Origin of the sequence: Streptomyces atratus (assembly GCF_014648655.1) — a bacterium.
Classification (GTDB): Bacteria; Actinomycetota; Actinomycetes; order Streptomycetales; family Streptomycetaceae; genus Streptomyces; species Streptomyces atratus.
The window spans coordinates 174,731-230,896 of the sequence record NZ_BMRN01000006.1 but is presented as its reverse complement, the minus strand read 5'-3'; the positions used below and the strand labels follow the sequence as shown (position 1 = coordinate 230,896).

The window sequence follows — 56,166 nt, the reverse complement described above, 5'->3', positions numbered from 1 at the left end:
GACGCGCTCGTCGCCCGCGCACTGAAGAAGAACCCGAACGAGCGCTTCCCGAGCGCCGCGGCGATGCAGGACGAGATCGCGCGCGTGCTGAACGCGAGCGGGCAGACGGGCGCCCCGGTGATCGTCGCGGGTGGCGGCGCGCCGTCGAACAGCGGATCGGGCGTCGGCTCGGCGGTCTTCCCGCCGGTCGACCAGTCCACCCCGGCGCCGCAGAACGTCCAGACGCCGTACCAGCCGGGCCCGTACCAGTCCGGTACCCAGTCGGGGCCGTACGGTGCGCCGACCCCGGCACCCGCTCCGGCTCCGTCGTACGGCTATCCGCAGTCGGCTCCGGCGTACCAGAGCCAGGCGCCGATGTCCCCGATGCAGCAGCAGACCCCGCCGCCCTACACGATCGCGCCGCAGACGCACTCCGGCGCCGGCAGCTCCAAGCGGAACATGCCGGTGATCGTGGGCTCGATCGTGGTCGCGCTGATCGCCATAGGTGGGCTGATCACGGTGCTCTCACTGAAGGGCGGCGAGGGTTCGGGCGGCAACAACTCCGCGAATGAGTCGCCGGCCGCGAGCGAGCACAAGGATCCGGAGCGGAACCGGACGATGAAGACCGAGGACTGCACGGACGCGATGGAGGACAGCGAAGACCCCGAAAAGGTGAACGCGCCAAAGTTCCTTTACAAGGACATCCTCTCCGCGAAGGCATGCGCGGACGCGGCGGGCTGGACCATCAAGCAGATCAAGGTGCCGGGGAACACATACGCGGAGGACCAGGTCATCGACCAGTTCCCCACCTCCGGAACGGCCGTGCCCAAGACGGGCGCCCACTTCGAGCTGCGCATCGCGACGGGCGACCCGGCCTGACCGGACGCGTACGCGGGTACACGGAGGTGACGGCCCGGTACCTGTGAGGGGACTTTCCGGGCCGCATACACGTGACGGCACCCCCAGAGAACGTCATATGTCCGAGATGCCGGACATACCATCACGTGTGACGCTGCCCTCATGGCTCCAGGACTTCTCCCTTCACGGTCCACGAGGTGCGTGGTCTGTCTCATATTCTCGGCGGGCGCGGCACTGGGGGGTGCAACTGGCCTGGCGCACGCGGACCGGCGCACCCCTGGTGGGACGCCGGGGGCAGCCGACACCGCGGTGACGCCGCCCACGACCGCGTCGGACGGACCTTCCGCCCAGCCTTCCGCCACCCCCGGTGCCGAACCGTCAGGCAAGGGTTCAGTCACTCTGTCGGCCGCACCCTCGGCCACGCCGATGACCACTCCCCCGGGGGGCGTCTCGGCCGCCCCCGCACCTCCGGCACCCCCTTCGCCCCCCTCCCCGGCCTCCGGCTCCCCCTCGACCTCACCCCCCTCCCCCGCCGCGAACGCGGGGTCGCCGCCTCCCGAAGCGCAGCCCCCGCTCGCCGGGCGTGAGGCCGGGGAGGGGCGACAGCGCCCCGGGCGACACCTCCCGCCACAGGAGCTCGTGCCTGCGGACAGCGCGTTCGACGAGCCCGACGCGCGGCCCGCGGCGACCGACCCGGCGCCGGTGATCGCCGTGACACCGGCGGCGAGCACGCCCCCCGAGGCCGGCCGGCTCGCTCCGCAGGCCGGCGACGGGCCGTCCGTGCAGCGGGTGCAGCGGGTGTCGCTGGGCGCGGGAATCGCACTGATAGGACTGGGGCTGGGCTTCCTGGCATTCCGTTTGCGCCGCCCGAACTGAGACGACCCGCAGGCCTCCCACCAGCTCCCACACACTCCGGCTGAGGCTTGCGTCGAGCGTCATACTCGGTATACATACTCAGTATGTCGATCCGCCACGGGCTGCTGGCCCTGCTGGAGCGGGGGCCCCGATACGGCTCCCAGCTCCGTACCGAATTCGAGTCGCGCACCGGCTCCACCTGGCCGCTCAACGTCGGCCAGGTGTACACGACGCTGAGCCGGCTGGAGCGCGACGGCCTGGTCGCCCAGGACGGTGAGGACGACCAGGGGCACGCCCTCTACTCGATCACCGACAGCGGACGCACCGAGCTGCGGAGCTGGTTCGAGACGCCCGTCGACCGCAGCAACCCGCCCCGCGACGAGCTGGCCATCAAGCTCGCCATGGCGGTCGGCGCGCCCGGTGTCGACATCCGGGCCGTCATCCAGTCCCAGCGCCACCACACCGTGAAGGCGATGCAGGACTACACCCGCCTCAAGGCACAGGCCCTCGCCGATGTCCCGGCCAACCGCGACGAGGTCGCCTGGCTGCTCGTACTCGAGCAGCTGATCTTCCAGGCGGAGGCCGAGGCCCGCTGGCTGGATCACTGCGAGTCCCGGCTGGTCCGCCTCGCCGAGGCCGCCGCCACGGATCCGGAGCCGGAGGTACGTACGGCCAACCGCGCCCCGGCCCGTACCGCGCGCCCACGCACCCGGCGCTGACCACCGGCCACCCGGAAACCGGCACTGCCCTCAGGCCATCACGTACGCACCGGGCGCCGACGACGGACTGCCAGGTACACACCCGGCACCGGCCACGAACCGCATCGGTGTCCGGCGCCGATCCCACAGACCCGTTCCAAGGGGGAACCACCCACCATGTCCTCGCGCGCCCCGTCCCGATCCGCGTCCTCGTCCGGTTCGCCGCTGTCGGTCGACGCACCGGTGCTCGAACTCCGAGCGCTCACCCGCACCCACGGCACCGGCATCGCCGAGGTGCACGCCCTGCGTGGCATCGACCTCTCCGTGCACGCCGGTGAACTCGTCGCCGTGATGGGCCCCTCCGGCTCCGGCAAGTCCACCCTGCTGACCATCGCGGGCGGTCTCGACACCGCGACCAGCGGCCAGGTCATCATCGAGGGCCAGGACATCGCCGGCCTCGGCCGCAAGGGCGTCGCCGCCCTGCGCCGCCGCAGCGTCGGCTACGTCTTCCAGGACTACAACCTGATCCCGGCGCTGACCGCCGCCGAGAACATCGCCCTGCCGCGCGAGCTCGACGGGGTCTCCGTGCGCAAGGCCCGCAAGGAGGCGCGGGCGGCGCTGGAGGAGATGAAGCTCCTGGAGATCGCCGACCGGTTCCCGGACGAGATGTCGGGCGGTCAGCAGCAGCGCGTCGCGATCGCCCGTGCGCTGGTGGGGGACCGGCGCCTCGTGCTCGCCGACGAACCGACCGGGGCACTCGACTCCGAGACCGGCGAGGCCGTGCTCGCGCTGCTGCGCAACCGCTGTGACCGGGGCGCGGCCGGTGTGATGGTGACGCACGAGCCGCGGTACGCCGCCTGGGCGGACCGGGTCGTGTTCCTCCGGGACGGTTCGATCGTCGACCAGACGCTCACCGCCGACGCCGACTCGCTGCTGGCCGCCGAGGGCGCCAAGTGAGCGTCTTCACGGGCTGGCGCGCCTCCCTCCGCATAGCCAGGCGCGACGCGATGCGTGCCAAGGGCCGCAGCGCACTGGTGGTCGCGATGATCGCGATACCGGTGCTCGGCGTCACGGCCCTCGATGTGACGTACCGCAGCATCACACCGAGCACCGCCGAGCAGCTGACGGGCGAGATGGGCTCCGCCGACGCCCTCTTCAGCGACCAGCGGATCGGCCCCATCGAGCAGATGCCCGACGGGACCATGTACCAACAGGCCGACGAGAGCGCGCCGTGGGACGACACCAGGCCCTCGATCGACGTCAGGACCACATTCCCCAAGGGCTCACGGGCGATCAGCATCCAGTCCGTCCCGGCGAGCGTCACCACCGGGTACGGCATCGCCAACACCGACATCTACGAGTTCCGGACGTCGGACAAGCTGGCCCGCGGCAAGATCGACCTGGTGCGCGGTGCCTACCCGCACGGTAAGGGCGAGATGGCCGCCACCGAGCCGTTCCTGAAGTCGACCGGACTGCACGTCGGTTCGACCACCACCGTGCGCAACTCCGGTCAGAAGTACAGGATCACCGGTGTGGTCGAGCTGCCGGACAACCTGAAGGCCAAGGCGCTGTACGCCGACCCGGGAGCGGTCATCGCCCCGTGGAAGGCCAGGGCCGCCCACGACAAGAAGGTGCTGCCACCGAACACCGGCTCCAAGGAGTGGCTGGTCAAGGGACCCGAAGGGGCAGGCGTGACCTGGCCGCAGGTCATGGAGGCAAATAAGTCGGGCGTTCTCGTCAAGTCCCGTCAGGTCGTCCTCGATCCGCCGCCGGACTCCGAGGTCCCGCTGGCCAGGAAGAACCCCGACAGTTACTCGGACCCGGGCAGTTCCGGCGAGCTGAGTGCGGCCCTCGTCACCGTGATCTCCATGGCGGTCCTGGAGATCGTGCTGCTCGCCGGACCGGCCTTCGCGGTCGGTGCGCGCCGCTCCCGCCGCCAGCTCGGCCTTCTCGGCACCTGCGGCGGGGACCGGCGCCATGTCCGGGCGGTGGTGCTCGGCGGCGGTCTCGTGCTCGGCGGCATCGGAGCCGTGGCCGGTGTGGCGGCCGGACTCGGGCTCACCGCGGCGTTCCGCCCCGTGATCGAGGAGTGGTCCGGACAGCGTTTCGGTTCTCTCTCCCTGAGGCCGACGGAACTGCTGGTCATCGCCGCGATCGGCCTGATCACCGGTCTCCTGGCGGCGTTCGCCCCGGCGATCGTGGCGAGCCGGCAGTCCGTACTGGAGTCGCTCACCGGCCGCCGCGGCGTCCGCCGCTCCTCCCGGGTGCTGCCCGTCGTCGGCGTCTGCGTACTGGCCAGCGGTTGCGCCGTCGCCGTCTATGGCGGCACCAGCGGGAACAAGACGCTGGTCGCCGGCGGATCGGTCGTCGCCGAGCTCGGACTGCTCGCCTGCATCCCGGTGATCGTCGGCTTCCTCGGACGACTCGGCCGCAGGCTGCCGCTCTCGCCACGGATGGCGCTGCGCGACGCGGCCCGCAACCGCGGCCGTACCGCTCCCGCGGTCGCCGCGGTGATGGCGGCCGTCGCGGGTTCAGTGGCCATCGCCACGTACATGGCCAGCAACCTGGCCGAGGCCGACTACGACTACACCCCCGCACTCACGAAGGGGACCGTCGTCATCACGTCCTCCGACGCCAAGACGGTCGAGCGGCTCCCACTGGCCCGGACCGCCGTCGAGCGGAACATGGCCGTCACCGGCGGGCCCGCCGACTACGGACGGACCTGGGCAGGCAGCGACTGCAGCGTCTACTACTCGGAGGAGAACGGCTGCGGCACCCTGGAGATGATCAAGCCCGCCGGCAAGGGCCACAGCTGCCCGCTCAAGGGCAAGGGCGCCAAGGAACTCGCGGCGCGGCTCTCCTCCGACGAGCACAAGAAGCTGATGCGCTCCCCCGCCTGCCTGGACGAGTACATGAGCTTCACCTCCTTCGGCACCGATACCAACAACATCCTCGTGGCGGACGCGGCCATGCTCAGCACGTACGTGAAGCTCGACGACCCGGCAGCCGCCAAGGCCCTGGCCGCGGGCACACCGGTGCTGCTCAACCCGGCGTACGCGAAGAACGGAGAGGTCACCCTCAAGGCCTTCCACAAGTACAACGACCGCGACAAGAAGAACCGGAAGCTCCACCCGGGCAAGGCACGGACCACCACGGACCGGCTGAAGGTGTACGTGGCCCCCGCGAAGTACGCCACCACCCCAGGGATCCGCATGATCCTTCCGCAGCGGACCGCGGAGCGGCTCGGCCTGCACACCGAGCCGTCCGGCAGCGTGTATGCCGTCTCCCGCCCGCCGACGGAGGCCGAGGACCAGCGGGTCTCAGCCGCGATCGAGCAGGCCGGCGGCGGCATCTGGGTCCAGTCCGATCACGGCCCCGGCTCGCGCGACGACACCATCCTGCTGATCCTGACCCTGTTCGCCGGAGTGGTGACCCTGGGCGCGGCGGCGATCACGACCGGTCTCGCCAAGGCCGACGCGGAGGCCGACCTCAATACGCTCAGCGCGGTGGGCGCGCCCCCGCGGGTGCGGCGTTCACTGTCCGGTTTCCAGTGCGTGGTGGTGGCGCTCACGGGTGTGGTGCTGGGCACACTGGCGGGTCTGGTGCCTGCGGTGGCGCTGCGGCTCGTCGACCTTCGCGACGCGTTGCAGCAGATGCGGCTCGAGCCCATGCAGTCGGCGTACACGCCGATCGTGCTGCCCTGGGCGACCATCGGCCTGCTCGTCGTGTGCATTCCGCTGCTGGCCGGGGTGCTCGCGGCGGCGTTCACGCGCTCGCGCCTCGCGCTGGCACGGCGGGCCGGATGATGACGCGGGCGGTGCGGTCAGTGGCCTGACCGGCTGATTCGGTGCCCTCGAAAACGGTGGATCAACCGTTTGCGGGGGCACCACCGTGTTGTACCGCAGGTGTGCGAGACAATGACGCCATGGAGATGCCGAGGAATGAACGGTCGCAGGAGCACCCCCAAGTCCTCGTGGTGGGGCAGGACGGCATGGCGATCGGCGGCGGTGGCACTGACGACGAATCGCGTGAGGTCCCGGTGACGGAGATGGTCGAACAGCCCGCGAAGGTCATGCGCATCGGCAGCATGATCAAGCAGCTCCTGGAGGAGGTCAGGGCGGCTCCTCTCGACGAGGCGAGCCGGGTCAGGCTCAAGGAGATCCACGCAAGCTCCGTGAAGGAGCTGGAGGACGGCCTCGCACCGGAGTTGGTGGAGGAGCTGGAGCGGCTCTCCCTGCCGTTCACCGAGGAGTCGGTGCCCTCCGAGGCGGAACTCCGGATTGCACAGGCCCAGTTGGTGGGCTGGCTGGAGGGCCTCTTCCACGGCATCCAGACGGCGCTGTTCGCCCAGCAGATGGCGGCGCGGGCCCAGCTGGAGCAGATGCGCCGCGCCCTCCCGCCGGGGAGCGGGCACGAGGACGAGGACGGCAGTGGGGACCACCACGGGGCCATCCGGTCGGGCCCGTATCTCTAGTCCGTACATCGCAATTGGTTCGTACACCTCGATCACGTAGCAACACCGAGGCCCGGCGCACATGGTCGACGACCTGTGTGCCGGGCCCGTTGCGTGTGCTCGGTGGGGGCGCGCGTCAGCCTGCGGGGGTCTGCAGAAGCACCTTCCCGATGTGTGTGCTGGACTCCAGCACCCGGTGAGCCTCGGCGGCATCGGGCATCGGCAGCGTGCGGTCCACGATCGGCCGGGCGACGCCGTCGGCGATCAGCGGCCAGACGTGCTCGCGTACGGCAGCGACGATGGCGGCCTTCTCGGCGAGCGGACGGCCACGCAGCGAGGTAGCGGTGATGGCGGCCCGCTTGTTCAGGAGGGCGCTCAGATTCAGCTCGCCCTTGGCGCCGCCCTGGAGGCCGATGATGGCAAGCCGGCCGTTGACGGCGAGTGCCTTCACGTTCCGGTCCAGGTACTTCGCACCGACGATGTCCAGGATGACATCCGCACCGGCCCCGTCCGTCGCCTTGCGCAGCTCCTCGACGAAGTCCTGCTCCCGGTAGTCGATCAGGATGTCTGCCCCGAGCTCCGCACAGCGCGCGAGCTTCTCCGGTCCGCCCGCGGTCACCGCGACGGTTGCGCCCACGGCCTTGGCGAGCTGGATCGCCATCGTGCCGATGCCGCTGGACCCGCCGTGCACCAACAGCGTCTCGCCGGGGCGCAGATGGGCCACCATGAACACGTTCGACCAGACCGTGGCCGTCACCTCGGGCAGCGCCGCGGCCAGAGTCAGGTCGACTCCGTCCGGTACGGGCAGCAGCTGCCCGGCGGGTACGGCGACCTTCTCCGCGTAGCCGCCGCCTGCGAGCAGCGCACAGACCTCGTCGCCGACCGACCAGCCGGTGACACCGGGGCCGATGGCCGAGATGCGGCCCGCGCACTCCAGGCCCGGGTACGGGGAGGCGCCGGGCGGCGGGTTGTAGAACCCCTGCCGCTGCAGCACATCGGCGCGATTGACCGCGCTGGACACGACATCGACGAGAACCTCGCCCTCGCCGGCTACCGGATCTGGCACCTCGGCCCATACGAGCGCTTCGGGGCCACCGGGTTCGGGGATCGTGATCGCATACATGGCGGCGAGGCTACTCCGCGGCGCGGGCCGGGCGACGCCATGGCGCCGGGAGGCCGGGCGACGCCATGTGGACTGGCCGGACGACACCTTGGGCGGCGGGCCGGACGACACCGCGGCCGACGGGCCGGGCCGACGGAAGCAAACCGTGCCGACGCGACGCCTGGGCTGCGGGCGCGGCGCGATGTCCGGCTACGGGCGCGGCGTGCCCGGAGCCGGGTTGCTCAGCGGTGGTTCGTTCGAGGCACGCACAATGGTGATCAACCGGTCCGTCAACTGCAGCGGACTGGCAGCCGGATCGTCGTATCCGATCAGCCGGTGCCCCCGCAACACGCTGACCACGAGATCGTCGGTCTCCCGGACGCTCTTGCCCACCTCGGCCTTTATCACCGGCCGTTCGACGAGATCGAGACCGCTTCCCTGCTGGATCAGGTCCTCCATCACCGTGCCCGCGCTGGGGCTGAGGACGGAGAGGCCGAGCAGTCGGCCCGCCGCGCTGGCGCTGGTGATCACAGCATCGGCGCCGGACTGCCGGAGCAGCGGGGCGTTCTCCTCCTCGCGCACCGCGGCCACGATCTTCGCGCCGCGGTTGAGCTGCCGCGCCGTCAACGCCACCAGCACCGCCGTGTCGTCGCGCTGGGTGGCGATGATGATCTGACGCGCCTTCTGGAGTTCGGCCCGCAACAGCACCTCGCTGCGCGTCGCGTCGCCGACCACGCCCACGAACCCTTCGGCGTTGGCGATCTCGATCACCTTGGTCGCCGGGTCGACGATGACGATCTGTTCCTTCTTCAGGCCGGTGGCCCGCAGGGTCTGGATGGCCGAACGGCCCTTCGTACCGAAGCCGACGACAACGGTGTGGTCACGCAAGTTGGTTCTCCAACGCTTCAGCCGAAAGTCCTCCCGGGTCCGTTCCGTAAGGACCTCGAGAGTGGTGCCGACCAGGATGATCAGGAAGAGCACCCGCAGGGGTGTCACGAGCAGCACATTGGTGAGCCGCGCGCTGTCCCCGTACGGGGTGATGTCGCCGTAGCCGGTGGTGGAGAGGGTGACCGTCGCGTAGTACACCGCGTCCAGCAGGTCGACCTTGCCATCGGCGGCGTCGTGATATCCACCGCGGTCGAGCCAGACGATCAGCACGGTGACAGCAAGCACTATCAGCGCCATCATCAGCCGTTTGGCGACCTGCCGCGCCGGTCCTTGGACGACCCTGCGCGGGAGCTCCACCCGCGTGGGCGCGACATGCTCGTCGGCGCGCCTGGCCATCGCATCGTGGCCGGGAAGTTTCACGTGAAACACCCTTCCGTCCACGGCGTCGCCGAGGCCCATGGCAAGTCGAGGATCTCCACCTCGGTGCCGGACCGTACCCCGCCCGGTGGTACGACGGCCAGCCCGTCCGCCACGGCAATTCCTCGGAGCATCGCAGGACCGTTGTAATGCAGCGGTACGACGTGCTCGGCGCCACTGCCGGTTCCCGCGTCGCCGAGGTAGCCGGCACTGTCGCCGGTACTGCCTGCGCGGTGGACGACAGGCACCAGACGGGTGTCGTGCGGGTGCCCGTGCACCTCGTCGCGTACGACGACCTGGTACGGCGTCTCCGGCGCAAGGCCGGCCAGCCCGCGGAGCAGCGGTTCGGCGAGCGTGAGGAGCCCGGAGACGGCGGCCAGGGGATTGCCGGGCAGTCCGACGAGATACGGGCCCACCTCTGACCCCTCCGTCTTGAGCCTGGCCAGCAGCATCGGGTGACCGGGGCGGACCGCGACGCCGTCGACCAGCAACTCGGCCCCGATCTCGGCAAGGACCGGGTGGACGTGGTCGGCAGGGCCCGAGGCGGTACCGCCGGTGGTGATGACCAGATCGGCGTCCGAGGTGGTGAGGGCGCGCCGGAGGGCCGCCGCGTCGTCACCGAGGCGCTGTGGGGCAAAGACCTCGGCGCCCAGCGCTCGCACCCAGGCGCCGATCATCGGGCCCAGCGCGTCACGGATCAGCCCGTCGTGCGGCAGACCGCTGGTCAGCAGTTCGTCACCGAGGACGAGCACATCGACGCGAGGGCGGGGGACAGTGACGAGCTCGTCATACCCGGCGGCGGCGGCCAGACCGAGGACAGCGGGCGTCACCAGGGCTCCTGCGGGCAGGAGCTGATCGCCGGAACGGCATTCCTGACCACGGGGCCTGATGTCCTGTCCTGGGAGCACCCGCTGCTTCGCGTGGAGCAGGCCCTTGGCCTCGTCCACGCGAGCGTGCTCACTACGGATCACGGCGTTGGCATCCGCCGGGATGCGGGCGCCGGTGGCGATCCGTACGGCATCGCCGTCGGGGAGCGTGGCGGGGGTGCTGCGCCCGGCAAGGATGCCCAGATCCTGGTCTGGGCGCGGACCCACACCCGTGTGCCCGGAACCCTTCTCCTTTCCTGCTCCTTCGGCCTCGCGGATGGTCCACGGACCCGGTCCCGTGACGACCCAGCCGTCCATGGCGGAGGTGTCGAAGGACGGCAGGTCGGTGAGCGCGACGAGCGGCTCGGCGAGTACGTGTCCGAGCGCCTGGTCGAGAGGGAGTCGCCGGACGCGCGCGGGAGTGTTCCGGCCCGACCGTGCGGCGAGGGCGCGCGCCTCACGCCAGGGTGCAGCCCGCCTGTGCCGGTCACGCCCGTGGGGCCGGTCGGCGCTCTGGTTCGGCAGCGGGTGCGGGGACTGGGGTGCGGGCGCAGATCTTTCCGTGGGGTGGGACCGGTCCGTGGCGTTCGGCTGCCCCGAGGAGCCGGGGTCCAGGAAGTGGGGCTGATCCGCGGACTGAGGTCGACGTGCGGGGTGGGGCTCACCTGACGACTGGCGCCCGACCAGAGCGAGGGCCTGTTCAACAGCCCGGTCCTCCTCGGCAGCCCGCAGCTCCTGCGGAGTCGGGCCCCGACCCGCCGTCGCAGGACGGTCGCTCGCCGAGGACAAGTTGCCCCCTGACGACGGGTCCGCCGCCGAAGACGAACTGACCGTCGAGGATGAGTCGGTGGCCGACGACCGATCGCCCGTATCCAGCCCTCTGTCGGCCGGCGCCGGACGGTCACGGGCCGAAGGCTCGACACCTGCCGAGGGCCCCACGCCCGCCGAGGGCCCGATGTCCATCGATGCCACGTCGGCCGCCGGAGATGGGTCGGACCTGCCGTTACGGGCTGTCATTGCGTCTCGTTCTCGTCCGCCCAGCGAAGAGCGAGCGCGGCAGCCTTGCGGGCGGCCTCGGCCACCGCCGCCGGTCCGTCGTCGTCGCTGCTCGCCTTCGCCGCCGCGTACCCGACCAGGAAGGTCGTCAGGGGCGCGGCCGGGCGGGCGACGCCGTGGGCGGCGTCACGGGCGAGATCGAGCAGAGCGGCGGTGTCGACGTCGAGTTCGATGCCCAGTTCGTTCTTGACTGCGTTGATCCATTCGTCCAGCACGGTCCCATGCTCTCTGATGCGGGACCGGGCCGACGCGATGTCCTCCCAGGTGTCGCAGTCGAAGGAGGCGAGGGGGCCGGCCTCCACCCGGGCAAGGTCGAGTTCATTCGTCAGCAACCGCAAGGGGAGTCCGGACAGACTGCCGTGCTCGGTGGCGAGCAGGGCGAGCTCGCGGCGCAGCGGTTCGGCACGGTACACGGCGACGAGGGGCTGGTCACGACCGTCCTGGTCGGTGCACAGGGCCCCCTCCTGCCGCCCCTCACCGGCGGCGGCCAGCAGCGCTCCGACCGTGCTCTCCCCGAGGAACGGCAGATCGGCGGAGAGTACGAGAACCCAGTCCGCGGCGGTGCGCCGGACCCCGGCGTCGAGCGCGGCCAACGGGCCGCTGCCCTGCGGTTCTTCCCGCGTCCAGGTCACTGCGCGCACGGTGGGCCGCCGCCCGCCCACCACCACGGTGGTCGAAGCACCGGCACAGGCCACCAGCACCCGGTCGAGCAGCGCGCGGCCACCGACCCGGATTCCGGGCTTGTCGGCGCCGCCGAGCCGCTTGGCGGCCCCTCCGGCAAGGACGATGGCGTCATACGCGGTCATGCATCCGAGTATGCGGGCCGCAGCCTCCCGTTGATCCTCCCCGTCCGCAATCCAGTGGATCAGCGAAGGGAGGAAACGGGAGCCCGCGCCCCTTTACGCCTACAACGTGCGCAGCAGCACCGCCGGTTGTTCCACGCAGTCGGCCACGTAGCGCAGGAAGCCACCCGCCGTACCGCCGTCGCAGACCCGGTGGTCGAAGGTCAGCGAGAGCTGAACGACCTGGCGCACGGCCAGCTCGCCCTCGTGCACCCATGGCTTGGGCACGATCCGGCCGACGCCCAGCATCGCCGCCTCCGGGTGGTTGATGATCGGGGTCGAACCGTCGACTCCGAACACCCCGTAGTTGTTCAGCGTGAATGTGCCGCCGGTCAGCTCCGCCGGGGTCAGCCTCCCGGTCCGGGCCGCCTCGGTCAGCCTGGCGATCTCGGCCCCGATCGACTCCGCGTTCCGGGCCTGCGCGTCCCGTACGACGGGGACGACCAGGCCCCGCTCGGTCTGGGCCGCGAACCCGAGATGGACCTCCGGCAGCCGCACAATCTCCCGCGCCTCCAGGTCCACCGTGGAGTTGAGCTCGGGGAACCGGGCCAGCGCAGCGGTGCAGATACGCGCCAGCAGGGCGAGCACCGACACCTTGGGCCCGGCTGCCGGACCACCGGCACTGTTCATCGCGGATCTGGCTGCCATCAGCTCGGTGGCGTCGGCGTCGACCCAGCACGTGGCATCGGGGATCTCCCGTCTGCTGCGCGCCAACTTGTCGGCGACCGCACCCCGTACACCGCGCAACGGAATCCGCTCCACGGCCGAACTCGCAGCCGGCTGCGCCACCGACGGCCTCGACGGCTGTACCGCCGAGACCGACTCCGGCACCGAGGCCGAGGCCGAGGTCGGTGTGGCAGCGGCCGCCCCCTCTGTGAGTGCCCTGATGGCGGATTCGACATCGGCCCGCAGGATCAGCCCATCGGGCCCGGAACCTGCCAGCTGCCGCAGATCGAGATCATGCTGCCGCGCCAGCTTCCGCACCAGCGGGGAGACGACGGCCACCGGCCCCTGCACCGCGTCCGGAACAGCCGCAGAAACCGCAGCCGCAGCCGCAGCCGTCACATGTGCGGCAGCAGGCACCGCCATCGCCTCGGGACGGACCCGTCGACGGCGCGCCACCGGTGCGCCCGTCCCGTACCCGACCAGCACATTGCCGGACGCCTCCGCCTCACCGGAACCGGAACCGGAACCGGCCCCGCCTGAACCGGCTCCCGACCCCACAGCCGATACCACCGACCCAGCCTCAGCCCCCGAGCCGGAGCCCGAGCCCGAGCCCGAGTCCACCAGTCCCACCGGCCCCAAGGCCCCCTCGGACCCCACCGCCACCGTCAACAGCGGCGCCCCGACCGGAAGTTCCGTTCCCTCCTCGCCGAACCGCGCGGTCACCACGCCCCCGTAAGGGCACGGCACCTCCACCATCGCCTTGGCCGTCTCGACCTCGACGACCGGCTGGTCGATGGCAACGACATCGCCGACCTCCACCAGCCAGCGCACGATCTCCGCCTCGGTGAGCCCCTCGCCGAGGTCCGGCAGCTTGAACTCGAATACCTGGGGCATCAGCTCTCCGCCTCCCACTGCAGGCGGGCGACCGCGTCGAGCACCCGGTCCACGCCCGGCAGATGGTGCCGCTCCTGCATCGGCGGCGGATACGGAATGTCGAACCCGGAGACCCGCAGCACCGGCGCCTCCAGATGGTGGAAACAGCGCTCGGTGACCCGGGCCGCGATCTCGCCACCCGGACCGCCGAAACCGGAGGACTCATGGACGACGACGGCGCGCCCCGTACGCCGCACGGAAGCGGCGACGGTCTCGTCATCGAACGGCACCAGTGAGCGCAGGTCGACGACTTCGAGATCCCAGCCCTCTTCGACGGCCGCTTCCGCAGCCTCCATACAGACCGGCAGCGACGGCCCGTACGTGATCAGCGTCGCGCTGCGCCCGGGCCGGCGTACGACAGCCCGTCCGATCGGTTCCACGGCCACCGGCGCCTCGGGCGACCAGTCCGCCTTCGACCAGTAGAGCCGCTTCGGCTCCAGGAAGACCACAGGATCGTCGGAGGCGATCGAGGCCCTCAGCAGCCCGTACGCGTCCTCGACCGTGGCGGGCGTGACGACATGGAGGCCGGGCGTCGCCATGTAGTACGCCTCCGAGGAGTCGCTGTGATGCTCGACCCCGCCGATCCCGCCGCCGTAGGGCACCCGGACCGTGATCGGCAACGGCATGGCACCGGCCGTCCGGTTCCGCATCTTTGCGACATGGCTGATGAGCTGCTCGAACGCTGGATAGGCAAAGGCATCGAACTGCATCTCCACCACGGGCCGCAGCCCGTACATGGCCATGCCGACGGCCGTGCCGAGGATGCCCGCCTCGGCCAGCGGGGTGTCCGTGCAACGGTCCTCGCCGAACTCCTTCGCCAGACCGTCGGTGATCCGGAAGACCCCACCGAGCGTGCCGACGTCCTCGCCGAGGACATGCACCGTCGGATCCTCGGCCATCGAGTCGCGCAGCGCTCGCCCGAGCGCCTGCGCCATGGTGGCAGGTTTGGCCTTCGCCGTCCGCTCTCCGGTCGGCGCCGCTGCGGTGGTCATCGCCCTTCCTCCAGGTCGTTGTGGCCGTGCCGGTCCTGCTCGGCCTCCAGCTCGACACGCAATCGGGCGGCCTGCTCCCGCAGCTGCGTGGTCTGCTCCGCGTAGACATGAGCGAAGAGATCCATCGGGTCGAGCACCGGATCGGCGTTCATCCGCTCGCGCAGAGCGGCAGCCATCTGCTCCGCGGCCGCGCGCGCCTCCTCGATCCCGTCGTCGCCGAGCAACCCTCGTCCGGTCAGCTCCCGCTCCAGGAGCTGGATGGGATCGTGCGCACGCCACGCCTCCACTTCGCTGTCGACGCGGTAGCGCGTGGCGTCGTCGGCGTTCGTATGGGCGTCCATGCGGTACGTCACCGCCTCGACGAGCGTAGGACCGCCACCGCTCCGGGCCCGCGCGACCGCCTCACCGAGGACTTGGTGCACGGCGGCCGCGTCATTGCCGTCCACCAGCCGGCCCGGCATCCCGTATCCCACGGCCTTGTGCGCCAGGGACGGAGCAGCGGTCTGCTTGGCCAGCGGTACGGAGATCGCGAAGCCGTTGTTCTGTACGAGGAAGACCACCGGGGCCCGCCAGACGGCCGCGAAGTTCAGCGCCTCGTGGAAATCACCCTCGCTGGTCCCGCCGTCACCGACCATGGCAAGCGCCACCACGTCGTCGCCCTTGAGGCGCGCCGCGTGTGCCAGGCCCACCGCGTGCGGCAGCTGGGTGGCGAGGGGGGTGCAGAGCGGGGCGATGCGGTGCTCGCGCGGGTCGTAACCGGTGTGCCGGTCGCCGCGCAACAGCGTCAGTGCCTCGACCGGGTCCAGACCGCGCGCCACGGCCGCCAGCGTGTCGCGATAGCTGGGAAAGAGCCAGTCCCGCTCCTCCAGCACCAGCGCGGCCGCTATCTCGCAGGCCTCCTGCCCCGTGCTCGACGGGTAGACAGCGAGCCGGCCCTGCTTGGTGAGAGCGGTGGCCTGCGCGTTGTATCGACGTCCGCGCACCAGCTCCGCATAGAGCCGCAGCAGCAGTTCGGGGTCGGCATCGGCCACGGCATCCGTACCGAGCACGCGGTACGGCTCGGGGTCCGGGAGCAGCGGCGCGGGATCGGTGAGCGGCTTCCAGGCCGGGGGCGGCGTGGGCCGGTAAGCGGCCGCGCCGGGCAGCTCTTGGACCGTCATGACAAGCACCTCCTGGCATCGAGGGGTTTTCGAGCGGCGTCTGGCGACATCGGGGGATCGTCCGATGTCGAGGGGTGTCGAAATACATCGAAATGTCGAGCACTGTCCGAGGCGCTGATGTGGCGTGCCTCACCTACCGATTGTTCGGTCGCGAGCGCATTTTGGCTACAGGCACCTTCAGCCTGTGGACAAACGGTTCTCCACAGCTTGGGATAGGGGCAGGTCGTCCAGGACAGGGAGGCGGGGGCACATGTCAGCTGAACAAATGGCCGACGGGGGCGAGGACCCCGGCCAGGCTCCGCCCGCGCGCCCGCTCGACGCCATCGACCGCGACATCCTGCGACTGCTCCAGACGGACGGACGTGCCTCGATACGGTCGGTGGCCGATCGCGTCCATGTGTCCCGGGCCAACGCGTATGCCCGGATCAATCGGCTCATCGACGACGGCGTGATCCGCGGTTTCAGCGCGCGTGTGAACCACGAGCGGGCGGGGCAGGGCGCCTCCGCCTACATCACCCTCAAGATCGTCCAGAATTCCTGGCGCACCGTGCGCGAGCAGCTCCAGGCGCTGCCGGGGGCCACGCACATCGCACTGGTCAGCGGCGACTTCGATGTCCTGCTGCTGGTGCACACCCCGGACAACCGGTCGCTGCGCGAGCTGGTCCTGACCAGGATCCAGGCCATCCCGGAGGTGCTCTCCACCCGCACACTTCTGGTGTTCGAGGAGACGGACCTGGCCCCGGGCCCGGCCAGACCCACCGAGCTGACCTGACGGGACCGGTGAACGCCGGGAACCAGCAATCCGAATCGGGACCGGAACTTCTTCAGGAACCGTACTTCTTCAGGAATGCCTGGACCGTGGCCCAGTTCTCCACGCTGTCGAGCAGCGCCACCCCGTGCTCGCCCGCACCCCTGATGTAGATCAACTTGTGCTCCGACGCCTTGGTGCTGGCCTTGTTCAGCGCCTTCGCATCCTCCCCGAAGGACTCGTCGTACTCGGCGGCCATGTAGAGCACCGGCGCGGTCAGCTTCGGGACGGCGTCCAAAGCGTTCATCGCGGAGTACACCGTCGGCGCGGAGAGCGCGATCACCGCGTCCGGCTGCGGCCGTACGGCAGGCGCAGCGGTGAGTACGGCGGTACCTCCCTTGGACGCCCCCATCAGCAGCAGCTTCTTCGCGCCCTTGCCGCGCAGGTACCCGGCCGCCCCGACGATCTCGGAGACCTCCTGGCCCGCCGAATTGACCGCGAGCACCCGATAGCCGCCCCGGTACAGCTCGTCGGCCTTGTCCTTCCACTGGCAGGCGGTGCCGTCGGACTGGTGCGCGAGCACGATCCCCGCGCCGGTCCCGCCGCCGCTCTCACCGCCCGGTACATAGGCGCCGGTCTCGGTCCCGTCCGCGGACTTGAAGGGGAGGGAAGCAGCCTTCGCCTCCTCCGACGTCAGACAGCCGAAATCGTCCGGCGCCACGGCCCCGGTCGCGCTCCGGCCGCCGTGTCCGTCCGCGTCGCCCCCTCCGTCACCGTCGCCCCCACCGCATCCGGTCAGCGACACGGCCGCAAGCAGCGCGGCAGCGGACAGGATCCCGGGAACCCGCAGAACAGGAGCACGCAAGACAGCGGTCATGCCGAAGGATGGTGGTCCGGGCCTGTCCGGCCGTCAACGGCTCAGCGGCTGGACCGCATCCCCTCGAAGGCCACCCGGACGAGCGTGTCCGCCAGCCGCTCCCCGTCGACGCCGCCGTCCGGTTGCGGCCGATACCACTCCACCAGGGAGTTGACCATCCCGAACAGCAGCCGTGTCACCAGCCGTATGTCCACGTCGGAGCGGAGATCGCCGTCCGCGACCGCCGCCCTGAGCAGATCGGTCACCCGATGGTCGAACTCGCGCCGCCGCTCCATGGCCCAGCGCTCGGTCTTCGTATTGCCCCGTACGCGCAGCAGCAGCGTGACGTAGGGCAGTTCGGCTATCAGCACATCGACGGTACGACGGGTGACGTACTCGACCCGCTCGATCGCACGTCCCTGCATCGCTCCCGGCTCGTCGAGGATCCCGAAGAGCCCGTCCAGCGCCCGGCTGACCGCACGGCGGAGCAGTTCCTCCTTGCCCGCGACATGGTGATAGATGGACGACTTGGAGATGCCCGCCGCCTTGGAGAGATGCTCCATGGACGTGCCGTCGTAGCCGCGCTCGTTGAAGACACGGACGGCGACGGTGAGCAGAGTCTCCGGGGTGTACGTGTCCCGCTTGGCCGTGGTCATGTCCGCGATCCTCCCCTACGAGTTGTCCACAGGTTTGGCGGGCCCCCTTGTCCCGACCGATCGTTCGGTTACTCTAACTCTGTCCGCCCGTCCCTGCCCAGCTCGATGAGGAGTTGGTCCGTCATGGCCGCCGAGCTCTCCCCGCACCTGCTGTCCGAGAAGCACCGCCCCACGCTCGACCAGGCCCTCGACGCGATCCGTACGCGCGCCTACTGGTCCCCGCATCCCGAGCACCCGAAGGCATACGGCGAGGGCGGCGTCCCCGGCAGCCTGAGCGCCACCGAGGGCAAAGCGGCCTTCGACGCCGTGCTGCACACCCGGCTCGACCTCGGCCAGCCGGGCACCGACGGCTGGACGGGCCAAGAGACCTCTCCTTACGGACCGGAGCTCGGCGTCGAATATCCGCACGCCGACCTGGACGTCCTGCTGCCGGCGATGCGCACGGGAATGGCTGCCTGGCGTGCGGCAGGCCCCGAGACCAGGGCCCTGGTCTGTCTGGAAATCCTGGCGCGGATCAGTGCCAGGACCCATGAGTTCGGCCACGCCGTGATGCACACCAGCGGCCAGGCCTTCATGATGGCGTTCCAGGCGGGCGGCCCGCACGCCCAGGACCGCGGCCTGGAAGCGGTGGCATACGCGTACGAGGAGCAGGTCCGTACCCCGCAGAGCGCCGACTGGTCCAAGCCGCAGGGCAAGCGCGACCCGCTCCAACTGCACAAGTCGTTCACCCCGGCACCCCGCGGCATCTCGCTCCTGATCGGCTGCAACACGTTCCCCACGTGGAACGGCTATCCCGGCCTCTTCGCCTCCCTGGCCACCGGCAACCCCGTCCTGGTCAAGCCGCACCCGCGCGCCGTGCTTCCGCTCGCGCTCACGGTGCAGCTGGCCCGCGAGGTGCTCGGCGAGGCGGGCTTCGACCCCAACCTGGTAGCTCTTGCGGCCGAGCGGCCGGGCGAAGGCATCGCGAAGACCCTCGCGGTCCGCCCCGAAATCAAGATCATCGACTACACCGGATCCACCGCCTTCGGCGACTGGCTGGAGACCAACGCCCGCCAGGCCCAGGTCTACACGGAGAAGGCCGGAGTCAACACGATCGTCCTCGACTCCACCGACAACTACCAGGGCATGCTCGCCAACCTGGCGTTCTCCCTGTCGCTGTACAGCGGCCAGATGTGCACCACTCCGCAGAACCTGCTGATCCCCCGGGACGGCATCACGACCGATGCCGGCGACAAGACGTACGACGAAGTCGTCGACGACATCGCCGCCGCGGTCAACGGACTGCTGGGCGACGACGCCCGGGCGAACGCACTGCTCGGCGCCCTGGTCAACCCCGACGTGAAGGCCCGCCTGGAGGCAGCCGCGGACCTGGGCGAAGTCGCCCTGCCCTCCCGCGAGGTGGCCAACCCGGAATTCCCAGGCGCCGTGGTCCGCACCCCCGTCGTCGTCAAACTGGACGGCACCAAGCCCGACGACGAGGAGCACTACCTGTCCGAGTGCTTCGGACCGGTCTCCTTCGCAGTAGCGGTCGACTCGACAGCCGACGCCGTGGAACTGCTCCGCCGCACGATCCGCGACAAGGGCGCGATGACGGTAGGCGCGTACACCACCTCACCGGAGGTGGAACGCGCGGTGGAGGACGCCTGTCTGGAAGAGTCGGCCCAGCTCTCGCTGAACCTGACTGGCGGGGTGTACGTCAACCAGACCGCGGCGTTCTCCGACTTTCACGGTTCGGGCGGCAACCCCGCAGCGAACGCGGCCCTGTGTGACGGAGCCTTCGTAGCAAGCCGCTTCCGCATGGTGGAAGTCCGCCGCCAGGCGTAATCCTCCGCTCCTCCGCCCCCGTGATCTTCCGGGCTCCCCAATCAGCCTCTCCGACGTTTGAGGAGCGGGGGTCCGGGAGGGGGCGGAGCCCCCGGTTACGGGAAGAGGCGGGCAGGGGAAAAGACCCGCCGCAGGCGTCCACCCGTGCCCACACCCACCTACCTCAAAACCCCGGCCCTCCCTCCGGGCGCCCGGCCCTCTACTCCCGCCCCGCCCCCTGAATCTCCGCATACCGCTGCACCCACGCATGCATGGCAATCGCAGCCGCAGCCCCCGCATTGATCGACCGCGTCGACCCGAACTGCGCAATGGAGCACACCATCGCCGCATGCTTTCGGGCCTCCTCGGTCAGTCCGGGCCCTTCCTGTCCGAAGAGCAGCACACACCGCCGCGGCAGCTCGGTCCGCTCCAGTGGCACCGCCCCCGGCAGATTGTCGATCCCGATGATCGGCAACCCCTCCGCCACCGCCCACGCGGTCAGCGATTCTGTGTCGGGGTGGTGCCGCACATGCTGGTACCGGTCGGTGACCATCGCACCGCGCCGGTTCCAGCGCCGCCGCCCCACGATGTGGATCTCCTTGGCGAGGAAGGCGTTCGCGGTGCGCACCACGGAGCCGATATTGAAATCGTGGCCCCAGTTCTCGACCGCCACATGGAAGTCATGCCGCCGCAGATCCAAATCGGCGACGATCGCCTCCCGTGTCCAGTACCGGTAGGCGTCGCCCACGTTGCGCCGGTCGCCGTGGGCAAGCAGCTCGGGGTCGTACCGCTCGTCCACGGGCCAAGGCAGCGGATGCGGCCCGACGCCGATCTCCGTCACGAATCCGTCGTCGTACTGCATGGGTTCCGTCGCCGGCTCGGATCCGACGGACGGTTCACGTCCGAGCCCTCCGGACGCTTCGGTCGACGAATCCCCGCCGTTACTGCCTGTATTACCGGTGCTGCTACTGCTGCCGCTCTCACTACTCACCCGACGAGCGTATGGCCCCCGTCGCCGCTGTGCTGCAGAGTCTCCTGGTCGTCGACGGCACGCCGCTGCCCCGGCACCTTGCCCCTGCGCGAGAACAGCAGCTCCCGCCCGTGGGTCACCCGGCCGCCGAGCCACACCAGGAAGACGGTCGGCAGGAAGACGGAGTCGGCGGCGATCATCGCCATCGAGAAGAACGGCAGCCCGAGCAGCAGGGCGATTCCGGCGTGCTCACACATCATGACGACGAGCAGGACGTTCTTGACCCGGCGGTTGAGCAGGGTGAAGGGGAAGGCAACCTGGACGATGACCGTGCCGTACGTCAGCAGCATCACCATGACACCGCTGGACGCGAGGATGTCCGACAGCCCGGGCCAAGGCGTGAAGTAGTCGAGCTTGAGCGGGTAGTACAACGCCGTGCCGTCCTGCCACCGCGAACCCTGGATCTTGTACCACCCTGCTGTCGCATAGATCAGGCAGACCTCGGCCATGATGACGACGAGGGTCGCGTTGTGGGCGAGATTGGCGACGACATCCAGCAGGGTGCGCGCTTCGTTGTGCGGCGCGTAGCGATTCACGGCCCACCAGGCACCCTGGCCGACCCAGAGGATCCAGAAAAGAACCGGCAGCCACCAGGTACCGCCGAGGCCATCTGTCACGGTGGCCACGGTCAGAACCAGACCGAGTACCACCCAGAGAACCGGACCGGCCACATCCCGCCGCACCGAACGTCGCGGACCATTGTCCTCCGCATCCACATCCGCCACACGGACCGCACGCGCAGCACGCCGCGCATCCAACGACCAGACCTGCCCGCAGCGCGTCAGCACGAGGTAGATCGCCATCAGATGGATGACGTTGTCGCCGCCGTCTCCCATGAAAATGCTGCGGTTCTGCAGGGAGAGCACACCGGCCATGAAGAGGACCGACATGGCGCGGGTGCGCCAGCCGACCATCAGCAGCGCGGCGGAGAGCAGAGCAACCGCGTACACGATCTCGAACCAGACCGTGCTGTCCGACCACATGAGTGTGGTGAAGGCCTGATTGCCCGATATGAGTTGCTGCGCCATGTCCCAGCTCCACGGCGCGTCGGGTCCGTACATCTCGTGGCGGTGCGGCAGTTCGCGCAGCAGGAACAGCAGATAGGTGGCGGAGAAACCGATCCGGATGACGGCGGTCTGGTACGGGCCCAGAGCCGAGGAAGTGATGCGCTGGATACCGCGGGCGAGCTTGCGGTCGAAGGTGAACTTACTCACTTGTCCGCCCCCTTGGCGTTCTCGGGAAGGTCGGCGGGGGTTACGGTCCACCACGGCAGCACCCGGTAGGACGGCTCCGTGCTGATCTTCTCCTCGCTCCATCCGGGTGCCGCGACGGACCGCACCTCGGAACGGATCTGGATGCGCTCGACGGTGCCGCCGTAGTCGTGTTCGCCGAGGCGCAACATCGCGATGCGGCGGATGTAACGCTCGGAGAACTCTCCGCGCAGGCCGTTCGCCCGGTTCTCGTTGTCATGGGAACCGAGATAGAAGTCCCAGGCACGACGGAGCTCGTTCTGATGGATGTGGCTGGGGAGCGGATTGCCGCGTATCGCCTTGCCGTCCTCACCGGAGAGACTCATCCAGGGGGTGGTGCGGCGGCCGTCGGCGCCGGCTATCTCGGCTCGTACATGAATGGCCACATTCTGCTGAAGCGGGTTCGGGGCGAAGAGCTTCCAGTTCTGCTCGAACTCGGGATAGACCCAGTCGTCGACCGCTTCGCCGTGCTGCTTGGTCAGGGTGTTGGAGGGTGCGACGTGCAGGAACACCATGGCCAGCTGAGCGCAGGCGACCAGCCCGATGACCGACAGTGCGATCGCGGCAACGATCTGGTACGGAAGTGAGAGTGCAGCCATGCCGACACGGGGACCTTGACCCGCCCCCCGACCGGCGCCGGACGACGCGTCCTCGCTCTGCCCCGGCCCTGGCCCGGCGCTCCCGTTCCCGCTCCCGACACCCCTGTCGTCGTACGAATCCATCCCGCCCCGATCCCCGTCGATCCCCGGTGAGTTATCCACAGGGTTGACACCCTACGGGCCGCCGACTCACCATTGAAGAAATTGAACCGAACGATCGGTCGGTCGGTAGGGAGTCCGGGATGACGGCAGTGACTGCGGACCAGACAGCGCAGGCAGGAGCAGGCAGGCCCGAAGGGGCGGACGAGGCCCTGGAGGCGGCCTTCGATCGTGCGGTGGCGGCGGACGAGCGCATCGAGCCGCGCGACTGGATGCCGGATGCCTACCGTGCCTCACTGGTCAGGCAAATGGCCCAGCATGCCCACTCCGAAATCATCGGAATGCAGCCGGAGGCAAACTGGATCTCGCGAGCGCCCTCGCTGCGCCGCAAGGCGATCCTCATGGCCAAGGTGCAGGACGAAGCCGGACACGGGCTCTATCTGTACAGCGCCGCGGAAACCCTCGGCACCGGCCGCGAGGAGCTGCTCGACAAGCTCCACGCAGGCCGCCAAAGGTATTCATCGATCTTCAATTACCCGACGCTGACCTGGGCGGACGTCGGCGCGATCGGCTGGCTCGTGGACGGCGCCGCGATCACCAACCAGGTTCCGCTCTGTCGCTGCTCCTACGGCCCGTACGCCCGAGCGATGGTCCGTATCTGCAAGGAGGAGTCTTTTCACCAGCGTCAGGGTTACGAACTGCTGCTCACCCTCAGCCGCGGCACCCCGGCACAGCACGAGATGGCGCAGGACGCGGTGAACCGCTGGTGGTGGCCGTCCCTGATGATGTTCGGCCCGCCGGATGACGCATCGGCCCACTCGGCACAGTCAATGGCCTGGAAGATCAAGCGGCACTCCAACGACGAGCTGCGGCAGCGCTTCGTGGACATCTGTGTCCCACAGGCCGAGGCGCTGGGGCTCACCCTCCCGGACCCGGACCTCCGGTGGAACGAGGAGCGTGGACAGCACGACTTCGGGGCGATCGACTGGCAGGAGTTCCAGGAGGTCCTCAAGGGCAACGGCCCGTGCAACGAGCAGCGCCTCACTCAGCGCCGCCGGGCGCACGAGGAGGGCTCCTGGGTCCGGGACGCGGCGGTTGCGTACGCCGAGAAGCACACAGCAGTACGGAACGGGGAGGCAACAGCATGAGCAGCTCGACCGAATGGCCGCTTTGGGAGGTGTTCGTGCGTTCGCGCCGCGGGCTGTCCCACACCCACGCGGGCAGCCTGCACGCCCCGGACGCGGAAATGGCCCTGCGCAACGCGCGCGATCTGTACACGCGCCGCTCCGAGGGCGTCTCCATCTGGGTGGTCCCGTCCGCACAGGTCACGGCCTCCTCGCCCGACGAGAAGGACTCCTTCTTCGAGCCGGCCGGTGACAAGCCGTACCGGCACCCGACGTTCTACGAGATCCCGGAAGGGGTGAAGCACCTGTGACCGCGGCCCTCGCCCTGGGCGACGACGCGCTGGTGCTCTCGCACCGGCTGGGGGAGTGGGCGGGCCACGCCCCCGTACTGGAAGAGGAAGTGGCCCTGGCCAACATCGCCCTGGACCTGTTGGGACAGGCCCGGGTGCTGCTCTCCCTTGTCGGGGACGAGGACGAGCTGGCGTATCTGCGCGAGGAGCGCGCCTTCCGCAACGTCCAACTGGTCGAGCAGCCGAACGGCGACTTCGCCCACACCATCGCCCGCCAGCTCTACTTCTCCACGTACCAGCGACTGCTCTACGAGCAGCTGGCGACCGGCGAGAGTCCGTTCGCCGGGCTGGCGGCGAAGGCGGTCAAGGAGGTCGCCTACCACCAGGACCATGCGGAGCGCTGGACGCTGCGGCTCGGCGACGGCACGGCCGAGAGTCATGAGCGGATGCAGCGCGGGGTCGTCGCCCTGTGGCGGTTCACCGGCGAGCTGTTCCAGCCCGTCGAGGGCGTGGAGATCGACTGGCGGTCGCTGAACAGCGGCTGGCTGGAGTCCGTCACCGCAGTGCTGCAGCAGGCCACGCTGACCGTACCGGCCGGCCCGCAGTTCGGAGCGTGGACGGCGGGCGCGGGACGCCAGGGCATCCACACCGAACCCTTCGGCCGGATGATCGCCGAGATGCAGCACCTGCACCGCAGCCACCCGGGGGCGTCATGGTGACCGAAACGCTCCTGGAGGAGGAGCTGCACCGGCTGGCAGGCTCCGTACCCGATCCCGAACTGCCCGTGCTGACCCTGGACGAGCTGGGGGTGCTCCGGGGCGTGGACGTGGTGGCACCCGGCAAGGTCACGGTGCGCCTCACCCCGACCTACACCGGCTGCCCGGCGATCGAGGCCATGTCCGTCGACATCGAGCGGGTGCTGCACGACCACGGCATACCGGAAGTCTCCGTGGTCACCGTGCTCTCGCCTGCCTGGTCCACGAACGACATCAGCGCGGAAGGGCGGCGCAAGCTGGCCGAGTTCGGCATCGCGCCCCCGCGCCCGCACAATGCGACGGCCCCCGCGGGCGGCCCGGTGCCGCTCACGCTCTCGGTCCGCTGCCCGCACTGCGGCTCGACCGATACGGAGCTGCTGAGCCGGTTCTCCTCCACCGCATGCAAGGCACTGCGCCGCTGTGTGACGTGCCGCGAACCGTTCGACCACTTCAAGGAGTTGTAGATGTTCCATCCGCTCCGGGTCCGCGCGATCGAACGGCTCACGGACGATTCGGTGGCCCTCACCTTCGCCGTGCCGCCCGAGCTGCGCGAGACCTTCCGCCACAAGCCCGGCCAACACCTCAATGTGCGCTACAACGTCGACGGCGAGGAGATCCGCCGCTCGTACTCGATCTGTTCCCCGGCCACCGAGGAACCATCGGATCCGGCGCTACGGGTGGGCATTCGGCTCGTCGACGGAGGCGTGTTCTCCACGTACGCGCTCAAGGAACTCGCCGTCGGTGACCTGATCGAGTCGATGCCCCCGATGGGCCGCTTCGTGCTCACGCCCCGCGCCGGACATTTCGCGGCGATCGTCGGGGGCAGCGGGATCACCCCGGTGCTGTCGATCGCGGCGACACTGCTGGCGCGGGAGCCCGACGCCAGTTTCTGTCTGATCCGCAGCGACCGGACGGCGGTCTCGACGATGTTCCTGGACGAGGTCGCCGACCTCAAGGACCGCTATCCGGACCGGTTTCAGCTGGTCACGGTGCTCTCCCGGGAGGAGCAGCAGGCAGGTCTCCCTTCCGGCCGGCTGGACGGGGACCGGCTCACCGCGCTGCTGCCCGCGCTGCTGCCCGTGCCGGAGGTGGACGGCTGGTATCTGTGCGGGCCGTTCGGACTGGTACAGGCCGCCGAACGCGCGCTGCACGGCCTGGGCGTCGACCGGACCCGTATCCACCAGGAAATCTTCCATGTGGACGACGGCCCGAACGCACCTGCCCGTACCCGGGCCGAAACGCCTGCGCACAGCAGCCTCACCGCGACTCTGGACGGCCGATCCGGCACATGGCCGGTACAGGAGGGCGAATCGCTGCTGGAGACCGTGCTTCGCAGCCGCTCCGACGCGCCGTACGCCTGCAAGGGCGGTGTGTGCGGGACCTGCCGGGCGTTCCTGGTCTCGGGCGATGTACGGATGGACCGCAATTTCGCGCTGGAGCCCGAAGAGACGGGCGCCGGCTATGTGCTGGCGTGCCAGTCGCATCCCGTCACTCCGGAGGTGGAGCTCGACTTCGACCGCTGACCGCGCCCGCTCTCCGTCTCCTTCCCCCTGTTCCCTTCTCGTAGAACCTGTTCTATCTTGACGATCCGTCAGATCTGGGTACGGGAGCAGCGGTTCACGGGAGGCCAGGGACAGTGGACTTCACCTTCACCGAGGAACAGCAGGCAGCCATTGAGGCAGCGAGAGCAGTCTTCTCGGGCGCTGCGCCCGACGGGGTGCCCAGCCCCGCTCTCGTACCGGGAGCGGTGGCCGAGGACATCGACCGGCCTCTGTGGGCAGGGCTCGCCGCAGGCGACCTATTGAGTCTGACGCTGTCGCCGGAGCATGGCGGGGCCGGGCTCGATCTCGTCGCGCTCTGTCTGGTGCTGCGTGAGTCCGCCAAGGTACTTGCGCGGGTGCCGCTGCTGGAGACGTGCGTGGTCGCGATGGCGCTCCAGCGCTACGGCGACGCGGGGCTGGCCGTCGAGCTGCTGCCCCGGGTCGGCCGGGGCGAGCTGGTACTCACCGTCGGGGCCAACGGCCGCACCGGCCACGATCCGGCCGAGCTCGCTGTCACCGCCCGCCGGGAAGCCCCCGCGGGCAACCGGCCTGGCGAGGGGCCTGGCAACGCCCCCGACGACGCCGACGGTGATGCTGCGGGCTGGGTACTCGACGGGGTGCAGTCAGGGGTGCCGTGGGCACAGGCCGCGGACTGGATCGCGGTCCCTGCCCACACGGGCGAGGGCCGGGCCGTTGTGGCCCTGATCCGGTCCACCCACGACGGCGTCACTCTCGCCGAACAGGTCTCCACCAACGGTGAGCTGTTCGCCGAGGTCCGGCTGGATTCGGTACGGATCGACAGCCGTGCGCTGATCGACACCGTCGGGGCCTGGGAGTGGTTGCGCGCCCTGCTCATCACCGGGACGTGCGCGCTCGCGCTGGGCCTGGGCGAGGCTGTGCTGACCATGACGAGCGAATACACCGGCAAGCGCGAGCAGTTCGGCTTTCCCGTCGCGACCTTCCAGTCCGTCGCCGTACAGGCCGCGGACCGTTACATCGACCTGAGGGCCATGGAAGTGACGCTCTGGCAGGCGGCCTGGCGGATCTCCACCGGGGCCGGCGGTGCGCTTCCCGCTGAGGGCGACATTGCCGTAGCGAAGATCTGGGCGTCCGACGGTGTCCGCCGGGTCGTGCAGACGGCACAGCATCTGCACGGCGGCTTCGGCGCGGACACCGACTACCCGCTGCACCGCTTTCATGCCTGGGCGAAGCAGGTCGAGCTCTCCCTCGGCCCGGCGGCGGCACACGAGGAGGCGCTGGGCGACCTACTGGCCGCGCACCTCCTCAGCTGACACCGGCCAGGCCTCGGACAACACAGGTCGAGCGTCCGCTCGGCACTCCAGCAGCCCGGCACTCCGGCAGCCGAGCGGTCCCGATCTCAGAGCACGAAAGCCGGGTTGCCGTTGTCGGTGACCATCGGGCGTCCGGCACCGTCCCAGGCGAGCAACCCGCCATCGATGTTCACAGCATCGATGCCCTGCTGCACCAGATACTGGGTGACCTGGGCGGACCGGCCACCGACCCGGCACATCACATGCACGCGCCGACCGTCCTCGGCAGCTTCGGTCAGCTCACCGAAACGGCCCACGAAGTCACTCATCGGAATGTGCAGGGCGCCTGCGACATGCCCGGCCGCCCATTCGTCGTTCTCCCGGACGTCCAGCACAAAGCCGTCCGACGGAACCGCCGCGACATCCACCGAGGGCAGCGGGGCGAAATTCATGGGTCATGCCTTCTCTCGTACGTACGCTCCAGAGTCACCGGGAACGCTACTGCACCAGACCCGCCAGCTCCGCCTCACGCTGAGCGACCTCGCCCAGCAGCTGATCGGCGATCTCGTCGAGCAGCCGGTCCGGATCGTCGGGCGCCATCCGCAGCATGGCCCCGATCGCGCTCTCCTCGAGCTCCTGGGCGAGCACCGTCAGGAGTTCCTTGCGCTGGGTCAGCCAGTTCAGCCGGGCATAGAGCTCCTCGCTCTCGCTGAGCTCCGCCTCCGGCACCTCCGGCCCCGCCGCCCACTCCTGCGCCAGCTCCATCAGCAGCGCCTCGTCCCCTCGCCCATAAGCAGCGTTGACGCGGGTGATGAATTCCTCCCGGCGTGCCCGCTCCGTCTCGTCCTGCGCCAGGTCCGGGTGGGCCTTGCGCGCCAGCTCGCGGTACAGCTTGCGTGCCTCCTCGGTCGGCCGGACCCGCTTGGGCGGCCGGACCGGCTGCTCGGTCAGCATCGCCGCCGCCTCGGGGGACAGCCCGTCGGAGTCGATCCAGTCGTGGAACAGCTCGTCGATGCCCGGCATCGGCATCACGATCGCCCGGGCCTCCTGCGCCTTGCGGAGGTCTTCGGGGTCACCGGTCCTGGCGGCCCGGGCCTCCGCGATCTGCGCATCGAGCTCATCGAGGCGGGTGTACATCGGCCCGAGCCTCTGGTGGTGCAACCTGGAGAAGTTCTCGACCTCGACCCGGAAGGTCTCCACCGCGATCTCGAACTCGATCAGCGCCTGCTCCGCCACCCGCACAGCCTTGGCGAGCCGAGCCTCGGGCCGGGCTCCCTCAGCAGTTCCATCGGCAGCGCCGCCAGTACTGTCGTCAGTCCCAGCGGCAGCGTCGGCTTCCGAACCGGCACCAGCATCGGCACCGGCCGGCCCTCCGTGCTGCTCGTGCTGCCGGTCGTTTTCCTGCCGGTCATCGTCGTTCCGGGTGGTCGACACCCCGGCGGCTTCGTGGGTCACCCGTCCAGCGTATGGCCACCGTCCACGCCCCGCGGACGCGCGGTCGGCCCAATGCCCCCTCACACGCCCGGTTCGGCGGCTATCCGCCCCGAACCGATGGCCCGCACCAGCTCCGCGTGGTCCGCCTCAGTACGGTCCGCGTACGTCACCGCGAACGCCGCCACCGCCTCGTCCAGCTCCTCGTTCTTGCCGCAGTAGCCCGCGATCAGCCGCGGGTCGGCGCTGTGCGCATGGGCCCTGGCCAACAGCGCCCCGGTCATCCGGCCGTAGTCGTCGACCTGGTCGGCTGCCAGTGCTGCCGGGTCCACACTGCCCTTGCGGTTCCTGAACTGCCGCACCTGGAACGGGCGCCCGTCGACGGTGGCCCAACCCAAAAGAATGTCGCTGACAACCTGCATCCGCTTCTGCCCGAGCACCACACGGCGCCCCTCGTGCGCCACCGCCGCCACATCGAACCCGACAGCCGGGAGGTAGGGCGCCAGCACGGACGGCCGTGCCTCCTTCACCTGCAGTACCAAAGGCTCGCCACGGTGATCGAGCAAGAGCACCACGTACGACCGGGTGCCGACGCTCCCCGTGCCGACCACCCGGAACGCCACGTCGTGGATCGCGTATCTGGCGAGGAGCGGTACCCGGTCCTCCGAGATCGTGCCCAGATAGTCGCCGAGTCCTGCCGCCACGGCCGCGGCCTCCTCGTCCGGCACCCGCCGCAGCACCGGCGGCGCGTCTATGAAGCGGCGTCCACCGTCCCCGGAATCCTCGGTGGACTTGGCAGCGAAGCGGGCGCTGGTGTTGTTACGGGCCTTCTCCGAGACCCGCTCCAGGGTGCCGAGCAGATCCCGCGCATCCGCGTGCGAGACCAGCTCCTCGTCCGCGATGGCGTTCCAGGCATCGAGCGCGGGCAGTCTGGCCAGCAGCCGCATCGTCCGCCGGTATGCGCCCACCGTGTCGTATGCGCCCTGGCGGCAGGTGTCCTCGTCCGCTCCTGCCTCGCGTCCGGCGAGCACGAGAGAAGTGGCGAGACGCTTGAGGTCCCATTCCCAGGGGCCGAACACGGTCTCGTCGAAATCGTTCAGATCGATGACCAGGCTGCCCCGCGCATCGCCGTACAGCCCGAAATTGGCCGCGTGCGCATCGCCGCAGAGTTGGGCGCCCACCCCGCTGAGCGGCGTGCCCACCAGGTCATGGGCCATCAGCCCGGCCGAGCCACGCAGAAACGCGAACGGTGTGGCCGCCATCCGCCCCACCCGGATCGGGGCGAGACCGGGCACCCTGCCCCGGCTCGACTCCTCGACCGCCTGCACGGCATCGGGCCGCCCGGCCGGAAGATCAAGGGCGGAGTGAGAGGCCCTGGGCACCCTCTCCCGCAGCGCCTTGCCCGCCCCCCTGGGCGACTGCGGCGCACCCTTGCCCATCACAGTCGCCCGACGCGCGAATCCGGGCACGACCGGAATGCGCGGATCATCTGTCACAGCCCGCTGAACCGGCACTGTCGCTTCGATTTCGCCCATGGCGCGCAGCCTCCCCCACCTTCGCCCTGCGCTCCCGGCCCCATGCCCTGTCGCAGATCAATTGCGACGAAGGTACCGCCGTCCGCCGAAAGCCGTCTGCCCCTGTGGAAAACCGACCTCACGGCCTGTGGACAACACTCTGTCCTGGTCAGACGCCGACGGCCGCCTCCTCCAGTTCTTCCTCCAGGTCTTCCTCGTCGTCCGCCTCGGTCCGGGCTTCGGCCTTGACGTGCCGCCCCCGGCCCTGTGCTCCCCCGGCCTCGGCGGACCCGACGACGGCGCCGGCCTGAGCCGCCTCCACGGCGGCCCTCCGCCGCTTCGCCTCGGCCAGCCCTGCCGCACCCATCACTGCCAGGCCCACCACGAACCAGAGCGCGAGCACCAGCACATGCCGGCCGAGCGCGTGTCCGCCGAAGTACACATGGCTGCGTACACCCTCGACGAAGCCTGCACCGTTCCAGAAGGAGTGCAGCGCACCGAAGAAGCCGGGCTGCAGCTCGGGCCGGAAGATGCCGCCGGAGCTGGTGAAGTTGAGCATCACGAAGAGCACCATCACGCAGAGCGTCGTCCACCGCTTGAGGAAGGTGTGCAGCCCGACGCCGATCAGCAGAATGCCCAGCGAGTAGAGCCAGGCCATCGCCCAGAGACCGCCGAGCCCGTGGTCCACGAGACCGAACAGCGGACCGGCGAGGACCGCTCCGATCAGGCTCACTGCCAGGGACGCGGCAACCGTCAGAACGGCCCGGATCCGCAGCGCCAGCACCGCGCCCGCACCACCGATCACCGCGACCGATGCGTACGAGCCGATACTCACCGCGACCAGCAGGAAGAAGATGCCCTGACCGGTCGGATCGCCGTCAGCGGTCGGTGCCGTGTCCGTCACCTTCAGCGGGTCCCCCTCCGCGGCCGCAACCTTGGTGAAGACCTTTTCGACCACCGTGGCGCTGGTGTCCGATGACGCGCCGGCCACCAGCAGCTCGGGGTGCTTCCCCGGCAGGTAGGCACCGTAACTCGCCTGCGTCCTGAGGTGGTTCACGGCCGTCGCGCGATCGGGGACCGTGCGCACACTCAGCGCCCCGTCACCCTTGTCCTGCAGCGTCTGCGCGAGCACCTGCGCTCTCGGCCCCGACCCGACCACGTCCACCCGCAGATCGTGCGGCTCAGGAGCGTGGAACGCCCCGAGGTAGGCAAGCCCCATGCCGATGCACATCAGCAGCGGCGTGACGAGATGGCTCAGCACATGACGCAGAGCGGCGGCGGTGGAGCCGGCGGCGGCGCTCGGGCCTGACGACATACGGAACACTCCAAATAGTTGGCTTTTACAACTCCTAACTCGTTGTACTATACAACTGAAATCCCGAGGAAGGCGAAGAGGAAGGCGGAGCAGTGCCAGGCACCCCCGGAGAACGCCAAGAATCACTGGATGTCATCCAGCGCGAACTGACCGCCTTCGCGCGCCGCGCGCGCGCCGCGGCGGCCCGCCTCCATCCAGAGCTACCCCTGGTCTCGTACACGCTGCTGGCGCACATCGACGACCGGCACGGCTGCCGCGCAACGGATCTGGCCGCGCACTACATGCTGGACAAATCGACAGTCAGCCGACAGATCGGCGCCCTGGAGAAACTGGGACTGGTCGAGCGACACCCGGACCCGAACGACCACCGCATCCAGGTGCTGCACCCCACCGAGGCCGGAACCCAAGCGCTCGCATCAACACAAGCCAGCCGCCGCTCCGCCTACCAGGAGCGCCTCGCGGACTGGACGGCGGACGACCTCGCCGGCTTCGCGGAGTACCTGCTGCGCTACAACGCGGCGGGCGACACGAGCACGACCTCCCCGCAGACGCCGAAGGCCTGACCCGGCAGAACATCCTCCGGCCCGCTACAACCGGCGCGACGGCCAGGACGCATCCTCAGACCCCCACCCGCCCGCGGTATCCGGCACGCGTCAGCAGGGGCCGTCGGAGGTCAGGTACGTCTTCGACCAGTGAGCCAGCTCCTTGAGCGCGGGCTCCATCGCGGCGCCGGCCCGGGTCAAGCGGTACGAAACCCGCAGGGGTGGCCCCTCATCGACCTCGCGGACAACCAGCCCGGCCGCACCCAGCTCGGAAAGCCGGTCCGAGAGCATGCGCTCACTGATGCCCGGAATCGCCCGCCGCAGGTCCGCGAAGTGCACCGGCTGCCGCATCAGCACCGAGACGATCGGCCCCGTCCAACGCTTGCCGAACAGCTCGAAGACGCGGGTGATGCCCACGTCGACGCGCTGACACGCCTGCTCGCTGTGCTCCGCCATACGCCCAGGGTACTGCGCCGCCGTACTGGACTTACGAATAGTAAGTACCTATGTTATTACTAGGTACGAACAATAAGGCCTGCTCATCCGCCCGCCGTCATCCCTAGATATCCGTGGAGACCCCCGTGGCCACACTTCTGCACCTCGATTCCGCCGTCTTCCCCGAGGGCTCCGCGTCGCGCGATGTCAGTGCCGCCTTCGTGCAGGCCTGGCGTGAGCAGCACCCCGACGGGCAGGTTGTCTACCGTGATCTCGCCGCCGCCCCGCTGCCCCACCTGGACGCCGCAGCCGTCGCCGCCGGCGCCGAGGACCCGCTGCGCCGCGAGCTCGCAGACGAGCTGACAGCGGCGGACGCCGTTCTGATCGGCGCCCCGATGTACAACTTCAGCATTTCGTCCACACTGAAGGCCTGGCTCGACCATGTGATCATCGTCGGCCACAACGCGGGCCCGGACAGCCCCGTGACGGGCACCCCGATCACCGTCGTCGCCAGCCGCGGCGGCTCGTACGCCGCCGGCACCCCGCGCGAGGACGCCGAGTTTGTCCAGAACTACCTGGAGAAGCTGCTGACGAGCATGTTCGGCGCCGAGGTCGATTTCATCGTCCCGGAACTGACGCTGGCCCGGTCCAAGCCCTCCATGGCCGAGCTCATTCCGCTCGCCGACGCCTCCCGCACCCAGGCGTTCACTGCGGCCACAGAGAAGGCCAAGGCCCTCGCCGCCCGCCTCGCAGCCTGATTCGTACGGCACAGAGCCGAGCAGGGCCCGCAGGAGCCGGGACCCGAACAGCAGCCCGCGGAGGTCAAGGCTCCGCGGGCTGCGACGCCCCCACAAGCCCCGCTAAGCCCACAAACCCTGAAAGCCTCATGCCATCACAGGACGCCCCGAATCCGGCGTTTCACGTGAAACCAAACCCGGGAACGAAGAAGCCCCACAGACCGTTGGCCTGTGGGGCTTCTCTCTTGTGCGCGAGGGGGGATTTGAACCCCCACGTCCCTAAGGACACTGGCACCTGAAGCCAGCGCGTCTGCCGTTCCGCCACTCGCGCAAGAGTGATGTTTCCGGACTCTCTCACCGTTTGGTGCGAGCGCCTGGCGACATCCGGAAGATTAGCACGCTGGACAGGGTGGATTCACATCCGTTGTTTCACCGAACGCCTGGCGGGAACCGGGAACGCCGTGCGGCCGCCCCCACTCCTCCTCAGTACACCCCGGGTGCGGGACACTGTCAGGAGGCCGCCTCTACGATCCGTGTGAGAGGTGACACTCATCCACAGGGCAGACAAGGGGAACCAGCCGATTTCCCCACGCGTGGATACGATCAGTAAGCAGTACAGGGACGACTACAACGGAGGAGGTGCCCCATGGGAGTCATGAAGCGTTTCGAGCAGCGTCTCGAAGGTCTGGTCAATGGCACCTTCGCCAAGGTCTTCAAGTCCGAGGTCCAGCCGGTCGAGATCGCGGGAGCCCTCCAGCGCGAGTGCGACAACAACGCAACAATCTGGAACCGTGAGCGGACCGTCGTCCCCAACGACTTCATCGTCGAGCTCAGCACCCCGGACTACGAGCGACTCAGCCCGTACTCCGGCCAGTTGGGCGACGAACTCTCCGGCCTGGTCCGCGACTACGCCAAGCAGCAGCGGTACACCTTCATGGGCCCCATCAAGGTCCATCTGGAGAAGGCCGACGACCTCGACACCGGGCTCTACCGGGTGCGCAGCCGTACCCTGGCGTCGAGTTCGTCACAGCAGCAGGACCCCCAGGGCCGGCAAGGACAGCAGAGCCACCCGGGACAGCACGGCCAGCCCCCCCACCCGGGCCCGGGGCGGCCTGCACAGCCCACCGGAGGTTACGGCTACCCGCCCAGCTCCGCCCCGCCCATGCCCGCGGCGCCGCCGCCGGGCACGGGCAGGCCCGGGGCGCCCAGTACCGACCGGCACCCGCCGGCCGGGCCCAGCCCCCTGCCGAACGCGCAGGTGCGGCGCTGGATCGAGATCAACGGCACCCGCCATCAGATCTCCCGCCCGACGCTGGTGCTGGGACGCAGCACCGACGCCGACGTGCGGATCGACGACCCCGGCGTATCGCGCCGGCACTGTGAGATCCGGACCGGAACGCCCTCGACGATCCAGGATCTCGGGTCTACCAACGGCATCGTGGTAGACGGGCAGCACACAACCCGCGCTACGCTCCGCGACGGCTCGCGGATCGTCGTGGGCAGCACCACCATCGTTTACCGGCAAGCCGAAGGGTGAAGCGGGGGCAATGTCAGAGCTGACCCTGACGGTCATGCGGCTAGGTTTCCTGGCTGTTCTGTGGCTGTTCGTGATCGTGGCCGTCCAGGTCATCCGCAGCGACCTGTTCGGAACGCGCGTCACGCAGCGCGGCTCACGCCGCACTGCGACCGACGCGCGGCCGCCACAGGCACGCCAGAATGCCGCGGCACCGCCGCAGCAACGTCAACAGCCCGGCCGTCAGCGCCGGGGGGCACCCACAAAGCTGGTCGTCTCCGAGGGCACACTCACCGGCACCACGGTGGCGCTCCAGGGGCAGACCATCACGCTGGGCCGTGCCCACGACTCAACGATCGTCCTGGACGACGACTACGCGTCCAGCAGGCATGCCAGGATCTACCCCGACCGTGACGGCCAGTGGATCGTCGAGGATCTCGGGTCCACCAACGGCACGTATCTCGACCGGACCCGACTCACCACCCCGACACCTGTTCCGCTGGGCGCGCCGATCCGGATCGGCAAGACCGTCATCGAGCTGCGGAAGTAGTACGACAATGAGCGAGCGGAGCGAGCAAGCCGCGGCGGTCCGGGCAACGGACCCGGCCCGGCTCCCGACCGGAGGGTGGGCAGTGTGGCTCGAGACCGGCTGTACCCCGAGCCGACGGGAGAGGTGCGCATGAGTCTTTCCCTGCGCTTCGCCGCCGGATCGCACAAGGGCATGATCCGGGAAGGCAACGAGGACTCCGGCTACGCCGGTCCGCGCCTTCTCGCCATCGCCGACGGCATGGGCGGCCAGGCAGCCGGCGAGGTCGCCAGCTCCGAGGTGATCTCCACGCTCGTCCAGCTCGACGACGACGTCCCGGGCTCGGACATCCTCACCTCGCTCGGCACGGCGGTCCAGCGGGCCAACGACCAACTGCGCATGATGGTCGAGGAGGACCCCCAGCTGGAGGGCATGGGCACCACGCTCACCGCCCTGCTCTGGACCGGCCAGCGCCTCGGCCTCGTCCACGTCGGCGACTCCCGCGCGTACCTGCTGCGCGACGGCGTGCTCACCCAGATCACCCAGGACCACACCTGGGTGCAGCGGCTGGTCGACGAGGGCCGGATCACCGAGGAAGAGGCCACCACCCACCCGCAGCGCGCTCTTCTGATGCGTGCCCTGGGCAGTGGCGACCACGTCGAACCCGATCTCTCCATTCGTGAGGTCCGGGTCGGCGACCGCTATCTGATCTGCTCCGACGGGCTGTCCGGCGTCGTCTCCCACCAGACGATGGAAGAGACCCTCGCCAGTTACCAGGGCCCCCAGGAGACCATCCAGGAACTGATCCAGCTCGCCCTGCGCGGCGGCGGCCCGGACAACATCACCTGCATCGTCGCCGACGTCCTCGACGTCGACAGCAATGACACCCTGGCCGGGCAGCTCAACGACACCCCGGTCATCGTCGGCGCGGTCGCCGAGAACCAGGCCGCCCAGCTGAACGATGGCGGCGCCATGCAGACCCCCGCCGGACGAGCGGCCGGCCTCGGCCGTCCCGTCCAGCCGCCGGCAGGCGGCTTCGGTCCGCCCGGAAGCGGTGACGACGTCGGCTACGGCGGAATGCCGGACGGCTCCTTCGACGCGTACACCGACGACGACTTCATCAAGCCCGGCGGCGGCCGCAAGTGGCTCAAGAGATCCTTCTACGTCGTGCTCGCGCTCGCTGTCATCGGCGGCGGTCTCTACGGCGGCTACCGCTGGACCCAGAACCAGTTCTATGTCGGCGCGAAGAACGAACATGTAGCGCTGTTCCGTGGCATCAGCCAGGACCTGGCCTGGGTCTCGCTCTCGAAGGTCGAGAAGGACCACCCCGAGATCGAACTCAAGTACCTGCCGCCCTACCAGCGCAAGCAGGTCGAGGCGACCATCGCCGAGGGCAACCTCACCGCCGCACGCGAGAAGATCGGCGAACTCGCTGTCCAGGCATCCGCCTGCGAGAAGGACGCCCAGCGACGCGCGGCCGAGAAAGCCCGCTCCGACGAGGGCCAAGCCGGTGGTACGGGCTCGGACGTCAACAAGACATCCGTCGCTTCCGGCGCCACCAAGACCAAGCCGACCGCAACTCCCACTCCTGGTCCCAGCCTCTCGGAGGAAGAGAAAAAGCTGGTCCCGCAGTGCGGTAAGCAGTAAAGCCGTAGGGGGCCTTCAGCACCATGAGCGTTGTCACCAACACGACCACGATCGGCGCGATCGACGCACCGAGCCGCCGCAACACCGAACTGTTTCTGCTTCTCTTCGCCGTCTTCATCTCGGTGTTCGCTTACGCCAACGTGGGCCTCGCCCTCAGTGGCGAACTGCCCTCCGGCATGCTCGGATACGGACTCGGGCTCGCGCTGCTCGCAGGCGTCGCACATCTCGCGGTCCGCAGATTTGCCCCCTACGCGGACCCGCTTCTGCTGCCGCTGGCCACCTTGCTCAACGGCCTGGGGCTGGCGATCATCTGGCGCCTGGACCAGTCGGAAAGATTCCAGGCGCTGAAGACCTTCGCACCCGCTGCGTCCAAACAGCTGATGTTCTCCGCTGTCGGCGTCGGGCTGCTCGTCGTCGTACTGGTGGCCCTCAAGGACCACCGCATCCTGCAGCGCTACACCTACATCTCCATGGTCGTCGCGCTGTTCCTGCTGATCCTTCCGGTGTTCTTCCCCGCCGTGAACGGCGCCAAGATCTGGATCCGGATCCCGGGTGTAGGCACCATCCAGCCCGGTGAATTCGCCAAGATCATCATCACGGTCTTCTTCGCGGGCTATCTGATGGTCAAGCGCGACGCACTCGCTCTGGCCAGCCGTCGCTTCATGGGGCTGTACCTGCCGCGGGGCCGTGACCTCGGGCCCATCCTCATGGTCTGGGCCTTCTCGATCCTGATCCTGGTCTTCGAGACGGATCTGGGCTCTTCCCTTCTGTTCTTCGGCATGTTCGTCGTCATGCTGTATGTGGCCACCGAGCGCACCAGCTGGATCGTCTTCGGTCTGCTGATGTCCGCGGTCGGCGCCGTCGGTGTCGCCTCGTTCGAACCGCACGTCCAGCAGCGCGTCACTGCCTGGCTCGACCCCTTCGCGGGCTGGGGCAAGGAAGCCGCCAGCGAGCAGATGGCCAAGTCCCTGATGGCCTTCGGCTCCGGCGGCACCCTCGGCACCGGGCTCGGCCAGGGCAATTCCGACCTGATCGGCTTCGCCGCCAACTCCGACTTCATCCTCGCCACCGTCGGCGAGGAGCTCGGCCTCGCCGGGATGATGGCCATCCTTCTCGTCTACGGTCTGATCGTCGAGCGCGGTGTCCGTACCGCGCTCGCTGCCCGCGACCCCTTCGGCAAGCTTCTCGCGATCGGGCTCTCCAGCTCCTTCGCCATTCAGGTCTTCGTCGTTGCCGGCGGTGTCATGGGACTCATTCCGCTGACCGGTATGACCATGCCGTTCGTCGCGGCGGGCGGATCGTCAGTGATCGCCAACTGGGCCCTGATCGGCATCCTGCTCCGTATCAGCGACACCGCGCGCCGCCCCGCGCCGGCCCCAGCCCCATCACCCGATGCCGAGATGACCCAGGTGGTCCGACCGTGAACAAGCCCCTTCGCAGGATCGCGATCTTCTGCGGGCTGCTCGTCCTCGCTCTCCTGGTCCGGGTCAACTGGCTTCAGTACGTACGTGCCGACGAACTGAATGCGAATGAGCACAACCGCCGCGTCCAGATCGAACGGTACGCACACGAGCGCGGCAACATCATCGTCGACGGAGAGCCCGTCACCGGGTCCGTCGAGACCAAGGGCAGCGACTTCAAGTACAAGAGGGTCTGGAAGAACGGCCCCATGTGGGCCCCCGTGACCGGCTACTCCTCGCAGGCGTTCGACGCATCGCAGTTGGAGAGCATCGAGGACGGAATCCTCACCGGCAACAGCGATCAGTTGTTCTTCAACCGCACGCTGTCTCTCTTCACCGGCGAAAAGAAGACCGGCGGCAACATCGTCACGACCCTCAACGGCGCCGCCCAGAAGGCCGCCTTCAAAGGGCTTGGTGACAAGAAGGGTGCAGTAGCCGCGATCGACCCGCAGACCGGCGCCATCCTGGCCCTCGTCAGCACCCCCTCGTACGACCCCTCGGTCTTCGCGGGCAATTCCCTCAAGGACGCGGATGCTCGGCAGCAGCTCCTGAAGGACAAGGACAAGCCGATGCTCAACCGGGCATTGCGCGAGACCTACCCTCCGGGCTCGACCTTCAAGGTCGTCACCGCCGCGGCTGCGCTGGAGAACGGGCTGTACACCGGCATCGACGAGCCCACCAAGTCGCCGCTGCCCTACCGGCTCCCGCTGACCACCGGCAACCTGGAGAACGAGGGCAACATCCCGTGCGAGAACGCCTCGCTCCGGGAGGCGCTGCGGGTGTCCTGCAACACCGTCTTCGGCAAGATCAGCGATGACCTCGGCAACCAGAAGATGATCGACCAGGCCAACAAGTTCGGCTTCAACAAGGAGATCTTCACTCCGGTACGGGCCGACGCCAGCGTCTACCCCAAGGACAACCGCCCGCAGAACGCCATGGCCGGCATCGGCCAGGCATCCAACCGCGCCACCCCGCTGCAGATGGCGATGGTCGCCGCCGCGGTCGCCAACGACGGCAAGCTGATGCAGCCGTACATGGTCGCCGAGCGCAAGGCCCCCAACCTGGACGTGATCTACACCCACGAGAAGGAGCAGCTCAGCCAGCCCCTTTCGGGTGAGAACGCCCAGAAACTCCAGCAGATGATGGAGACCGTCGTCAAGAACGGCACGGGGCAGCGGGCCAAGATCCCCGGCGTCACCATCGGCGGCAAGACCGGTACGGCCCAGCACGGTCTCAACAACAGCGAGAAGCCGTACGCCTGGTTCATCTCGTACGCCAAGACCGACAGCGGCTCCCCGGTCGCCGTCGCCGTGGTCGTCGAGGACGGCCAGGCCAACCGCGACGACATCTCCGGTGGCGGTCTGGCCGCCCCGATCGCACAGGCTGTAATGAAGGCGGTCATCGACAGCAAGAAGTGATGCCTGTCACATCGGGTGCCATACCTGCACATTGGGATACCGGTCAGATATCAGGTCCGGACTCCGGGCCGATCAGGTAGTGCGCGGCCGGTAGCGTATGCGCGAGCAGCACACCGCCGGACCGCACACCGGTGCGGTCGGGACTGACGGAGAGGGCTGGAACAGTTATGGAAGAGCCGCGTCGCCTCGGCGGCCGGTACGAGCTGGGCTCGGTGCTCGGCCGTGGTGGCATGGCCGAGGTCTACCTCGCACACGACACCCGGCTCGGCCGCACCGTAGCTGTGAAGACGCTGCGGGCCGATCTGGCCCGCGACCCGTCCTTCCAGGCCCGGTTCCGCCGTGAGGCCCAGTCCGCCGCCTCGCTCAATCACCCGGCGATCGTCGCTGTCTACGACACCGGTGAGGATTACGTCGACGGGGTCTCCATCCCGTACATCGTGATGGAGTACGTCGACGGGTCGACGCTCAGGGAACTTCTGCACTCCGGCCGCAAGCTGCTGCCCGAGCGCACCCTCGAGATGACCGTCGGCATCCTCCAGGCGCTGGAGTACTCGCACCGCGCAGGCATCGTCCACCGCGACATCAAACCGGCGAACGTCATGCTGACGCGCACCGGCCAGGTCAAGGTCATGGACTTCGGTATCGCCCGCGCCATGGGCGACTCCGGTATGACGATGACCCAGACCGCGGCCGTCATCGGCACCGCCCAGTACCTCTCCCCGGAACAGGCCAAGGGCGAGCAGGTCGACGCGCGCTCCGACCTGTACTCGACCGGTTGCCTGCTCTACGAGCTGCTGACGGTCCGGCCGCCGTTCATTGGGGACTCACCCGTCGCGGTTGCCTACCAGCACGTACGGGAAGAGCCGCAGAAGCCCAGCAACTTCGACCCCGAGATCACGCCCGAGATGGACGCGATCGTGTTGAAGGCCCTGGTCAAGGACCCCGACTACCGCTACCAGTCGGCCGACGAGATGCGCGCCGACATCGAGGCCTGCCTCGACGGCCGACCGGTCGCCGCCACCGCGGCGATGGGTGTGCCGGGTTACGGCGGCTACGACGGTTACGGCAACGACCAGCCCACCACCGCGCTGCGCGCCGCGGACCAGAACGGCGCGCCCACGTCCATGCTGCCCCCGGTCAACCCGGACGACGGCGGCTACGGCTACGACGACCGCCCGGACCGTCGCCGCCAGAAGAAGAGCAACACCTCGACGATCCTGCTGATCGTCGCGGGCATCCTGGTGCTCATCGGCGCGATCCTGATCGGCCGGTCGGTATTCAGCAACGACAACGGCAACAGCGGCAAGGTCGATGTGCCGAACATGGTCGGCTCGACCGTGAAGGAAGCACAGAAACTCGCGGAAACCTCCGACGTCATTCTCAAGGTCGGCTCGCGCGAACCCTGCGAGGAACAGCCCAAGGGCAAGATCTGCAGCCAGACCCCGGACGCCGATGGCACGATGGCGGAGAAGGACACCGTCACGGTCGTCGTCTCCACCGGCGCGCCGAAGGTCGAGGTCCCGAGCGTCGTGGAGAAGACAGAGGAGACCGCCCGCAAGGAGCTTGAGGCCAAGGGCTTCACGGTGAACGTCACCACGGTCGAGTCCGAGAAGACCGCGAATACGGTCATCAAGCAGGACCCCGACGGCGGCACGAAGGCCGAGAAGAACTCCGAGGTCACGATCACGGTTGCCAAGCAGGCCCTGCTGGACCTCCCCGACGTTCGCACCCGTACGTACCAGGATGCAGAGGCCCAGCTCAGGGGCATCGGGTTCACAACCATCTCGCGTGTCGACGTCGACTCGCCCCAGCCGGTGGACACCGTGGTTGAGCAGTCCCCCGGAGTCGGCAAGCAGGCCAAGAACGCCCCGATCGTCCTGAAGGTCTCGAAGGGTCCGCCGCAGCCGGAGAAGGCAACGGTTCCCGACCTTCAGGGCAAGACCCTCGGGGAGGCGAAGGCCCTGCTGGCCCAGGTGGGTCTGCAGATCGGCCAGGTGCAGGGACCGAATGACGACAACGCGATCGTTGTCACCTACCAGCCCAATGTGGGCCAGCAGGTCGACAAGAACAGCGCGGTCAACGTCCAGACCATGCCGGGCGGTGGAGACGGCAACATCTTCGGCGGCCCGTCCGGCTCACGTCGGCACTGACCCCGAATCGCGACTGCCATCGGGCCCCAGTCACCGCAACGGTGACCGGGGCCCTTTGCGGTGTCCGCAGCGATGCCCTCTGCTCTGACATACCGCACATGCAGCCGTAACTCGATCGTGTCTTCATATGTGCCGATTCGTTGACCGGGTGAGGCGGGGCATCGGACTCCGTCCGCATCGCTGGATACGCGAAGGGTCAAGAGCGTGATCAACGAAGTCGCTCTGGTGGAATCACAGGCGCTGCGTCAGAGCTTCACCGAGCGGACGGAGGCACTCGACCGAGTCAAGACGCTGTCCTTGCTGCCGGACGGCATGCACGTGACCACCGCCATGGTCGCCGCCTACTTCGAGGTGGCGGAAACCGTCATCAACAACCTCCTCAGCCGTCATCGAGAAGAGCTCGAATCGAATGGCCTCAGGGTGATCCGGGGCGCTGAGCTGCAGAAATTTAAGGAACTCACCCTGAGTTCCTATCCGGAGAGTTATCCACAGCCCCGTTCGAGCATGGCCGTCTGGCCGCAGCGGACCGTCCTCAACGTCGCCATGCTGCTCCGAGACAGCGAGATCGCGCGCCGTGTCCGTACATATCTGCTCGACGTCGAACACACCTCCCGGGTGCATCCGGTGATCACGGATACCCCTCGGCGTGACAGCGACGTCGAATCCCTCGACGCCCACATCACGCGACTCAGCGAGAAGAGCTTCACCCGCCTCCTCGGCGCCACCGTCGTCCCTATACTCAACGCCCTCATCGAGACCTCCGGCGAGCAGCAGCGAGAACTCATCAGCCTCCGCGAGAACGTCCAGCAGATCGAGCGGAGGCTCGTCCGCCACGACATCCAGCTGCGCCGCCTTCAGCGCGCGCAGGAACAGCGCCCCCTCACCGGGGTCATGGCCTCCATCGACGCCATGAACTGGCGGGAGTTCGAGCAGCACATCGCAGGGCTGCTGCGCCGGGACGGCTGCATCGACGTCGAGATCCACGGTGGTAGCGGCGACCGCGGGGCCGACGTCACTGCGTACACCGCCAACGGGCGGCGGGTGGTCGTCCAGTGCAAGAACTTCGCCCCGTACCGCTCGGTGTGGAGCGGCGAGATGCAGAAGTTCGTCGGCACAAAGACGCTGCACCGGGCGGACGTTGCCGTGTACGTGGCGACCTGTCCGTTCTCCCGCGAGTCGCTCGATATCGCGATGCAGGTCGGCGTCACCGCCGTTCACCGCGGCCTGCTGGAGGCCTGGAGCGCAGGCGCGAAGCTGCAGGTACTCAAGTAAGCAAGTAGACCAGGACGGCAGAAGGCCCGAAGTCGCAAAGAATGGTTGCGACTTCGGGCCCGGCTCAGCGTACCGGTGACCGCAGCTCCGCCGGCTTCGTACGGTCCTTGTCCACCTTCTCCGTACGCACCAGCTCGCCCCACACGATGTAGCGGTACTTCGACGTGTAGACGGGCGTGCAGGTCGTCAACGTGATGTAGCGTCCGGGCTTCTTCGCTCCCGATCCCTTCGGCACCGCCTGCAGCACATCGACGTTGTACTTCGACGTCTCGGGAAGCTCCTTGAAGACCTTGTAGACGTACCAGGTGTCCTTGGTCTCGAAGACGACCGCGTCACCCTTCTTCACCTTGTCGATGTTGTGGAACTTGGCACCGTGCCCGTCGCGGTGTGCCGCCAGGGTGAAGTTGCCCTTCTTGTCCCAGGGGAGAGCAGACTTCACCGGGTCCGTGTAGTAGCCCGCGATGCCGTCGTTGAGGTTCTCGGTGTCGGTGCCTTTCTTGACCAGCACCTCGCCGTTCTTCATCGACGGGACGTGCAGGAAGCCGATGCCGTCCTTGGTGTCCAGCGCGCCCGGTCCGCCCGCCCAGCGGTCGCGGACGGTGTGGCCCTGTTTGGTGGCCTCGCGATCGGCGAGCACATTTGTCCACCAGAGGGAGTAGACGACGAAGAGCCCCAGCACCAGGCCTGCGGTGATCAGCAGTTCGCCGAAAACACTGACCGCGGTCGCGACGGGATGGCGGCCGCTGCGCCGCGGCGGAGCCGCGGACTCACCGGTTCGCTCTTCGTGCTCGGTCCTCGCTGTCACCGCACCCGTCCCTGTCGTGATGATGTCTCAGCCGACGAGCGCGTCGGGTTTCCCTTTGCTGCGCGGTCGTTCGTCGACCATCTTGCCCCAGACGATCAAACGGTACGTACTCGTGAATTCCGGCGTACAGGTCGTCAGAGTGATGTACCGGCCCGGCCCGGTGAACCCCGAACCGGGCGGCACCGGGCCGATCACCGAGACATTGGACGGCGATGTCTGCGGAAGGGTCTTCGTCGCCTCGTATGTGTAGTACGCATCCTGCGTCTCGACCACGATCAGGTCACCGGGGCGCAGCCGGTTGATGTAGCGGAACGGTTCGCCGTGCGTGTTGCGGTGGCCCGCCAGCGCGAAGTTGCCCTTCTTGGCCGACGGCATCGCGGTGCGGAGCGCGCCCTCGTCGTAGTGGCCGACCATGCCCCGGTCGAGGACCTTCTCCTTGCTGATGCCCTCGGCGATCGGAGCGACGACATCCAGTTTGGGGATGTGGATGATGGCGAATCCCTGCCCCGCTTCGAACACACCGGGATTGCGGTCGCCCTTCGCCCAGTCGTCCTGGATCTTGTGCGTCTCCTTGCCGGCGTACTGGTTGGCACGCACATTCGTCCACCACAGCTGGTACGTGACGAACAGCAGCATCAGCACGCCGAGGGTGATGAACAGCTCCCCGACGACCCGGCTGGCGACAACGGCCGGGCTGTCCTTGGCCGCACGCGCCGCACGCCGTGCCTCGACGCGTGACATCGGCTTCGCGGCCGGCGTCGTTGTCTCCGGCTGCGGTTCGGTACGTCGGCGGCCGCGCCCCTTGGCAGCGCGCCGACGCTCGGCGCGGCCTCCGGTACGTGGTTCCGGATCGGCCGTCTCGGGCCCCGTGCCCGGTTCCGCGAAGCTCTCCGCATCGCTTGCCGACCCCAGTTCCGGCTCCGGCCCGGAATTCGGCTGCCGGGTCGTCATCGCCCGGTCGACCAGACGCCGGGTGTCCGCCGTCCGCAGACCGACCGTCTCGTCGTCGAGCGGGAAGGGACGGGCGACGGGTTGCTCCCGGTGCGTCGGCGCGGGCGTCGGCGCGGGCGTCTGCTGCCCGTACCAGTCCCGTTCGAACCCCTCGGGGTCGTACCACTCCCGCGGAGTCTCCTCGGGCTTCTGCGCCCCTTGTGGCGGCTGTGCCTGCATCTGCGGCGGCTGGTCCGGCGCCCGGTGCAGCCCCCGCCCCGGCTTCTGCTCCTGCCGCGCCCCCGGCTCCTCGGACGGGACGTTGTCCGCCCGGAACCACGGCGAGGCATGCTGCCCCGGCAGCGGATCGTTCAGCGGATCCGCCAGCTGGTCGACCGCCGCCTCGAACGCGCCTTCGGCCTCGTACGCTTCTGGCTCGTACGGGCCGTCCTGTCCGGCGTCGTGTTCGGGGCGGAGTGCGGTCACGCGACGGCCTTGCCCACCACCGGCGCTAGCCCCGCCGACCTCGCGACAGCTCCTGTGTCACCGCACTGTGCCAGCCAGTTGGCCAGCATCAGATGGCCGTGCTCGGTCAGCACCGACTCCGGGTGGAACTGCACGCCTTCCACCGCCAGTTCGCGGTGGCGCAGCCCCATGATGATGCCGTCGGCGGTGCGCGCGGTCACCTCCAGCTCCGGCGGAACCGTGTCGGGTTCGGCGGCGAGCGAGTGGTAGCGGGTCGCGGTGAAGGGGGACGGCAGACCGGTGAAGACCCCGGTGCCCTCATGGGTCACCAGCGAGGTCTTGCCGTGCAGCAGCTCCGGGGCCCGGTCCACCACACCGCCGTACGCCACCGCCATCGACTGCATCCCGAGGCAGACCCCGAAGACCGGAACACCCGTGGCCGCGCAGTGGCGCACCATCTCGACGCAGACACCTGCCTGCTCCGGGGTGCCGGGGCCGGGCGACAGCAGCACGCCGTCGAAGCCGTCCTGGGCGTGTGCCGTGGTCACCTCGTCGTTGCGCAGCACTTCGCACTCGGCGCCGAGCTGGTAGAGGTACTGGACGAGGTTGAAGACAAAGCTGTCGTAGTTGTCCACGACAAGGATGCGGGCACTCACTGGCCGGCCCCCGATCCGGTCGAGCCGTCGACCGTCACGTCACCGAACGGAAGCAGCGGCTCCGCCCACGGGAAGACGTACTGGAAAAGCGCGTAGACGACAGCCAGCGCCAGCACGAGCGAGATGAGCGCACGCACCCATGCGTTGCCCGGCAGATGCCGCCAGATCCAGCCGTACATGCTGTCCCCTCCATTCGGTACGGGACCAGACTAAAGGGCCGGGGCAGGAGCGTGGGTCAGCTGTGAAAAGCCGCCGGCTTGCCGTCGGTCACAGGCTGGGTCGCATCGAGGTGCGCCCAGGCGATCAGCCGGTGACTGCTGCCCCATTCGGGATCGCAGGTGGTCAGCGTCAGATAACGGCCCGGCCCGTCGAAGCCGGACTTGCGGGGGACGGGGTCGATGACCCCGATGTCGCTCGGTACCGTCCGGTAGGGCTTCTTGTCGATGCGGTACGTGAACCACGTCGCTCCGTCCGTCAGCACCAACGCGTCTCCCGGGCGCAGCTTCGGGAAGTCCTTGAACGGGTCCCCGTATGTGCGACGGTGCCCGGCCACCGCGAAATTACCCCTCGCGCCGAGGCGGGCGGTCCCGGCGTAGTGGCCGAGCCCCTTCTGTAAGGTCCTGACCTCGGTGTTCTCCAGGACAGGCCACTCCCAGCCCTTCCCGAAGCGGGGTATGTACAGCATCGCGAACGGCTTGCCGTCCCGGTACGCCTCGGGGGCGGGGGGCGCAGCCGTCGGGGATGTGTGCGGCACGGGTGCGGACACCGTTCCCTGCGCCCACCGGTCGCGCAGGGTGTCGATCTGTCCCTCGGTCGCGTCGGCGGCCTTCACTCCGGTCCAGAACAGCACGTACACCACAAAGAGCACGATCAGGGCGCCGACGGTGATGCAGAGTTCGCTGAACATCCTCACGATCAGTCGCACCGACACCTCGTCGGCCTCCCCACAGCTGCTCGCTACTTCACCGGCTGCGCATAGTGGAGATCCACTGTGCCCGAGTAGCCGGGAAGAGTCACCGCCTTGTGCTCGTCGACTTTCCAGCCGAGTCCGTACGCCTTCACATACAGCAGGTAGTTGCTGATTGCCGGGGAGTTGTCGAGAGCCTGCTTGAGCTCGGCCGGGTCACCGACTGCGGTGATCTTGTACGGCGGGGAGTAGACCCGGCCCTGGAGGATCAGGGTGTTGCCGACGCAGCGCACGGCGCTGGTGGAGATCAGCCGCTGGTCCATGACCTGGATGCCCTGTGCGCCGCCCTGCCAGAGGGCGTTGACGACCGCCTGCAGGTCCTGCTGGTGAATGACCAGGTCATTGGGTTGCGGGTCGGGGTAGCCGGGGTTGGCGGTGGCGTTGGGCGGGGCGTCGTCGAGCGTGACAGCCACGGACCGGCCGGTGAGCTTTGTGGTGCCCGCGGCCCGCTCCAGCTCCTTGAGCCGGGCGTCCTCCGCCTTGGTGCTGCCGTCATCGCGCCGGACGAGGGTGTCGATGTCCTCGCGCACGGATGCGTTGGTCTCGTCCAGCTGGGCGTTCTTGCCGCTGCGCTGCTGGATGAGGTCGGAGAGCTTCAGCAGCGAGGAGTCGGTGCGGATATTGGTGCCCTTGGCCGTGTTGGCGCTGGTGACGAAGATCAGTCCGGCGAGGGCGAAGACTGCAGCGGTGAGCACCCTGACCGGGTGCCGGAGGGTGCGCCGGACCGGTCCTTGGGGGGAGTCGGCAGAATTGCTCAACGTACCCTTATCTCCTTCGGAGCCGCGGAAGCACTACGCTAACGGACGCCTGGGGGAGACAGCATTCCCCCTCGCGCCCTGCCCGGCGCCAGCCACAGTTCCCTGCGCGGTCACGCAGCGCATCGACAGGAGAGTTCCTCGTGCCGAAGTCACGTATCCGCAAGAAGGCCGACTTCACGCCCCCTCCGGCGAAGCAGGCAACCAACATAAAGCTGACCAGCCGGAGCTGGGTGGCGCCGGTGATGCTGGCGCTCTTCCTGATCGGTCTGGCCTGGATCGTCGTTTTCTATGTGACCGACGGCGATCTGCCGATCCAGTCGCTGGGGAACTGGAACATCGTCGTCGGCTTCGGCTTCATCGCCGGCGGCTTCGGTGTCTCCACGCAGTGGAAGTAGCGCCGCAGGGCATGTGACCCCACAGCAGGGCACGGCCCTGCAACCCTTGCCCCGAGTTACCCACAGCGTTATCCACAGGCGGGGGAAAAGGTCAGACGATCTGTGGATAACTCACTGGCTGTTGACGCCGATGTGACTGCAGCCTCCCCCATCGGGGGATGGCACGCCCCTTGTCCCTGCTGGAAAAACCCAGCTCAGCGACAAGGGGCACAGTTGTTCCCACAGAATGCACAAGATCCGGCACGCGCTGTGGACAACTGACCGGGGAAACGCCCGGGGAATGCCAGACAACGGCGTCCGCTCAGGTCAGCGCGGCTGTTCTGGCGACGACGATGGCGACCACAGCCACCAGGACCAGGGCGCAGGTGCCGTACTGCACCAGCGCGCGCCGCTCGCGCGGTGCGTGCACCATGCCGATCGCGATCAGCGTGCCCGCGATCAGACCGCCGACATGTGCCTGCCAGGCGATTCCGCCCCAGGGGTTGAAGGTGATGACCAGGTTCACCGCGAGAAGCACGAAGACCGGGCGCATGTCGTAGTTCAGGCGGCGCATGAGCACGGCGGTGGCGCCCAGCAGGCCGAAGATGGCGCCGGAGGCGCCGAGCGAGGGCTGATTAGGTGCGGCGAGCCAGTAGGTGAGAGCACCGCCCGCCAGGCCGGAGAGCAGATAGAGCGCGAGATAGCGGGCGCGGCCGAGCGCCGCCTCCAAGGGGCCGCCGAGCCACCACAGTCCCAGCATGTTGAACGCGATGTGCCACACCTCCTGGTGCAGGAACATCGACGTCACCAGCCGGTACCACTGGCCCTCCGCAACACCCTCCGGCGGGCCGCCGTAGTAGAGGGGGGCCCGGCCGAAGAGCGTCAGGTCCTGGAGCAGCGACCCCTTCACGTGCACCACGATGAACACGGCGACATTGAGAGCGAGCAGGATCTTGGTGATGAGCCGGGGGTCGGCCGTGATGGGGGCACCGACGACCGTGCGCGGCCGGGCGGCGCCCGGGCCGTGTCCCGTACCGGCTCCCTGGCGGGCGCAGTCCGGGCACTGGAAGCCGACCGAGGCGTTGACCATGCACTCGGGGCAGATCGGGCGGTCGCAGCGGGTGCAGCGGATGTGCGTCCCACGACCGGGGTGGCGGTAGCAGCTGTGCGAGCCGTCCGTGGCGGCGGACCGGTCCTGGTCCCCCGGCGGCTGCTGGTCCATCGGTCCCATCGCTTCCCGGTCCCCTCGGTGCTCGTCGTGGCGGCAGCACGCACAACGCAGCCCTGCTCGTCCGTTATGTAACAAGTACGGACGAGCAGGGCGGTTGGTTCCCGAAAAGAGAATCAGAGCGTGATCATCCGATGACCACTGGTGATCATCGGTTCTCGATGACGACCGACTCGATCACGACGTCCTGCAGCGGACGGTCGGTGCGGGAGTTGGTCTTGGTGGCCGCGATGGCGTCCACGACCTTCTGGCTGGCGGGGTCGACGACCTCGCCGAAGATGGTGTGCTTGCCGGTCAGCCAGGCTGTCGGCGAGACGGTCACGAAGAACTGCGAGCCGTTGGTGCCCGGGCCGGCGTTGGCCATGGCCAGCAGGTACGGCTTGTTGAAGCTGAGGTCGGGGTGGAACTCGTCACCGAACTCATACCCCGGGCCACCGGTGCCGTTGCCCAGCGGGTCACCGCCCTGGATCATGAAGCCGCTGATGACGCGGTGGAAGACGGTGCCGTCGTACAGCCTGTCCGTGGACTTCTTGCCGGTCTCGGGATGCGTCCACTCACGCTCACCCTTGGCGAGCTCGACGAAGTTCTTGACCGTCTTGGGCGCGTGGTTCGGCAGAAGCCGGATCTCGATGTCGCCCTGATTGGTCTTCAAGGTGGCGTAAAGCTGCTCAGCCACGATCTGCCTTCCGTAAGTCTTCAGTGACGTTCACCGATCCTCGCACGGACCGTCCGCTCCGGCGCCCGGCCGCCACCACCGACGCACTTCGCTCACCTTCTTGCCCGATTCCGCGCCCCGTGCGTCGAGGCCGTTCTCGCCCCGCTCGCCTGCGGCTTCCCCGAAACCCTCACGTGCCGCTCCCCGCAGGAACAAATGCGGCCAAGTGCGTGACGAACCGGCGCGGGCTGAACCGAACCGTGGCATTGTCATCGGAAAGCTCCCCTTGCACCGCATTGCCCGAAGGCGACACCGATGACCTGAATAACCCGGATGCCTGCCCCACATGCCATACAGGCCTCCAGCAGGCATGATCTCGAAATGGGTGGAAAGGCGGAGTATCTACCCGCCACCAAGGAGGAGGATCCCGTGACCCGCATCGACAGCGTGCGCGCCGCAACCGACTCGGCGAAGGACAGCGTGCAGCACGCCGCGGAAGTGGTGGCGCCCTACGCCGACACGGCCAAGGACCAGGCCGCACATCTTGCGTACGAGGCCCGCACGCGGCTCGCACCGAAGGTGTCGAAGGCAGCCCAGCAGGCCCGCGTCCAATACGACGCGCATCTCGCTCCACGTATCGAACTGGCCCGTGCTCACGTACCCCCCAAGGTCGACGAGGCCGCCCAGCGCGCCGCGCACCGCACCCGCCGGGCCGCCCGTACCGCCGCGGACTACACCGTGCCGCGCGTCGGGCACGCCATGGCCGTCGCCCAGCCCATGGCCGAGGAGGCCTCGGCCCGCAGCGCCGCCGCGCTGGCCGCGCTGCGCAGTCAGGTGACCGCGAAGGAGATCAAGCAACTGGCCAGGAAACACGAGCGGCGGGCGAAGGCCGGGCGGCTGCTCAAGGGGTTCGTCGTGGTCGGCATCGGGGCGGGCGCTGCCTACGCCGCCTGGAGGTGGTGGGACAAGCAGGCCAACCCGGACTGGCTGGTCGAACCGCCCGCTCCCACGGAGGTCTCCGACCGCGCGCCCCTGTCCTCGGTCGACGGCAGTGGTCCGAGCTCGCTCGGCCCGGAGGTCCAGGCCGACACGGAAACCAAGGGCACGGACGGCCCGGAAGGTGTGGACGGCACCGATCTCGACGACCGCCGCTGAACAGCCCCTGCACGAGGAACGGGCGCCGGAAGACCTGAGGTCTTCCGGCGCCCGTTCCGTCACCTGTGGAGCCTAGGAGATTCGAACTCCTGACATCTGCCTTGCAAAGGCAGCGCTCTACCAACTGAGCTAAGGCCCCGAAAAACGGACAGTACCGGACGCTTCTGCGTCTCGGCGACCGCCGCAGACCAGAGTACCGGGTACCCCCCGGAATCTTGCAAAAAGATGGGGACTCCCGGTCGGCGACCACTCTCCGTAAGATGCTCGACGAGGTTCGCAGCAGCGAAGCCGCAGCGAAGGGGAGACGCCATGGATGCAGCTCAGCAAGAGGCAACAGCAAGAGCCAGGGAGCTTCAGCGCAGCTGGTACGGAGAACCTCTCGGGGCGCTCTTCCGCCGGCTGATCGATGATCTCGGCCTGAACCAGGCCCGGCTCGCCGCGGTCCTCGGGCTGTCCGCCCCCATGCTTTCCCAGCTGATGAGCGGTCAGCGGGCGAAGATCGGCAACCCCGCGGTCGTCCAGCGTGTCCAGGCGCTCCAGGAGCTGGCCGGCCAGGTCGCCGACGGCAGCGTCAGCGCGGGAGAGGCCACCGACCGCATGGAAGAGATCAAGAAGTCCCAGGGCGGCTCCGTCCTCACCGGCACCAGCCAGACCTCCAACACCGGCGGCGCTCCGACCGTCCGGCGCGTGGTGCGTGAGATCCAGTCGCTGCTGCGGTCGGTCGCGGCCGCCGGTGACATCATCGATGCCGCCGACTCCCTCGCCCCGACCCACCCGGAACTGGCAGAGTTCCTCAAGGTGTACGGCGCAGGGCGCACCGCGGACGCGGTGGCGCACTACGAGGGACACCAGAGCTAGGGCCTGTCCTTTCATGCCCTGGTGCACTACCCCGAGAGCCGGGCACGAGCCGAAACAGGAACTGGGAGCGGGCGCAGCGCAATGGGTGAGGTCTTCGCCGGTCGGTACGAACTGATCGATCCGATCGGACGTGGTGGGGTCGGCGCCGTCTGGCGCGCCTGGGACCACCGGCGCCGCCGTTATGTGGCGGCCAAGGTCCTCCAGCAGAGCGACGCACACACGCTGCTGCGCTTCGTCCGCGAGCAGGCGCTGCGGATCGAGCATCCGCATGTGCTCGCCCCGGCCAGCTGGGCCGCGGACGACGACAAGGTCCTGTTCACCATGGATCTGGTGAGCGGTGGTTCGCTGGCGCATGTCATCGGCGACTACGGACCGCTGCCTCCTCGTTTCGTCTGCACGCTGCTCGACCAACTGCTGTCCGGACTGTCGACGGTGCATGCGGAGGGCGTCGTGCACCGGGACATCAAACCCGCGAACATCCTGATGGAGGCCACCGGCACCGGACGGCCGCATCTGCGGCTGTCCGACTTCGGTATCTCCATGCGCAAGGGTGAGCCGCGGCTCACCGAGACCAACTACGTGGTGGGCACGCCCGGTTACTTCGCGCCCGAACAGATGATGGGCGCGGAACCCGATTTCCCCGCGGACCTCTTCGCGGTCGGACTGGTCGCGCTGTATCTGCTCCAGGGGAAGAAGCCGGACGCGCGGGCCCTCGTCGAGCACTTCGCCTCGCACGGCACTCCCAGCGCCCCGGAGGGGATTCCCGAGCCGTTGTGGCAGGTGCTCGCGGGGCTGCTGCAGCCGGATCCCCAGGTCAGGTTCCGTACGGCCACGGGCGCGCGCAAGGCTCTGACGGCCGCGGTCGAGATGTTGCCGGAGCCCGGCGTCGACGACGAGCCGGTGGAGGTCTTCGACCAACTCGGGCCGCTGCCCGCAGGCTTCGGCCCCGCCGGACCGATCGCGGCCCCCCGGACAGCGTCACAGGACGCGCAGCCCGTACAGACGGACCAGTCCGCCCAGCAGCCGTACACCCAGCCGCCGGTCCCGATGTCAGAAACGGGCAGCTTCCACCTCCCACCGCCGCCGCGGCAGCCCACACCGCTGCCCCATCCGGCGCAGCCGGCCGCGCCCCCCACACCCGTCCCGGCGCACGCGGCTTCCCCCTTCCCCGCGCCGGATCCTTCGCAGGCCCCCACGGCCGCGGTGCAGCACGAAGCGGCTCTCACCCGTGCGTACACCGCCGGTCAGCCGCAGGTTCCCGCTCCCGGATCAGGGGTTTCCCCGCACCTCTCAGCCGCTGTTCCCGCGCACGCACCGCGGACGCGTCCGGGGCCGCCTCCGAAGGTGGCGGTCCCGGTCCTGCTGGTGGCGCTGATCTGTTTCGCCGTGGGCATCTGGGCGCTGACCCAGAGCTGAGCACGGCCGGGCCGGAGCCCCTGCCGTACGCGGCAACGGCTCCGGCCCCCGGCTACCAGGCCTGCGGCGGCCCTCCGTGCGGCGATTGCCGGCCCCCGGCCGGGCCTCCCGCAATCGGACTGTTCGAACCGATCGGTGCCGCCTGGGCGGCGGCCGCACGGCGCCGTGCCAGCAGCGTCCACACACCCAGCCCGAGCACCAGTACCGCACCCACGCCGATCCCGGCCACGCCGACCATCCTCATGGTGTCGCTCTCGGCCGCCTCGGGACCGCTCTGGCCGCTCCTCGCCATGTCCTTGTCTTTCTCCGTGACGGAGAAGATCCCGGCATCCCCCGTGTACGGCGACTTCCTCGCCGTCCCCTCGACCTTGATCCTGAGGGTCAGCGGAATCGCCTTGTCGCCGTACGACTTCGCGACCTTCGGGCTGAGGGACACCGACAGGTAGTACCAGCCGGCGAACCGCATGGCGCTGTCGCTGCTGGTGGAGTCGTAGCGGTTCTCGTATGCCACCGGAGGCAGCGGATCCATCGACACGGACGCGGGCTTGCCGGAGTACGACAGCGGCGACGCGTCGTCGACATGGCCGTGCGCCGGGTTGTCCAGGGACATCGCGAGCGCGCTGCCGATGTATTCGTCCGAGGCGTTGTTGTTGCTCAGGTCGGCGGTGGCGAAGATCTGCTGGTCCCAGTCCACCGGCACCCGGTAGAAGCGGGTCTGCCCGGGTGCGATGCTGTCGTGCCACTCGCCGGTTTCCAGGCTGGTCGCGTCGGAGTAGCTGGTGCCGCCCGACCGCTTCTGCGGGGCTGCGGTGGGCGGCGCGGGCGACGCCGACGGCCAGCTCTCCGGCGCCTGGGTCGGCATCGAACCGCCCGCTTCCAGCTGCGGCTCCGACTCGTACCGCAGTTCCAGGTCCCACTCATCGGATGCCGAGGTGGCCTTGCTCTCCCGCTCGATCAGGACGTTGTACGTTCCGGCTTTCTGACAGGTGCTGCTGTCCTTCTGCGTGATCCGGTAGGCGTACGCCGCGATCGGACGCGGAAATTCCGCCGACTCGAACCGTGCGTCCTGCGAACTGCACTGCATGTCGGCGTTGTCCCTGATGCTGACCGTGATGCCGTCCCCGTAGGCGACCTGGCCGCCCCCCTTGGGCACGGCCACCGCCGAGACGTACGCGTTCGTCTTGTCGTCGAGGTCCAGACGGTAGTAGAGCTTCTCGCCGCGCTTGATCGAGCTCTTGTAGACCGATCCGGGCGTGAGCGCCGACGCCTCGGTGCTGACCTCCGCACCGCTGACGTTCTTCGCCCTGGGATCGAAGGTGTACGCAGCACTCTCCCCGTCCGCGTACGCCTGCCCCGGCAGCGCCGCCGCCACGCACATCGCCGCGACCATGGCCAGCGCCACCCGGCCCCTGTTGCGCTGCCTCATCACGCGCTTCCCCTCGTCGTCTGTGTGGCCCGTCTGCGACGCCCGCGTACGGACACGAGCCCCGCGATCACCACCACGGCGCCCGCACCGGCAGCGGCCGCAATGCCGGTCCATCCTGCCCCGCCCGTACCACCGCTGTCTTCGGCACCGCTCGAATTGCCGTTCTTGTCCGCCTTCTTGGCTACGACAGGAGCATGGTGCTCGGGGCCGGCCAGCTCGTCGCCGAGCACCGACACCCGCAGCACCACACCGATCTGCGGGGTCTCCGCGATATCGGCGGACCTCGCCCCCAGCGTCACCGAGATGTAGAAGTCACCCCCGGCGCGTACGGGCTGGACGTCGGAGCGGTACTCGTAGCGGTTGGTCCAGGCGACCGGCACCCCGCCCATCCTGATCGCCGACGGACGACCGTTGTACATGGCCGTCGAGGTGAACTCGCCACCTCCGGTGAGCGGGAAACGAGCGGGGGTGAACAGCTGGGTCGCCCCGTACGAGTACGTGGAGGTCCCGCGCTCCACCGTGGGCTCGTTCGCGAACTCCACGTCGTAGCGCACCTGCTGGCCCCAGCCGGCCGGGACCTTGTACCAGAGGGTCTGCGACGGAAGGATCCGGTCGCGCCACACGCCCCCGCCGAGCTCCTTGGCGTCGTTGAAGCCGGTACCGCCCCGCACGTCGCGGGGGTCGCCGGTGGGCAGCACGGCGTCCTTGCCGCCCTTGCCGTACCCC

53 protein-coding genes, 2 tRNA genes and 1 pseudogene (2 of these 56 only partly in view) are annotated in these 56,166 nt (G+C 68.9%); 27 read left to right on the top strand and 29 right to left on the bottom strand.

Annotation, left to right across the window (positions count from 1 at the left end):
• The 6 genes from IEZ15_RS13160 to IEZ15_RS13135 form a co-directional block, all read left to right on the top strand.
• Positions 1 to 858, top strand: partial view of a protein kinase domain-containing protein gene (locus IEZ15_RS13160; protein WP_189276688.1) — the 3' portion only. It extends 789 nt beyond the left edge of the window; the window shows 858 of its 1,647 coding nt (coding positions 790-1,647); its start codon lies beyond the left edge, outside the window; the stop codon is at positions 856 to 858.
• Positions 859 to 1,476: 618 nt separating this feature from the next.
• Positions 1,477 to 1,713 carry a hypothetical protein gene (locus IEZ15_RS13155; protein ID WP_189276687.1) on the top strand — a complete coding sequence of 79 codons (237 nt, stop codon included), beginning with the start codon at positions 1,477 to 1,479 and terminating at the stop codon, positions 1,711 to 1,713.
• Between the two features lie 83 nt (positions 1,714 to 1,796).
• Positions 1,797 to 2,411: a PadR family transcriptional regulator gene (locus tag IEZ15_RS13150; RefSeq protein WP_189276686.1), complete on the top strand. Its 615-nt coding sequence runs from the start codon at positions 1,797 to 1,799 to the stop codon at positions 2,409 to 2,411.
• Positions 2,412 to 2,567: 156 nt separating this feature from the next.
• A complete protein-coding gene (locus IEZ15_RS13145; RefSeq protein ID WP_189276685.1) occupies positions 2,568 to 3,347 on the top strand; it encodes an ABC transporter ATP-binding protein in 780 nt (259 codons plus the stop codon).
• Positions 3,344 to 6,196, top strand: coding sequence for an FtsX-like permease family protein (locus IEZ15_RS13140; protein WP_189276684.1), 2,853 nt, complete (start codon positions 3,344 to 3,346; stop codon positions 6,194 to 6,196). The genes IEZ15_RS13145 and IEZ15_RS13140 overlap by 4 nt, the downstream gene beginning before the upstream one ends.
• A 119-nt stretch (positions 6,197 to 6,315) precedes the next feature.
• Entirely contained in the window at positions 6,316 to 6,864 is a 549-nt protein-coding gene (locus IEZ15_RS13135) for a bacterial proteasome activator family protein (RefSeq protein WP_114245465.1), read from the top strand.
• Positions 6,865 to 6,979: 115 nt separating this feature from the next.
• Here the strand turns inward: IEZ15_RS13135 and IEZ15_RS13130 are convergent, their stop codons facing one another.
• The 7 genes from IEZ15_RS13130 to pdhA form a co-directional block, all read right to left on the bottom strand.
• A complete protein-coding gene (locus IEZ15_RS13130) occupies positions 6,980 to 7,966 on the bottom strand; it encodes an NAD(P)H-quinone oxidoreductase (RefSeq protein WP_114245466.1) in 987 nt (328 codons plus the stop codon).
• 189 nt (positions 7,967 to 8,155) lie between these two features.
• Positions 8,156 to 9,292 (bottom strand): potassium channel family protein, encoded by a 1,137-nt coding sequence (locus tag IEZ15_RS13125; protein WP_114245467.1) that lies wholly within the window; start codon positions 9,290 to 9,292, stop codon positions 8,156 to 8,158.
• Complete coding sequence (locus IEZ15_RS13120; RefSeq protein WP_408907066.1) at positions 9,250 to 11,079, bottom strand: molybdopterin molybdotransferase MoeA; 1,830 nt, start codon at positions 11,077 to 11,079, stop codon at positions 9,250 to 9,252. Before IEZ15_RS13120 ends, IEZ15_RS13125 begins: the two co-directional genes overlap by 43 nt.
• A gap of 50 nt (positions 11,080 to 11,129) precedes the next feature.
• Entirely contained in the window at positions 11,130 to 11,978 is an 849-nt protein-coding gene (locus IEZ15_RS13115) for an NTP transferase domain-containing protein (protein ID WP_189276682.1), read from the bottom strand.
• A 99-nt stretch (positions 11,979 to 12,077) separates the two neighbouring features.
• Positions 12,078 to 13,574, bottom strand: a complete 1,497-nt coding sequence (locus IEZ15_RS13110; RefSeq protein WP_189276681.1) for a dihydrolipoamide acetyltransferase family protein — start codon at positions 13,572 to 13,574, stop codon at positions 12,078 to 12,080.
• Positions 13,574 to 14,605 (bottom strand): alpha-ketoacid dehydrogenase subunit beta, encoded by a 1,032-nt coding sequence (locus tag IEZ15_RS13105; RefSeq protein ID WP_189276679.1) that lies wholly within the window; start codon positions 14,603 to 14,605, stop codon positions 13,574 to 13,576. The genes IEZ15_RS13110 and IEZ15_RS13105 overlap by 1 nt, the downstream gene beginning before the upstream one ends.
• Positions 14,602 to 15,765 carry a pyruvate dehydrogenase (acetyl-transferring) E1 component subunit alpha gene (pdhA, locus tag IEZ15_RS13100; RefSeq protein WP_189276677.1) on the bottom strand — a complete coding sequence of 388 codons (1,164 nt, stop codon included), beginning with the start codon at positions 15,763 to 15,765 and terminating at the stop codon, positions 14,602 to 14,604. Before pdhA ends, IEZ15_RS13105 begins: the two co-directional genes overlap by 4 nt.
• 265 nt (positions 15,766 to 16,030) lie before the next feature.
• Here pdhA and IEZ15_RS13095 point away from each other — a divergent pair, with 265 nt between their 5' ends.
• Entirely contained in the window at positions 16,031 to 16,537 is a 507-nt protein-coding gene (locus tag IEZ15_RS13095) for an Lrp/AsnC family transcriptional regulator (RefSeq protein WP_114245473.1), read from the top strand.
• A gap of 52 nt (positions 16,538 to 16,589) precedes the next feature.
• Here IEZ15_RS13095 and IEZ15_RS13090 read toward each other — a convergent pair whose 3' ends face one another.
• Together IEZ15_RS13090 and IEZ15_RS13085 are read right to left on the bottom strand one after the other, a co-directional pair.
• Positions 16,590 to 17,390 (bottom strand): alpha/beta hydrolase family protein, encoded by an 801-nt coding sequence (locus IEZ15_RS13090; RefSeq protein ID WP_189276675.1) that lies wholly within the window; start codon positions 17,388 to 17,390, stop codon positions 16,590 to 16,592.
• A 41-nt stretch (positions 17,391 to 17,431) separates the two neighbouring features.
• Positions 17,432 to 18,025: a TetR/AcrR family transcriptional regulator gene (locus IEZ15_RS13085; RefSeq protein WP_189276673.1), complete on the bottom strand. Its 594-nt coding sequence runs from the start codon at positions 18,023 to 18,025 to the stop codon at positions 17,432 to 17,434.
• Positions 18,026 to 18,148: 123 nt separating this feature from the next.
• Between IEZ15_RS13085 and paaN the strand changes: the two genes are divergently transcribed.
• A complete protein-coding gene (gene paaN, locus IEZ15_RS13080) occupies positions 18,149 to 19,849 on the top strand; it encodes a phenylacetic acid degradation protein PaaN (RefSeq protein ID WP_189276671.1) in 1,701 nt (566 codons plus the stop codon).
• Between the two features lie 199 nt (positions 19,850 to 20,048).
• Here paaN and IEZ15_RS13075 read toward each other — a convergent pair whose 3' ends face one another.
• The 3 genes from IEZ15_RS13075 to IEZ15_RS13065 all read right to left on the bottom strand — a co-directional run bounded on the left by IEZ15_RS13075 (position 20,049) and on the right by IEZ15_RS13065 (position 22,830).
• Positions 20,049 to 20,690, bottom strand: coding sequence for a TrmH family RNA methyltransferase (locus tag IEZ15_RS13075; RefSeq protein ID WP_189276669.1), 642 nt, complete (start codon positions 20,688 to 20,690; stop codon positions 20,049 to 20,051).
• A gap of 125 nt (positions 20,691 to 20,815) precedes the next feature.
• Entirely contained in the window at positions 20,816 to 22,174 is a 1,359-nt protein-coding gene (locus IEZ15_RS13070) for an HTTM domain-containing protein (RefSeq protein WP_229845863.1), read from the bottom strand.
• Entirely contained in the window at positions 22,069 to 22,830 is a 762-nt protein-coding gene (locus IEZ15_RS13065; protein ID WP_114245479.1) for a DUF5819 family protein, read from the bottom strand. Before IEZ15_RS13065 ends, IEZ15_RS13070 begins: the two co-directional genes overlap by 106 nt.
• A 119-nt stretch (positions 22,831 to 22,949) precedes the next feature.
• Here IEZ15_RS13065 and paaA point away from each other — a divergent pair, with 119 nt between their 5' ends.
• The 6 genes from paaA (at position 22,950) to IEZ15_RS13035 (ending at position 27,808) form a co-directional block, all read left to right on the top strand.
• A complete protein-coding gene (paaA, locus tag IEZ15_RS13060; RefSeq protein WP_189276666.1) occupies positions 22,950 to 23,954 on the top strand; it encodes a 1,2-phenylacetyl-CoA epoxidase subunit PaaA in 1,005 nt (334 codons plus the stop codon).
• Positions 23,951 to 24,241 carry a 1,2-phenylacetyl-CoA epoxidase subunit PaaB gene (paaB, locus tag IEZ15_RS13055; protein ID WP_093548044.1) on the top strand — a complete coding sequence of 97 codons (291 nt, stop codon included), beginning with the start codon at positions 23,951 to 23,953 and terminating at the stop codon, positions 24,239 to 24,241. Before paaA ends, paaB begins: the two co-directional genes overlap by 4 nt.
• Positions 24,238 to 24,939 (top strand): 1,2-phenylacetyl-CoA epoxidase subunit PaaC, encoded by a 702-nt coding sequence (paaC, locus tag IEZ15_RS13050; RefSeq protein WP_189276665.1) that lies wholly within the window; start codon positions 24,238 to 24,240, stop codon positions 24,937 to 24,939. Before paaB ends, paaC begins: the two co-directional genes overlap by 4 nt.
• On the top strand, positions 24,933 to 25,439 hold the full coding sequence (gene paaD, locus IEZ15_RS13045; RefSeq protein WP_189276664.1) for a 1,2-phenylacetyl-CoA epoxidase subunit PaaD: 507 nt from the start codon (positions 24,933 to 24,935) through the stop codon (positions 25,437 to 25,439). The genes paaC and paaD overlap by 7 nt, the downstream gene beginning before the upstream one ends.
• A complete protein-coding gene (locus IEZ15_RS13040; protein WP_189276663.1) occupies positions 25,440 to 26,498 on the top strand; it encodes a 2Fe-2S iron-sulfur cluster-binding protein in 1,059 nt (352 codons plus the stop codon).
• A gap of 113 nt (positions 26,499 to 26,611) precedes the next feature.
• A complete protein-coding gene (locus IEZ15_RS13035; RefSeq protein ID WP_189276662.1) occupies positions 26,612 to 27,808 on the top strand; it encodes an acyl-CoA dehydrogenase family protein in 1,197 nt (398 codons plus the stop codon).
• Between the two features lie 86 nt (positions 27,809 to 27,894).
• On the opposite strand, the gene IEZ15_RS13030 is transcribed toward IEZ15_RS13035, so the two are convergent.
• The 4 genes from IEZ15_RS13030 to IEZ15_RS13015 all read right to left on the bottom strand — a co-directional run bounded on the left by IEZ15_RS13030 (position 27,895) and on the right by IEZ15_RS13015 (position 32,047).
• Positions 27,895 to 28,239, bottom strand: coding sequence for a rhodanese-like domain-containing protein (locus tag IEZ15_RS13030; protein ID WP_114245485.1), 345 nt, complete (start codon positions 28,237 to 28,239; stop codon positions 27,895 to 27,897).
• A gap of 46 nt (positions 28,240 to 28,285) precedes the next feature.
• Entirely contained in the window at positions 28,286 to 29,242 is a 957-nt protein-coding gene (locus IEZ15_RS13025) for a J domain-containing protein (protein WP_189276661.1), read from the bottom strand.
• Between the two features lie 59 nt (positions 29,243 to 29,301).
• Complete coding sequence (locus tag IEZ15_RS13020; protein ID WP_189276660.1) at positions 29,302 to 30,753, bottom strand: DUF2252 domain-containing protein; 1,452 nt, start codon at positions 30,751 to 30,753, stop codon at positions 29,302 to 29,304.
• Between the two features lie 148 nt (positions 30,754 to 30,901).
• Entirely contained in the window at positions 30,902 to 32,047 is a 1,146-nt protein-coding gene (locus tag IEZ15_RS13015) for an ABC-2 transporter permease (protein ID WP_189276658.1), read from the bottom strand.
• Between the two features lie 92 nt (positions 32,048 to 32,139).
• Here IEZ15_RS13015 and IEZ15_RS13010 point away from each other — a divergent pair, with 92 nt between their 5' ends.
• Positions 32,140 to 32,610, top strand: a complete 471-nt coding sequence (locus tag IEZ15_RS13010; protein ID WP_114245489.1) for a MarR family winged helix-turn-helix transcriptional regulator — start codon at positions 32,140 to 32,142, stop codon at positions 32,608 to 32,610.
• Between the two features lie 90 nt (positions 32,611 to 32,700).
• Here IEZ15_RS13010 and IEZ15_RS13005 read toward each other — a convergent pair whose 3' ends face one another.
• Positions 32,701 to 33,045, bottom strand: a complete 345-nt coding sequence (locus IEZ15_RS13005) for a winged helix-turn-helix transcriptional regulator (protein WP_114245490.1) — start codon at positions 33,043 to 33,045, stop codon at positions 32,701 to 32,703.
• A gap of 125 nt (positions 33,046 to 33,170) precedes the next feature.
• On the opposite strand from IEZ15_RS13005, the gene IEZ15_RS13000 reads away from it, so the two are divergent.
• The gene (locus IEZ15_RS13000; RefSeq protein WP_189276657.1) at positions 33,171 to 33,782 is read left to right on the top strand and encodes an FMN-dependent NADH-azoreductase; all 612 of its coding nucleotides are present in this window, start codon (positions 33,171 to 33,173) and stop codon (positions 33,780 to 33,782) included.
• A 227-nt stretch (positions 33,783 to 34,009) separates the two neighbouring features.
• Here the strand turns inward: IEZ15_RS13000 and IEZ15_RS12995 are convergent.
• A tRNA-Leu gene (locus IEZ15_RS12995) sits at positions 34,010 to 34,092 on the bottom strand.
• Positions 34,093 to 34,407: 315 nt separating this feature from the next.
• On the opposite strand from IEZ15_RS12995, the gene IEZ15_RS12990 reads away from it, so the two are divergent.
• From IEZ15_RS12990 to IEZ15_RS12960, 7 genes are all read left to right on the top strand, one after another.
• Positions 34,408 to 35,298: an FHA domain-containing protein gene (locus IEZ15_RS12990; protein WP_114245492.1), complete on the top strand. Its 891-nt coding sequence runs from the start codon at positions 34,408 to 34,410 to the stop codon at positions 35,296 to 35,298.
• Positions 35,299 to 35,308: 10 nt separating this feature from the next.
• On the top strand, positions 35,309 to 35,824 hold the full coding sequence (locus tag IEZ15_RS12985) for an FHA domain-containing protein FhaB/FipA (RefSeq protein ID WP_093895021.1): 516 nt from the start codon (positions 35,309 to 35,311) through the stop codon (positions 35,822 to 35,824).
• 129 nt (positions 35,825 to 35,953) lie between these two features.
• Complete coding sequence (locus tag IEZ15_RS12980) at positions 35,954 to 37,447, top strand: Stp1/IreP family PP2C-type Ser/Thr phosphatase (protein WP_189276656.1); 1,494 nt, start codon at positions 35,954 to 35,956, stop codon at positions 37,445 to 37,447.
• 23 nt (positions 37,448 to 37,470) lie between these two features.
• Positions 37,471 to 38,871 carry an FtsW/RodA/SpoVE family cell cycle protein gene (locus tag IEZ15_RS12975; RefSeq protein ID WP_189276655.1) on the top strand — a complete coding sequence of 467 codons (1,401 nt, stop codon included), beginning with the start codon at positions 37,471 to 37,473 and terminating at the stop codon, positions 38,869 to 38,871.
• The gene (locus tag IEZ15_RS12970; RefSeq protein WP_189276654.1) at positions 38,868 to 40,325 is read left to right on the top strand and encodes a penicillin-binding transpeptidase domain-containing protein; all 1,458 of its coding nucleotides are present in this window, start codon (positions 38,868 to 38,870) and stop codon (positions 40,323 to 40,325) included. Before IEZ15_RS12975 ends, IEZ15_RS12970 begins: the two co-directional genes overlap by 4 nt.
• Positions 40,326 to 40,492: 167 nt before the next feature.
• Positions 40,493 to 42,475 carry a Stk1 family PASTA domain-containing Ser/Thr kinase gene (pknB, locus tag IEZ15_RS12965; protein ID WP_189276653.1) on the top strand — a complete coding sequence of 661 codons (1,983 nt, stop codon included), beginning with the start codon at positions 40,493 to 40,495 and terminating at the stop codon, positions 42,473 to 42,475.
• 204 nt (positions 42,476 to 42,679) lie between these two features.
• Complete coding sequence (locus IEZ15_RS12960; protein ID WP_189276652.1) at positions 42,680 to 43,747, top strand: restriction endonuclease; 1,068 nt, start codon at positions 42,680 to 42,682, stop codon at positions 43,745 to 43,747.
• 64 nt (positions 43,748 to 43,811) lie between these two features.
• Here the strand turns inward: IEZ15_RS12960 and IEZ15_RS12955 are convergent, their stop codons facing one another.
• The 6 genes from IEZ15_RS12955 to IEZ15_RS12930 are packed head-to-tail and all read right to left on the bottom strand — an operon-like array spanning position 43,812 to position 48,328.
• Entirely contained in the window at positions 43,812 to 44,552 is a 741-nt protein-coding gene (locus IEZ15_RS12955) for a class E sortase (RefSeq protein WP_189276650.1), read from the bottom strand.
• Positions 44,553 to 44,579: 27 nt separating this feature from the next.
• Positions 44,580 to 45,968, bottom strand: a complete 1,389-nt coding sequence (locus IEZ15_RS12950; protein WP_189276648.1) for a class E sortase — start codon at positions 45,966 to 45,968, stop codon at positions 44,580 to 44,582.
• Entirely contained in the window at positions 45,965 to 46,603 is a 639-nt protein-coding gene (locus IEZ15_RS12945) for an aminodeoxychorismate/anthranilate synthase component II (protein ID WP_093895028.1), read from the bottom strand. The genes IEZ15_RS12950 and IEZ15_RS12945 overlap by 4 nt, the downstream gene beginning before the upstream one ends.
• The gene (locus tag IEZ15_RS12940) at positions 46,600 to 46,782 is read right to left on the bottom strand and encodes a hypothetical protein (protein ID WP_093895029.1); all 183 of its coding nucleotides are present in this window, start codon (positions 46,780 to 46,782) and stop codon (positions 46,600 to 46,602) included. The genes IEZ15_RS12945 and IEZ15_RS12940 overlap by 4 nt, the downstream gene beginning before the upstream one ends.
• 56 nt (positions 46,783 to 46,838) lie before the next feature.
• Positions 46,839 to 47,534, bottom strand: coding sequence for a class E sortase (locus IEZ15_RS12935; RefSeq protein WP_189276646.1), 696 nt, complete (start codon positions 47,532 to 47,534; stop codon positions 46,839 to 46,841).
• 26 nt (positions 47,535 to 47,560) lie between these two features.
• A complete protein-coding gene (locus IEZ15_RS12930) occupies positions 47,561 to 48,328 on the bottom strand; it encodes a DUF881 domain-containing protein (protein ID WP_189276643.1) in 768 nt (255 codons plus the stop codon).
• A 140-nt stretch (positions 48,329 to 48,468) separates the two neighbouring features.
• Here IEZ15_RS12930 and crgA point away from each other — a divergent pair, with 140 nt between their 5' ends.
• Positions 48,469 to 48,723: a cell division protein CrgA gene (crgA, locus tag IEZ15_RS12925; RefSeq protein WP_114245501.1), complete on the top strand. Its 255-nt coding sequence runs from the start codon at positions 48,469 to 48,471 to the stop codon at positions 48,721 to 48,723.
• 301 nt (positions 48,724 to 49,024) lie between these two features.
• On the opposite strand, the gene IEZ15_RS12920 is transcribed toward crgA, so the two are convergent.
• Both IEZ15_RS12920 and IEZ15_RS12915 read right to left on the bottom strand, forming a co-directional pair.
• The gene (locus IEZ15_RS12920) at positions 49,025 to 49,924 is read right to left on the bottom strand and encodes a rhomboid family intramembrane serine protease (RefSeq protein WP_189276910.1); all 900 of its coding nucleotides are present in this window, start codon (positions 49,922 to 49,924) and stop codon (positions 49,025 to 49,027) included.
• A gap of 154 nt (positions 49,925 to 50,078) precedes the next feature.
• The gene (locus tag IEZ15_RS12915) at positions 50,079 to 50,606 is read right to left on the bottom strand and encodes a peptidylprolyl isomerase (protein ID WP_114245503.1); all 528 of its coding nucleotides are present in this window, start codon (positions 50,604 to 50,606) and stop codon (positions 50,079 to 50,081) included.
• Between the two features lie 408 nt (positions 50,607 to 51,014).
• On the opposite strand from IEZ15_RS12915, the gene IEZ15_RS12910 reads away from it, so the two are divergent.
• Entirely contained in the window at positions 51,015 to 51,740 is a 726-nt protein-coding gene (locus tag IEZ15_RS12910) for a DUF5324 family protein (protein ID WP_189276908.1), read from the top strand.
• Between the two features lie 66 nt (positions 51,741 to 51,806).
• Here the strand turns inward: IEZ15_RS12910 and IEZ15_RS12905 are convergent.
• Positions 51,807 to 51,879, bottom strand: a tRNA-Ala gene (locus tag IEZ15_RS12905).
• 170 nt (positions 51,880 to 52,049) lie between these two features.
• Here IEZ15_RS12905 and IEZ15_RS12900 point away from each other — a divergent pair.
• Positions 52,050 to 52,598: a helix-turn-helix domain-containing protein gene (locus tag IEZ15_RS12900; protein ID WP_093895034.1), complete on the top strand. Its 549-nt coding sequence runs from the start codon at positions 52,050 to 52,052 to the stop codon at positions 52,596 to 52,598.
• Positions 52,599 to 52,679: 81 nt separating this feature from the next.
• The gene (locus tag IEZ15_RS12895; RefSeq protein ID WP_189276641.1) at positions 52,680 to 54,014 is read left to right on the top strand and encodes a serine/threonine protein kinase; all 1,335 of its coding nucleotides are present in this window, start codon (positions 52,680 to 52,682) and stop codon (positions 54,012 to 54,014) included.
• 52 nt (positions 54,015 to 54,066) lie between these two features.
• Here the strand turns inward: IEZ15_RS12895 and IEZ15_RS12890 are convergent, their stop codons facing one another.
• Both IEZ15_RS12890 and IEZ15_RS12885 read right to left on the bottom strand, forming a co-directional pair.
• Complete coding sequence (locus IEZ15_RS12890; RefSeq protein ID WP_189276639.1) at positions 54,067 to 55,440, bottom strand: hypothetical protein; 1,374 nt, start codon at positions 55,438 to 55,440, stop codon at positions 54,067 to 54,069.
• Positions 55,440 to 56,166, bottom strand: a pseudogene (locus IEZ15_RS12885) (vWA domain-containing protein); it runs 1,119 nt beyond the window's last position. Before IEZ15_RS12885 ends, IEZ15_RS12890 begins: the two are co-directional and overlap by 1 nt.

What these genes read in the sequence shown, in the direction of transcription:
- IEZ15_RS13150 (WP_189276686.1), top strand. Translation starts at nt 1,797, where the DNA reads ATGTCGATCCGCCACGGGCTGCTGGCCCTGCTGGAGCGGGGGCCCCGA.
- IEZ15_RS13145 (WP_189276685.1), top strand. Translation starts at nt 2,568, where the DNA reads ATGTCCTCGCGCGCCCCGTCCCGATCCGCGTCCTCGTCCGGTTCGCCG.
- IEZ15_RS13135 (WP_114245465.1), top strand. Translation starts at nt 6,316, where the DNA reads ATGGAGATGCCGAGGAATGAACGGTCGCAGGAGCACCCCCAAGTCCTC.
- IEZ15_RS13130 (WP_114245466.1), bottom strand. Translation starts at nt 7,966, where the DNA reads ATGTATGCGATCACGATCCCCGAACCCGGTGGCCCCGAAGCGCTCGTA.
- IEZ15_RS13125 (WP_114245467.1), bottom strand. Translation starts at nt 9,292, where the DNA reads ATGGGCCTCGGCGACGCCGTGGACGGAAGGGTGTTTCACGTGAAACTT.
- IEZ15_RS13120 (WP_408907066.1), bottom strand. Translation starts at nt 11,079, where the DNA reads ATGGACATCGGGCCCTCGGCGGGCGTGGGGCCCTCGGCAGGTGTCGAG.
- IEZ15_RS13115 (WP_189276682.1), bottom strand. Translation starts at nt 11,978, where the DNA reads ATGACCGCGTATGACGCCATCGTCCTTGCCGGAGGGGCCGCCAAGCGG.
- IEZ15_RS13110 (WP_189276681.1), bottom strand. Translation starts at nt 13,574, where the DNA reads ATGCCCCAGGTATTCGAGTTCAAGCTGCCGGACCTCGGCGAGGGGCTC.
- IEZ15_RS13105 (WP_189276679.1), bottom strand. Translation starts at nt 14,605, where the DNA reads ATGACCACCGCAGCGGCGCCGACCGGAGAGCGGACGGCGAAGGCCAAA.
- pdhA (WP_189276677.1), bottom strand. Translation starts at nt 15,765, where the DNA reads ATGACGGTCCAAGAGCTGCCCGGCGCGGCCGCTTACCGGCCCACGCCG.
- IEZ15_RS13095 (WP_114245473.1), top strand. Translation starts at nt 16,031, where the DNA reads ATGGCCGACGGGGGCGAGGACCCCGGCCAGGCTCCGCCCGCGCGCCCG.
- IEZ15_RS13090 (WP_189276675.1), bottom strand. Translation starts at nt 17,390, where the DNA reads ATGACCGCTGTCTTGCGTGCTCCTGTTCTGCGGGTTCCCGGGATCCTG.
- IEZ15_RS13085 (WP_189276673.1), bottom strand. Translation starts at nt 18,025, where the DNA reads ATGACCACGGCCAAGCGGGACACGTACACCCCGGAGACTCTGCTCACC.
- paaN (WP_189276671.1), top strand. Translation starts at nt 18,149, where the DNA reads ATGGCCGCCGAGCTCTCCCCGCACCTGCTGTCCGAGAAGCACCGCCCC.
- IEZ15_RS13075 (WP_189276669.1), bottom strand. Translation starts at nt 20,690, where the DNA reads ATGCAGTACGACGACGGATTCGTGACGGAGATCGGCGTCGGGCCGCAT.
- IEZ15_RS13070 (WP_229845863.1), bottom strand. Translation starts at nt 22,174, where the DNA reads ATGGAGCGAGGAGAAGATCAGCACGGAGCCGTCCTACCGGGTGCTGCC.
- IEZ15_RS13065 (WP_114245479.1), bottom strand. Translation starts at nt 22,830, where the DNA reads ATGGATTCGTACGACGACAGGGGTGTCGGGAGCGGGAACGGGAGCGCC.
- paaA (WP_189276666.1), top strand. Translation starts at nt 22,950, where the DNA reads ATGACGGCAGTGACTGCGGACCAGACAGCGCAGGCAGGAGCAGGCAGG.
- paaB (WP_093548044.1), top strand. Translation starts at nt 23,951, where the DNA reads ATGAGCAGCTCGACCGAATGGCCGCTTTGGGAGGTGTTCGTGCGTTCG.
- paaD (WP_189276664.1), top strand. Translation starts at nt 24,933, where the DNA reads ATGGTGACCGAAACGCTCCTGGAGGAGGAGCTGCACCGGCTGGCAGGC.
- IEZ15_RS13040 (WP_189276663.1), top strand. Translation starts at nt 25,440, where the DNA reads ATGTTCCATCCGCTCCGGGTCCGCGCGATCGAACGGCTCACGGACGAT.
- IEZ15_RS13030 (WP_114245485.1), bottom strand. Translation starts at nt 28,239, where the DNA reads ATGAATTTCGCCCCGCTGCCCTCGGTGGATGTCGCGGCGGTTCCGTCG.
- IEZ15_RS13020 (WP_189276660.1), bottom strand. Translation starts at nt 30,753, where the DNA reads ATGGGCGAAATCGAAGCGACAGTGCCGGTTCAGCGGGCTGTGACAGAT.
- IEZ15_RS13015 (WP_189276658.1), bottom strand. Translation starts at nt 32,047, where the DNA reads ATGTCGTCAGGCCCGAGCGCCGCCGCCGGCTCCACCGCCGCCGCTCTG.
- IEZ15_RS13005 (WP_114245490.1), bottom strand. Translation starts at nt 33,045, where the DNA reads ATGGCGGAGCACAGCGAGCAGGCGTGTCAGCGCGTCGACGTGGGCATC.
- IEZ15_RS12990 (WP_114245492.1), top strand. Translation starts at nt 34,408, where the DNA reads ATGGGAGTCATGAAGCGTTTCGAGCAGCGTCTCGAAGGTCTGGTCAAT.
- IEZ15_RS12985 (WP_093895021.1), top strand. Translation starts at nt 35,309, where the DNA reads ATGTCAGAGCTGACCCTGACGGTCATGCGGCTAGGTTTCCTGGCTGTT.
- IEZ15_RS12980 (WP_189276656.1), top strand. Translation starts at nt 35,954, where the DNA reads ATGAGTCTTTCCCTGCGCTTCGCCGCCGGATCGCACAAGGGCATGATC.
- IEZ15_RS12975 (WP_189276655.1), top strand. Translation starts at nt 37,471, where the DNA reads ATGAGCGTTGTCACCAACACGACCACGATCGGCGCGATCGACGCACCG.
- pknB (WP_189276653.1), top strand. Translation starts at nt 40,493, where the DNA reads ATGGAAGAGCCGCGTCGCCTCGGCGGCCGGTACGAGCTGGGCTCGGTG.
- IEZ15_RS12940 (WP_093895029.1), bottom strand. Translation starts at nt 46,782, where the DNA reads ATGTACGGCTGGATCTGGCGGCATCTGCCGGGCAACGCATGGGTGCGT.
- IEZ15_RS12920 (WP_189276910.1), bottom strand. Translation starts at nt 49,924, where the DNA reads ATGGACCAGCAGCCGCCGGGGGACCAGGACCGGTCCGCCGCCACGGAC.
- IEZ15_RS12900 (WP_093895034.1), top strand. Translation starts at nt 52,050, where the DNA reads ATGGATGCAGCTCAGCAAGAGGCAACAGCAAGAGCCAGGGAGCTTCAG.
- IEZ15_RS12895 (WP_189276641.1), top strand. Translation starts at nt 52,680, where the DNA reads ATGGGTGAGGTCTTCGCCGGTCGGTACGAACTGATCGATCCGATCGGA.
- IEZ15_RS12890 (WP_189276639.1), bottom strand. Translation starts at nt 55,440, where the DNA reads ATGAGGCAGCGCAACAGGGGCCGGGTGGCGCTGGCCATGGTCGCGGCG.